We start from the raw sequence: 56,676 nt of genomic DNA, 5'->3' as shown, positions 1-56,676 counted from the left end.
AGGGGCGTGTATCCTCTTCGCGGCGACCATCCCAGTCGGGACTCGAAGCGTCACGGTCGTGGGCGTGATCCTCGGAGCGGATTCCCGCGCCGAGCGGGACAGCGCAGCTCTTGGGGTGGTGCGAAGCATATCGGCGGGATTTCACGAGGCCCCGCTCATCACCGCCGGCGAGGTCGTGGGCACCTATCAAACACCATGGGGGCAGCGCGCCGATCTCGTAGCAACTGAATCGGTTTCCGTACTGCTGTGGCAGGACGCCACCGTCACGACCACCGCGGAGACGAGTCCTATCACCACTGTCACGCAAGACACCCGCGTGGGCACACTGACATTTTCACTTCCGGCTGCATCATCGGGCGGAGCGCGGACCGTGGACGTCCCCCTTCACGTGACGTCGGGAATAACGTACCCAGACCCTTGGTGGCGTCTGACTCACCCCTGATCGTCACTAGATATGAGTCCGCTTGATCGCTCTATTGTCCTGATGGAGGCGTATATTCCGGCAGCTGCCGCGTTGCGGAGGCATAAGGGATCTTACGATCGCCATAGAGCCGATCCGCTCGATGAGGTCGACTCTCGCATTGTTGAGGCCAGACGGTCATCAGGGTTGACGTCCGCCCGCCTCACTCGTCAGCGACGCGGACGACTCAGAGGCTGACTAATTGATCCGAGGAGAGCGTCCATCCCTGGGCGAGGGGCAGCAAGCTCAGCGGCGGACCGAACGCGCTATGTCGAGCTACCGGATTTTCTAGCTGGCTCGTGTCGAGACGGCGTGCTGAATGCCACTTCTGCGAGATGGCCAGTGTGGTGTAGAAGACGAGATATCCCGCTGGGGCAAGCTGACGGCGCAGGCCATTCTCGTCAAAGACCTGCACTGCACCGCGGAGAACTTTGGACAGGTGCCAATGGAGTGCCGTGGGATAGCTCGGATTGGGCTCAATACACCGTGTTTCAGAGGGACTCAAGGAATCGGCGTACTCCCTGAATCAGCTCGACGGGAGGGGAAGCCGTGTGTCTAGTTACGTCGCATTTGAGCCGCTCTTTGTGATCACATCGACCTGTTCAGAGTCGAGGTATCGGAAACTCTGAGGTGGTTTCACGCCGAGAAGTGCGCGCAATGCCGCAAGTGTGACGGGTCGTTCCCAGGCTCGATGGTCCTCCACCTCAAGAAGGGTCGAGGCTTCAGACCGTCCAGGTATGGGCCAAGCGCATCCTCAGCGATCTCGATCTCCTTGGAGTGCAGCGTCCGCACTTGCTCGGGAGGCATGCTGCTTGTGCTTTCGAGACCTCTCCCGTCCATGGCTCTGCCGTGATCCAGGATACGCCAGCGCCGTCATGCGAGACCGATCGGGGCTGGCCTGCTACTAGGTCGGCTTCTCGGGTTGCGGCGTAGCGGCGGGACCTCTTTCAGTCCAGAGAGTGCGGAGGACGGCAAGGACGTCCTCGAGGGAGACGTCCGAGTCAGCGCTCACCTCGACCAAGTCTCGGATACGTTCGACGACGGCTTGCGGCGCTCGGGACGCGCCGGGGGCGACGCGGGTGCCGGCGGCGGTGCGGGTGATCACTAGGCCTTCCTGTTCGAGTGTTCGATACGCTTTTGCCGCAGTGGCCTGTGCTACGGCGTAATCACGTGCAGTTTGCCGCACCGTAGGCAGACGTTCGCCGTCTCCGAGAAGGCCGGATCGGATCGCTCCGCGGTACAGCTCCACAATCTCCTCAGCTGAGCTTGGACCACAGTTGGCGGCCGCCTTCACCGGAGCATTCCGGCGGTATCAGTTGCGGCAGTGCGGGCGATGCGGCGTCTTGATCGCAAAGTGTCCGCGGCGATCCTCAATGCCAAGGCGACGCCTGCGCCTTGCAGTGCATATCCGGTGAGATTCAGGGGTTCTGCAATCGCCCTGTAGCCGCCAGTGATTGAGAGCTTGGTGATCGAGACGTTCTCGGAGACCCACTCCTCGTCGAGCCCGACCGTCGAGAGGCCGGAAGTGCCCACGTGCATGAGCACGGCGCCGAGCGTCGCAACGAGTCCCGCCAACAGGATGAGAGTGAGCAATCGCGCAGCCGCCTTCCTGTCCACCGTCGCAGTCGGCGCGGCAGAGCGGACCGGGAGCGCTCGATTAGCATCCGCTCGGAGGGTGACGACGAGCATGGCGGCCGCAATACCGAGAACGAGGAATGTGGCGGCGTGGTTCGGCCAGCCAGCGCCGGGCACGTAGCCGAAGCCGTTGAAGCTCATGTAGATCGGCAACGTCGTGTAGTGGGGCACCTGACCGAAGAACGGCCCGTCCGCCGGCGCCGAGACGGCGATCGACACTTGCCAACCCGCCACGATCACGATCACGGCCGCGCAGGCGGCCGCTACGACCAGGAGACGCTGCGGTGCGAACGCGGACCAGGACCGCTGCGGAGCGACAGCACGATCCGTGGGTTTAGGCTGCGGCGACCGACCCAGAGTGAATCCGGCGGCTGCAACGACGACTGCCGCCACGAGTAGCGGCAGAGGGCGTCTCCACCAGCCGTCATACCCGGACCAGTCCCAAGTTGACGCCGCGAGAGCACTGGCCACCGTCGCTGCCACTACCACGAGAAGTGGCCCTACTACCCCCACCCAGAGCAAGGTAGACCGGCGGCGTTCGACTTGAGGCACCGAGAGGATGCGACGCGGATAGAGCCAGGAGAGGGCGAAGAGGGCAAATCCAAACGTCAGTGCCACCTCGAGAGGCAGCAGGTTCTCGATAGTCAGCAGGAACGTCAAGAGCAATGCGGCCTCCTCCAGTCAGATCGACCCCAAAGACAGCGGCCGTTTGTACTGCGACGGTAGCACATGTTTGTGCTACCTTCGCAGATCAAGCCCCGCCATGATCGGGGAACCTCCGCCTTGTCGACGTGCGCCGTCTCGCTACACGAAGTCATCTGGAGTCTCCCGAGGCTGAATCGGAAATGCTGTGGAGCTAGCTAGACCTAGCGGCGAGGCGCGCCAACCCTGGACGCATCCCGCCCCTCTCGCCGACCGCACGGGTCCAGCTTCACCGGCCCAACGCATTCCTTGTGGAAATTACTACGACGCACGAAGTTGCTTAACTATGAGTCAAGTGTTCTAATTGGTCGCATGGACAGGTCCCCCTCAAACCCGGATGGCGCAGCGTTCGCTCGCGACACGCTTGGCGTGATCGTTGCAGATCGCTCCCGACTGGCTGAACGAGTGACTGCTGAAACCTGGTGGGTTGCTCCGGCACAGGCTTTCTCAGTCGCCGCGATAATCGCCGCCCCAGCCGCAGGCATTGCCGGTCCGATGAACGTCGTAACCGGACTTGCTGCTCTCGCCCTATTCGGCATTGAGTACAACTTTCGAAAGCGGACCGGGATCGCGACCAACCGTCCAGCCGGCCCGGCAAGTCTGATGGTGCTGATCGTGCTGTGCGCCATGACAGTCGCAGCTTTTGCCGCCTCCCTCACTCTCGCAACAAACGGCGAACTCTCTTGGATCATCGCGTTGGCATCCGCCGGGTTCATAATCATGCTTATGGGCGTCGCGATTTACGACAGGTGCTACGCCCGGGACCTGCGACGTGCCCCCTGAACCACGCTTCGATGAGGCAATCCACGCTCTGACGCGGTTGCGGCTCTGCGCGCTACTGAGACCGTTGGACACCGCCGACTTCGGCACCCTCGTCAGCACCCTCAGAGTGAGCGACGCGAACCTGTCAAAGACAATTCGCAACCTCATCGAGATCGGCTACATGCAGACCTCGAAGCAGGCATCACTCGAACGGTCAGATTCCCGTCGCACCACTACCGTTTCGCTTACCCCCCGTGGACGAGCTGCATTCGACGGACACATTGCAGCGCTACGTAATCTCGCTGACACGTAACCGCTCCAGCACCCATAAGCCAGACCCTCAGACGCGGCGTGGTGCGCAGCTAGCGGTTTCAGTCCTCCCGGTTGGCACGTCGTAGTACCGCCGAGTTAGAAGACGGGCCCAGTGCCCCGCTCAGCCCAAAAAGAGGTTGGTAGTACACGCAATACGGATTCCCGCCAGGCTGCTTAACGTCTCGGAAACCTATAGGTTTACGAGACACAAGGCTCCTCGGCGATCCAGGCCAGCTCGGGCGCGAAGGTCCTGCCTGCACTCTCTGAAAATCGCCCACTGAACGACCGGCTAACCTAGACGGCGTTGGCTGACAGTCGTTTCCTGCAATTCGCCCTACTAGCATGTGAGTTATGAAGTCCTGAACCTTCTTCGATTCCTACCCAGCACGCCCTCTTCGGGGCGATCGAAAGGTTCACCATGTCCACTTCCCCGCCCTTGCACGGCAAGACCGCCCTCGTCACCGGCGTTTCACGACGACGCGGCATCGGGTTCGCCGTCGCCACGAAGCTCGCCTCACTCGGCGCCAACGTCGCCATCCACCATCACGGCCCGCACGACCTCGACCTCCCCTGGGGCGGAGACGACATCGACGCGGTCCGCGCCGAAGTCCGTGCCCACCTCACAGAGGGCGCCCAGTTCGCAGACGTCCCCGCAGACCTGTCGGACCCTTCCACCGTCCCCGACCTCATCGCCGCCGCCGCCGGCCTCGCCGGAGGGCTCGACGTCCTCGTCTGCAACCACGCGAAGAGCGGGAACGACGGCAGCATTCTCGACATGACACCGGAGCGGCTGAGCGCGTTCTGGGAAGTCAACACCCGATCCACCCTGCTGCTTACCGCCGAGTTCGCACGGCTCCGTGCACCTCGAACTGACGAACCGCGCCGGCCTGGAGACCGGATCACCGGCAACGCGCCATACGCCGAGGCGCAGGGTCACGTGTTCTGGATGACGTCCGGACAGATTCATGGAGCTATGCGCGGAGAGGTCGCCTACGCCACAAGCAAGGCAGCACTCGCCGGGGTCACCGCTACAGTCGCCGCCGAGCTCCTCGAGCTTGGAATCGTCCTTAACACGATCAACCCCGGTCCGGTCAACACCGGATACATGGACCCCGACACCACCGATCGCTCCTTCGAGAACTTCAACCAGTACCTCGCAAGCACACCATTCGGTCGCGTCGGCACACCAGGGGACCCAGCGGAACTCATCGGGTGGCTGGCAACGCCAGCGGGAAGCTGGGTCGTAGGACAAGTACTCACGTCGGACGGCGGATTCGCGCTGTAACTGCATCTGCGCGGAAGGGGTCCGTTGGCAGCAACTGCGGAGCGGCCTATGACCCGTCCGGTAGCCGATCGTCGAACGGGCGGATCCTGGCGCGCGACGACTGGATCCCATTGGCCGATACGATCTACGCCTGGCGTGTAGCTCCGGAGTATCCCTCTTGAAAGAAGGCGCGGCTATGACTTAGCGGTTCACCGTCGAGGAGCAGTGGCCGGAGCTTTCGCACAGCTCGATGAGACACAGCGCAATAGCGTGCGTCAGTCGCTCGCAGCTGGCTGGCACGAAGGGTTCAAGGCAACTCGTGAGGACGTCGAGAACGTCACCAATTACCCGCGCGGCGCGATTGATCTTGCGGAGTACTTTCGACGCGCCAAGGCTACCGTTCGCCTCGCGGTCGCGTCGGCGACGGGCGCTGAGAGGCGCGCCCCGGCATGGTCGCTATCAGCAGAATTAGAGGCGGTCGTCGGTACTCCTACCGGCGGCCGCCTTCGTTCTTCGTCTGCGCAGGTCGCGCGCTATCTCGGGTCAACCCCTCCGGAGCACCGTCACAACGTCTCATGCAGGGGCGTCGGCGTCGCGCGGAATCGCGGGAAAAGCCATCGGTCGCGAGATCCTGCATCTAACGCAACTCATGGTCTTACTGAGCTGATAATATCTCTCATGACAGTTCGAGTGATTGATCTGGGGATTGCTACGTCTGAACCCGCTCGCCAGAGGCCAATCGGATCAGGGCCCGCTGCAACTCTCCTGGACCCGCGACTGCTTGCAATAGCGTTTGGTCATGTGGATAACCGAGCATGCCAGCGCAGTTGAACTAGTTCCCGGGTGGATCGGTGCGATCGCCGCCGCGGTCGGCGCGCTGGTGGCGATCGTGGCGATTGCTTTGACATACCGTCAACTCAGACTCACCTCGATTCAAATTCGTGATTCCGCGAAGCGCGAGTCGCAGAACAGCGAGGATCAGACGCGGCCGTACGTCGGTCTCGATGTCGTGACGAGTGTCGGCGGGTCCCCTGCGTTTGACCTGGTGATCGCGAACTTCGGACGCACGACCGCTCGCCGCATTGTGCTGTCGATCGTAGAACGCGAGTTCGAGGCGCAGTCCGATCAAGACGCCATTGGGCCAGCGCTTGGGCGCTTGTTCGCCGTCCCGTTTGATTTGGCTCCGGGTGCACGCCGACGGGTCTTTTGGCATTTTCCGGATGACGAAAACAGTACGCCTGGAGGGAGTCTCGGTGCTCCTGCGGTTGGCGAGCTTCGCGCGGCGTACGTATGGGAGCCAGGGGGAAACGAGCCCGAGCGCCACTACGTAGAGCACCTTCGCTAGGACCTCTCGGAGTACGCCAAGCTCATTCCTATGCCGGCTGCCGGGTCTACTGCACAGGGCAAGCGCGACGATCCTGCTGTGACAGCCCAGAACTCAGTTCATACGTTGCGGGCGATTGCCCGGCACCTCGGAGAGCTACGCCGCTGAACGCCGTTCGAACTCGGTGGGATGACGAATCAGTCCTGCAGTGAGTCGATGAAAGCCCTCAGTTCGAAGCTCAGCTCGGCTGCATCCTTGCCCGTGGCAGCAGTGAGCTGGGAGAACAACCACTCGTAGCTGACTGAGGATGCAAGCAGCAGCGGCAAGACGTCCAAGGACAGCTCGTCCTGGTCGCCCAGTTCTGCGCTGATCGCCCCGTCGTGGTTGAGCTTTTCCATCGATGTGTTGAAAGCACGCGTTCTGGCGTCATCCGACTCGGCCCCGGTGTATCCAGAGTAGAAGTCGAGGAGTGTGTGCGCGGTGTTCCGAGCGGAGGTATTCATGCCGCGACCGTACAGGCACGCACCGACAGCGAAAACTCTGGCAGACGCGTTGCGCCGCCTTTTGGTCTGAACAACGGATCGGGACTGTGAGCGCTCGTAGCGCTAGCTAGGTGAAGCTCTCAGCAATCACCCGCCCGTCCGCCACGGAGCTGTCTCTGCGCGTAGACGACCAGTCGGTGTAGTTCAGCGGCGCGTCCACCCGGGCTGTTCGTAGACGATTCGTCCCCATCTCACGTGCTCGCACACCCGAGTGCAAGCGCTGCGCTTGGGGCGCCGGTGCCAACTGTCAGAACGTGAAGAAGGGGCCTGGACACTATGTCCGGGCCCCTTCTCCGTGTCAGGTCAGCAGCTGTTAACCCAGGGTGACCCTGACCCCCGTCAGTGGACCCGCGATCGAGATGAGGCTGCCCGCGGGGACGGTCCCGCTGCACGTGGTCGCCGGACTCAGGTAGCAGACCGAACCGGAGTATCCACCCGAGTAGTAGGAGCCACGGCCGGGCCAGTTGCCCGTCGCGGTTCCGGTGCCGACGAATGAACGGTCCACCGCGAGGTTGACACCGCGCCAGCAGGCAACGTTGCCGCCCGAGCAGGTCGTGCCGACTGACGGCGCACGTGCGGCGACGGGATCAGCGGCGGATTCCTCGCTCGGGGCGACGAAGCGCGCCTCACCCTGCCGCGATGAATACGAGACACCCTCGATCGGCGTCACGCTCGTGATGGTGTTGGTCTCGGCGTCGATGACCATGTGCACCGGACCCATGTCCGTGAAATCCGTCTGGCCGTTGAACTCCAGCTGCACGACGTCGCCGTCGCCGGTGCCGTCGTTCTCCGCGGCACCCGCGGGTGCTGTCGCTGCGCCGGTGATGACCAATGCGACACAGAGCGCCGCAATCCCCCCGAAAGCCTTCCGGATAGACATATATGTATTCCTCCCCATCTGATCGATTTGACCAGGAATGCTCCCAACCTAACCGGGCGAGACTTTGTGTCACAACAGGCGGGCGGCTCGGCGGGAAGGAAAACAGGGCGGCTCGGAAGCCGCCCCGCCCATGGACATCAGCCATCGTCGGCTCTTTAACCACTGGCCGCGTCATCGTGACACTTCTTGCTCATTCGTGGTGATCGAGGGGTCGGATCTGTTCGATGCCGTCAAGGACGGGCCGATGTACTGGCGGCTGTGGGACCACGCGATCGCTGCGGACGGTTACCGCACGCGCTTGCTTCACTTCGTGGAGAAACACTCGTGCAGCGGGAACGTCCTGATTTCGAGGACCTAACCCATCGTCTCCTCCTCGAGGTGATGATCGTTGACGACCACCCGCGGCCCGGTAGGAAGGATGCGACGCGTGCCCGCGAAGCGGCCATTCTCCGAGAACTGCGCGAGGCAGGGTTCGAGCAGATGACTCCCAACGCTTCGCTACTGGCCGCGGTTGACAGCGGGCTACCAACGGAACAGGACCACAACTACCGCGCCTACGTGGATCACTTTGCAACCGTCGTGGTCAAGCATTCGCATAAGATCAGCGCTTACCGAGCACAGCGCCCCGGCTTCGACCTAGGGTTCCTAGTATTCGACGAGTCCACTGCCTATTTTGAGTCTCTGGCCGCAAGAATCCCCGAGCAAAGTGCCGGCAACCCAACGCGAGTCTCGCAACCGCAGGTATTCGAGTCTCGAGTACCGCACCCGCTCAGCCCTCAACACTCGCGCTTGGGGCGAGGCCCAGACGGCCTTCGCAGCGAGCGGCTCCGCAAGATCCGCTGCGCCGGACCACTTCGCCTCGATCCCGCGAGACTGGTGGGCGAATGTCGCTAGTTCATCAGGAATGCCTCGAAGATGTCGCGCAGCACCTGCGGGTCCCCGCCGCGAAGTAGCCACTCACCAGGCGTCACCCGTCTGCCGTCGACCTGGGCGCTTCGTTGCGGAGTCTCCATGAAGCCGAGCACCGTCGCCGGGTGCATGTCGACCGGAATCGACGCGATCAGGAATGCCAGGTGGGGCAGCAGCAGCTGCCGCCTGTCGTCGGTGAACTGCCAACACGGGTATCGCCACCGCCCCCGCGAGCGGAAGGCATACAGGTTGCCTGTGCTGCGCAGTCGTCGCAGCTCGGCTATATCGAGACCGAGCCGTTCGGCCACCACGTTTGCGCTCAGCGACGCGTCGATCGTGTCCTGGCGGGTCTTTCGCTCGCGTGCTTCGAGGTCACCTCGAGCGACCCTCTCTGAGACCTCGGCGAGACGTTCGGCCGTGAACGTACCTGATTCGATGAGGAACGCGATCTGTACCGCGGACAGGGCACCATCACCTGGATCCGCTTCGCGGGTCATGATCGCACCAGCGGCAGCCGATGGGCTCGGGGAACGACAGGGAGGTTCAGCATGGCTCGCTCCACGTTGATTCGGGTTCGCTGACGAAGAACGAGGAAAGCGGGTTGGGCGGGACCGGTACGAGTAGCTGTTCCCACTCCACAGAGGTGACGGCTCTGCTTGTCGATGGGGGACAAGCATCGATTGCTCGAACTACCTGACGGGTCGAAACGCCGAGTGCCTGGGCGAAGGTTCTGTGGGTGCGGATGCCGTCGTCCAACATTGCGTGCAGAAGTTCGATGTTGAGTTCGAGGATTTCCGTGCCTGGCCAGTTGAGGTGGGCGCTCACTGCTGGGGTTGCCGTCACGGGCTCCCAGATCTGGTGCGCTTGGAGGAATGCTTGCCCGTATCGGTCAATTTCTTCTTGGAGTTCGAGCGTCATCCGCGTTCGGAAGTCGGTGTACTGGGCGACGTCATCGTGGGTGAACCCGAGCTGCAGCTCTGCGGGCAACTGGTCCGAGGACGTCGCGCTGAGGCGCTGCCACAGGTAGCGGCGGGCGTGCCGCAGTCGCGGTGCTCCGCCAGGGTCGGTGTGGACGCTGTCGGCGAGCGTCTCCCAGTGTGTCCGTGGCAACATTTCCGCCGTGGGCAGTTCCAATCGGCGGCGATAGTTGATGGGGTTGGGACCGTCATCGATCGTGCGCGCAAGCTCGCTGATGCCGGCGAGGAGCGCAGTTGTCTGCGCGGGCGTGCCCAGCATGTTCGCTCGCAGGACGGCCGCGAGGTTGCTCTCTTCGTGGTCGCGTGCTTGATCGTTCAACCCGACCGCGCGCACAGCGATGGTGAGCGCGTGCGCCAGTGTCGTGGCGTCGACGTTGCCACCAAGGTCGAAGCGGCTGCACCAGGCCGGCCAGAGCAGTTCCGGGATGCGGTCCCTCCGCGTCTGGAAATACACGGTCCGAGCTCGGTGGGCGTCCATGGTTGCCGGGGTGATGGCGGTGTCCCAGAGGATGCGCTGGGTGAGTGTGAGGTCCTGGTCGTGAGCGCGAAGCACCCACCCTCGGAGCTCATCCGACGCACCCGGCCAGCGGGTGAGGAGCTCGGTGGGGCTTCCCGGCCCATATCCGGCGCCCCTGGGCACGTGGGCGGGCGGCCGGGCGAACGTGGTCCGTCGAACCACCGGGGCACTGACGAACTCGCCCATATTCACGAGGGCCCATGCCGCGCCGATGAGCCCGGCCATCGCGTAGGCATTCTTCGGCGCGCTGATGCCGACGTGTTTCTCCTCGTCGAACAGACCACGCAGTTCTTGCTCATCGAGGCCACTCAACGAGCTGACGTCATCGAATGCACCGGCGCCGCGAAGCGCCGTTGCGACGGGTTGGAGGAGCGTGACGATGTGCTCGCCGGTGCCTGCTCGAAGGTGAGCGAAGATCGCTTCTTGCGCAGCCAATGGCGCTGATCCTGGCGCAAGACGCAGGTGCTCCCAGGTGTCCTCGAGCGGCGCCCGACAGTAGGTTCGTCGCGTTGCGCCGCGCAGTCCGATGTGGGCCCGGCAGCTGGAGGGGTTGAACAGATCAGTGTTCCGTCCGCGCATCTCAACGACCTCCCCTTGGCAGGTGGGGCAGGCATCGAGGAGGATGCGGCGGTGTGCGACACACGCGTATATCCAGGGGCTGCGCCAGAGGCTGCGGAACACTCCCGGTTCGTCTCGCAGACAGTCGGGGCAGTACCTCGTGCCGGCCTGCCATGACCACGGTCCACGTTTCGATATCCCCGCTGCCGGCTGTCCCTTCCTCCGATCGCGGAGCACGAGCAGGCTGCCGTCGAACACCTCCATCGTCGCCGCACGAAGTCGCGCCTCCTCGATGCCGGTGGCGTAGGAGATATTCGCGGCGATCGCCGGGTGCAACTGGGTTCCGATGTTGGTGACCGCAGCTGCGAGCAGGTTCTGCAACCCGAACGCGTCGAACATGGCCGCTCGCGAAACACGGAACGAGTGAGCCCACCGGCTGATGGCGCTATGCAACCATTCCCCCTCGAGCAGCCGCACGGGCGTACCAAGTCGCATCGGCGTATCCAGTACGACGGTCACGATGCTTGACGGTCCTGCAGATCCGGCCCGTCATCGTCACCTTCAGCACGCCGTGGTGCAGGATTGTCCGCTTCGAACTTCGCCATGCGTTGCGGGCGTTGACGTTCGACTTCGTCTTCCAGTTCGACGCTGTCGAGGATCTTCCGATCGATGGTCTCAGCACCGGTCTCGATGGCTGTCGCGGCGGCAAGATTGATCAGCAACACGAGAGAATTCAGGTATCCCTGGGTTCTGGCCCACATGTACTCGGCGAAGTTGTCGGCCAGCCAGCCCTCCTCCAGCGGAGCCTGCGTTAACCGGAGCCTGGATTCGAAGGAGAAGATCAGGTCAACCCAAGCGGTAAGTTCCCGCCGTCCTCCGATCTCCATCTTCGGGACGTCGACACGGATCCAACGGCCGCGGGAGTTTCGTGCGGCGACCTCAACAGCAGGAGCCCCCACCCCGCTCAGCACCCCATCGGCGTCGGTGCCGCCGAGGACGACCCGGAGGCCGAAGTTCGACATCCAACGAATGATGTTGTGCACATGTCGCCCGGTCTTGCCATCGAAGTTGACGTGCTGAATCTCGTCGATGATGACCAGCTGGACACCGCACTGCGCGACGGCTCGTTCGAACGCACGTTGCGGGTTCCGGTCAGAGGGCCAGCCGAGTTCATCACACAACAGCCGGATGACGTCGTAGCGGGTCATGGTGCTCTTCAGGTGGGCGTAGATGACAGGCCGGAACGTGGTGAGCGCCCTGGCGGTGCCGTCCTCGAGTTCAATGCTGCGGTGCAACGCCAGGCGCATCATCTCCTCCGCCGCGTGCGTTTTCAGCATCATCGTTTTCCCGACACCGGGCTCTCCGTTCAGGATCGGGATGTCTTGCTGGTGCAGGTCCGAGCGGATGGCGGAGTTGGCGATGAGGCGCAGCTTGCCCATGACGTCCCTGACGACGCTGGTCTCCAGCAACGGCACCATGCGCAGATACCGGGTGCGCTGCATCCGGTAGCGTTCTCGGTCGCGAGCGTTCATCGCCGCCAGTTGTGCGGGAGTAACGCGCCCAGGGTCGAGGACATCGTCGGCGTACACGTCACTGATCCAGGCGCGGTCCTCGGCGGTGAGTAACTCGTTGGGGTCGTCGTCTGGGGTGACAGAGAACCGGGAGGCGTTCACGATTCGGGCCGGTCACGGTGCCACCACGGGCGCAGACCTCGCGGACGTCGCGCGGAGCGCTGCGGGCCCTGCTCGTCCTGCGCTTCGGAAGTGTCATCGGGCTCGAATGGTTCGACGGGCGGCGGTTCATACGTGTTGGCACTGTCGCCGACGCCGCGATCGTGGGGTCGAGGTTCGGACGCAGGCGGGCGCTGTTCGTGTATTGCGTCGGGTTCTTCCTGGAGGGCTGCATCTCGTTGGGATTCGGTGAGTCGGTCCGTTCGTGCTTGCATGAGGTTGTTGGCGAGTTCGTCGTGTCGGATCCCTTCCGGCATACCCTGGTCGTGTTTGCCTGCGAAGATCTCGAGCAGGATGCGTTCGACGTCGTTTCGGCTGACCTTCTTGCCGGCGTATTTCTCGACGACGTGGGTGGTGTGCATCTCCCCGAACCGGGGAGTGTGTTCGTTCAAGTAGTGCCACCGCAGCGGGTGCAGCGTGCCATCGGCGTCAAAGCACCAGGCGATGCGGAGGTCGAACGGGTCGTAGAACACCCGCAGGTTTCCGGTCTTCATCACGACCGGGTCGCCCTGGAGCTCTCGCAAGATCGGGCTCTTGTAGTTCAGCAGTCGCACGCGAACTCGGCTCGGCTCGATCTTCGCCGTGATCGAGGGAAGGAACCGCACCCAGTCGTACTGGTACTCGACGTCTGCGAAAGCTCCGATCTTCTCGGCCAGGATGCTGAACATCACGTAGGGGCTCAACCGCACGAACGGGTCCTCGGGCAGGACCAGGCCCTCATGTGTGCGGTGGTTGTACAGGTCGATGCACTGGCGCAGCCGTCGTTCGTATTCGCCTGGTGTCATCAGGTCTTCGGCTTCTGGTGCGGTGCCTCGTTCGTGGACAGATCCGCCCGTGAAGCCCGGCATTAGTGCTTCGAACATGTCCTTGATCGTGCGGAACACGCGCTCGACTTGCGCCTTGTCGGTCGGGTTGTAAGAGCGTTGCGGTTCGTAGTGGATCCCGAGCCGCGCCATCTGCGCCGTCATGTACGTGGACACATACTGTTTGCCGTTGTCGACGACGACACCCTCGGGGTGGAACGCGGTCGAGTGGAACGACACGAACGCGCCGGGTCTGCCGATGAACGGTTGGTCGGCGATGGAGGTTTCATCCTCTGCCCACTCGGATGCCAGGGCCGCGGTCTTGGGTCGCAGCACATCGGCCAGGCACAGTCCGATCGCGTACTTCGTCGTGTTGTACGTGATAGCCAGTCCCACCACACATCGGGTGGCGAGATCGATGGCGAGCGTGACATCGAGGCGGACGACGCGACCGGTTCTGGGGTCTTTCACCCAGACATTCGACTTCGTGGTGTCGAACAACACCAGCTCCCCGGGACGGGTCGCCAGGCGCGTCACTCCCGAGGCTTTCGGAACGTTGGTCTGGGAGATGCGGTTCTTCGCGGTCGCCCCGAGGTGTGACCAGGCGCCGCGCCGCTCCTGCACCCTCCGACGAAGGGTTGCAGTTGAGGGCAGTTGCAACGTCGGGTGGGCTGTGGTCGCGTGGATCTGGAATGCCCGAACGAGTGCACTGTCGGACTTCGTCGAGCGCACGGCTTGGTCGTTCATGAAGCTCAGCAGGGCGTCCATGACCTCATCATCGGTTCGCCAGGCTCGGGGTTTACGGTACCTGCCGTCGAGGAGGTTCTGTCCGTCGCGCCACCGCTTCATGATCCGCTGCAGTCTTCGCATCTCGCTCTTGTGGAGCACGTTGAATCCCTTCATTGAGCCGCGGTCGCGTGTCTGTTCCGCGAGCAGTTTGGCGAGTCTGCGCCGGCGAAGCCCTTCGGGGACGCGGGCTGGATCGAGGTTGGGTGCGGGAGCATCCGTGTCGGGTTGGTGTGCGCGCCGGCCGGTGAGCATGATGTGGAGCAGGTCGGAGTCGTGATCCAGCCGCGCCTTGGAGCGTTCCGTGAGACGGTCTTCGATGTCATGCAGATGCGCGAGATCCTGGGGTGCCTTGTTGCCACGCAGCGCGCGTGCGATGTCGGTCACGGGCACTTCAGTGGGTTGGGTGCCGTCGAGCCGGGTGAGGACGACATAGGCGCCGACGTGCTGGATGATCATGCGAGTGCTGTGCCAGTCGAGTTCGATCCCTGGCCGAATCCATCGAATGTCGCTCACGATCGGAACAGTTCGGAATCGACCGTGAAGGGGACCGCCATGTCGACGGTGAGGCGGTGGTCCCAAAGCATCCGGCGCACCACGACGAGTCCTTCCAGCCAGGGCACCTGACAGGTGTCAGCGGCGTCCTCCAGCACCTGGGAGACGGTGCGTCCGGGCCGGTGGGCGGCGAGGAGCTTTGGTTCCAGCTCACGCATCTTGTGTTCCGGTACCCGGGCGGCCGCGAAGTTGGCGAGGTTCTGCGTGAGCGACATGGGGGCGCCGGTCCACACTGCGTGCTGCATTCCCGCACGCGCGAGGGTGCGCTCGATCAGCTCGTGGCGACGGACCGTGTCGGGGTCGACGGCGTGGGATGGCCACTTCACATCCACGACGACCACGGTTCCGCTGGTGGTGATGAGCGCGAAGTCCGGTGTGTGGCTGTCAATGTCGTTGCCGGCGGGGAAGTCGATGGTGAATGGTTGCGCGGCGATGAACGCCACGCTCGGATGCCAGTCGGCGATCAGCGCGAAGCGGCGCTCGTGTTGGGATTCGCAAGCGATCATGTCACCGACGGTCCGGCTAAAGAACGCGACCGGCTTGTTACTCTGTGCCCGGCGTCTGGAAAAGTCGCGCATCGGGTGGCTGTGCACCAGGTCGGCCAGGCTGACCTGGTTGAGGCGGCGAGCGTAGCCTGTGCGCCCGTCGCGGGAAAGTAAGACCCTCACCCCGACGTCACCCGGAGACCGTTGCGGCAGCCGAAGTCGACGGGGTCCACGGATCGGCCTGAACAGTCGCACACGCGTGCCCTCCCCGAGCATGCCGGCCAGCCGGAACTTCTCCAATGCTGACTGCAGCTCTGGCGGAACCGTGTCGGGGTGCTCACTGGGGGGCAGCGCTGACTCCCACGATGACGGCGCCGGCAGCTCGGCCGGGGCGTGCGCCGGAGAGCTGGACGGCTCAGTGCGTGACTGAGGAATGTTGTGCTGTGACGCGCGAAGAGTGCGGGCGCTCATGATGACCTTTCTGCCGCATCCGGGCATGACGAAGCTGCCCCGGGGATACTCGGACGAGGGGCGACGAGATGAACGAACCGCGCGCTCTGATCGCGGCGTGGTCGTTGATCGAAACCGTAGGCCGCAGCAGCTGCCTGCGCACAGTTCTCGTGAGAAATTGATCCACCAAGGAGCGACTCTGACCGGCTCCACGAGAGGGATGACGAGTCAATTGGCTCCGAACATCAACTCGTAAACGAGTCGAAAGCGATCCGTCGAAATGGCATGGCGGTCTGCCGAATCGCAGCAGAAGATCACTGTTGGCGCAGAACCCCGAGTACCGAAAACGACCGCTTGGGTTCTAGGCTGCGGACATGGCGGCGAACAGACAGATCGCGTACGACATCCTCGATGCGGCGTGGGTGGACGTGATGGCGAGCCTCGGAGACACCGTGTGGCTCAATACCTGGCGGGAGACGGCTTGCTACCAGATTTTCACCGCAGCTCGGATCAACACGGTTAAGCGGATCCTCGACGATCTCGGCGGCCTCACTGGGGCTGCGACCCACGTGCTGTACCTGGTCGACCGTGTCACGCCTGCGCTTGAGGAGATCGCTGCCGATGGCCGCATCGCCTACGTCGGTCTCCGCGATCGCGTGTGCTGTGTCGGTGGTGCCCTGTGGCCGCCGCCCCAGGTCGAGGTGACGACGAAACACCGGTCACTGCTTCCGCTGGTGCGTCATCTCATGGTGACATCGACACCGTTCCGGCAAGGGGATTTCGCGGCACCCGCGCCCTCTGGCGACGAACCACCCCTGATGGGTTCTGGCGTGGGTCTAGGCATCAGCCAATCCCGAGTCAGCAAATTGCTCGGCCTTCTTCCGGCCGGATGTGTGAAACGAGAGTCAGCCGGGTGGGTCGTCGACGACTTCGACGACTTGTGGGACTGGCATCTGACGAACTACCCGGGGCCGGGCGGCATGCGATTCTCATGGCGCAGTGACCGAACGCGCAGCACACAGCTGAGGGAGCTGACCAAACTCATCGGCGACGCCGCGGTCGTCCACGTCGGTGACCGCAAGGCTGCAAGGATCCTGCGGTCCGGTCACGACGGCATCGAGGCCCCCCTCAAAGACACCACCCCGAGAAACCGATATGAGGAGCAACACCGGTTCGATATCCACGGACCAGTCATCCTCTACAGCGCCTTCATCAATTTGCGTCTGCGGAGCCTGCCCTACGTTCGATGCGCTCCCGCGGATGCGACCGTGCAGCTCGTGCAACCGGCCGATCCGACCATCCTCACAACCGCCGCCCAGTGGGACAACGGGCATCGGACAGATCCGCTGATCACCGCGTGGGAGCTGACCCACGGACCGCAACAGAACCCAGCGGAGGTGCAATCGCTCCGGAAGTGGGCCAAGAGCTACTGGGAGACACACTGAACTCCAGGCGCGATCAGTAGCCATTCCACGGGCGCAGCGTTACGCTGCTCCCAAGGTGTTACTGCACAGTGCACCGAACGCTGCGGTTCCCGCCGCTCATGTTCGGTCTCGGCAAGGCGTTTCTCAGACGCCAGGCAGATAACAGGTCTTGTTTGCAAACAACACGACCCAGGCTCGTCCCTGCTGAAAGCTTGCCATGCCCACCGCGGGAAGGCAACGACAGAAAGGGACGAGCAATGACCAGGCTGTATGACGCACTCCTGGAAGGAGTGCTGGGCGCCAATGAAGTGGTGCGAGACGCCGAACAGCGCACACAGCGGTGGGTGAATAAACGCAACAACCTCACCCGCATCGCTCACCTGAATGGCGTCCCCGTGGAGGACATCGCCAGGGCAGTCGACCAACCGGTGTCCACCATCCACGAGTGGATCGGACCTCTCGACGAAGACTGAGTCCGAGACACTCGGACCCACGAGTCTCACGACCCAGTTGTCACCCAAAGTGTCGCCGCGGCCACGAAACGACAAGTTATTTGAGCAAGCGACACTTTGCGTGGCGCGTTCACACTTACATCCCCGGCGCCATGTCGGCGAAGCGCGAGAAGTGCCCATGGAAGCCGACGGTGATCGTGCGCGTCGGTCCGTTACGGTGCTTGGCGATGATGAGGTCGGCCTCGCCCGCTCGCGGGCTGTCCTTCTCGTAGGCGGACTCACGGTGCAGGAGCACCACCATGTCGGCGTCCTGCTCGATCGAGCCCGACTCACGGAGGTCGGACAGTGCCGGCATCTTGTCGGCACGCTGCTCAGCACCACGGTTCAGCTGCGACAGCGCGATGACGGGGACCTGGAGCTCCTTCGCCATGAGCTTCAGCGCACGGGAGAACTCCGAGACCTCCTGCTGACGGCTCTCGACCCGCTTGCCGGACGTCAACAGCTGCAGGTAGTCGATGACGACCATCTTCAGACCCACGCGCTGCTTCAGTCGACGGCACTTCGCGCGAATCTCGACGAGCGTCATGTTCGGGCTGTCGTCGATGTAGAGCGGAGCGTCGTTGATGCGGCCGCGCACCTGTGCGATCTTCGTCCAGTCCTGCGAGTCGACCGTTCCCTTACGCATGAGCTGCAGCGGCACGGACGCCTCAGCGCTCATGAGACGCATCGCGATCTCGCTGCGCCCCATCTCGAGCGAGAAGAAGATCGACGGCTGGTTGTAGTGGACCGAAGCGGCACGTGCGAAGTCGAGGGCGAGCGTGGACTTACCGATAGCGGGTCGGGCGGCGACGATGATGAGCTGACCCGGGTGCAGACCGTTCGTCAGTTCGTCGAGCTCGCGGAAGCCCGTCGGGACGCCGGTCATGGAACCGTCGGTGTGCTTGGCGGCCTCGATCTCATCGATCGCCGCACTCACCGCGTCGGTCAGCGGGACGTAGTCCTCGACCTCCTGGTTGCCCGAGACGGCGTAGATCTCCGCCTGAGCGGAGTTGACGAGCTCGACGGCCTCACCCTCGGCCGCGTACCCCATCTGCACGATGCGGGTGCCGGCCTCGACGAGACGACGCAGCAGCGCGCGCTCCGCGACGATGCGGGCGTAGTAGCCGGCGTTCGCCGCGGTCGGCACGAGGCTCGTGAGCGTGTGGAGGTAGTCAGCACCACCGGCGCGCGACAGCTCGCCCGTCTTGACGAGCTCGTCGGTGACGGTGATGACGTCGGTGGGCTCACCGTGCGAGTACAGCGTCAGGAGGGCGTCGTAGATGACCTCGTGCTTGGGGATGTAGAAGTCCACCCCACGGAGCGTCTCGACCACGTCGGCGACCGCGTCCTTCGACAGCAGCATGCCGCCGAGTGCACTCTGCTCCGCGAGGAGGTCGTGCGGAGGGACCCGCTCATTGCCGCGCGGCTCGTCGTACGATCCGCCGCCTTCGGAGCGGCCCAGGTGAGCGATCGACAAGTGGACATCCCTTCTCGATGTGGACTCGGGTGGTGCGGGTGGTGACGACTCAGGTGTAGCAGGAGCATGCGACACGCACGGGACCTGCGGGGCGCTCGAGGGCTACGGACGAGGGCTGCTCAGCCTGCTCGTCCGGCTGTTCCGAGACGCCGATGACTCACGATAGGGCCACTCGTCTCCACAACCAACTCTGCCTGTGGATAACTCTGTGGAGAGATCGGGGGAAACGCCGCGTGTCGTGTGCACAAGCTGTGGGAAACCCTGTGGAGAGAGAAGTTTTTCTGTCGTGTAACACGGCTCTGACCAGGAGATTCTGATTCCACAGGCTGTGTGTGGAAAGTTCTTTCGATCCTGTGTCGAACGTTGGGGAGAACGGGGGTCACCTGTGTACAACTTGCTTGACGCAGAGGGCGAAACGGGTGTAGCGCACAGCTATCGGGACGACACATCACCCCTGTTCCAGGCACAGAAAAACGCGATGGCGGTAGACCTCTCGGTCCACCGCCATCGCGCTCATCACGACGTGCATGTGGCGTCGGACCCGAAGGCCCGACACCGCACGGCGGGTACTACTTGGCCGCGACCACCTGAAGGGTGATCGTGGCGACGATCTCGTCGCGGAGGCTGATGGTGGCCTCGTGCTCGCCGACGTACTTGATCGGGGTGTGGATCTCGATCTTGCGCTTGTCGACCTCGCCCAGCCCGGCTTCCGCCACGGCCTTCGCGATGTCGGCAGGCTTCACGGAACCGAACAGACGGCCTTCGCCACCCGTCTTGACCGTGAGCTTGACCTTGGTGGCCTGGAGGCGAGCCTTCAGGTCCTGGGCCTCTTCGATCGTGGCGTGCTCGCGCGCAGCGCGGGCCGACTTGATCTGCTCGACCTGCTTCTCGCCACCGCGGGTCCACGGGGTCGCGAAACCCTGGGGCACGAGGAAGTTGCGAGCGTAGCCGTTCTTGACGTCGACGACGTCACCAGCGGAGCCGAGGCCGGAGACCTCGTGCGTCAGAATCACTTTCGACATGTGCGGCGCCTCCTAGCGGCCAGAGCCGGCGTAGGGCAGGAGCGCCATCTCGCGTGCGTTCTTGACCGCACGTGCGATGAGTCGCTGCTCCTGGACGTTGACACCGGTGATACGACGAGCGCGGATCTTTCCCCGCTCGGAGATGAACTTGCGAAGCGTGGCGACATCCTTGTAATCGATGACACCAACGCGGATCGCCTTCGCGGGAGCGACGTTCTTGCCGCCCTTAGCACCGCGGGCAGGCTTGCGGCGGTCGCCGCTCGACTTTCCAGCCATGGTTGTTCCTTTGCGTGTGAATGGAGTGATCGGCTAGCCGGCAGAACCGGACCGATCGAATCTGTTTAGAAGGGGGTCTCGTCGCTGTAGCTACCCGGAGTGTTCCAGGCATCTGCACCGCCGTTGCCGCCGGAAGCTGCGGGTGCGCTCTGAGCCCAGGGCTCGTTCTGCTGCACCTGCGGAGCTCCGCCGCCGCGCTGCTGACCACCGCCGCCGCCACCCGAGGGTGCACGGCTGATGGTCGCGGTCGCGTACCGGAGCGAAGGGCCGATCTCGTCGACTTCGAGTTCCATCGAAGTCCGCTTCTCGCCTTCCTTCGTCTCGTAGGAACGCTGCTTGAGACGCCCGGTCGCGATGACGCGGCTTCCCTTGGTGAGCGATCCGGCCACGTGCTCGGCGAATTCACGCCAGACGCTCGCGCGCAGGAACAGCGCTTCGCCGTCCTTCCATTCGTTCGTCGCGCGATCGAAGTTGCGCGGCGTGGAAGCGATGGTGAAGTTGGCGACAGCCAGGCCGTTCTGCGTGAAACGCAGTTCCGGATCGCTGGTCAGGTTGCCCACCACGGTGATGACGGTCTCGCCGGCCATGAGCCCTAGGCTTCCTTGGTCTCAGCCGCAGCCGGAGCCGCGTCTGCCTTGGGAGCCGCGGCGACAGCAGCAGCGGGCTTGGCGGCAGCCTTGCGGGCGGCCTTCTCTTCGCTGCGCTTCGTCTCGGTGGCGACCTGAGCGATGGCCTCTTCGGCACGCAGCACCTTGGTGCGCATGACGGCCTCGGAGAGCTTCAGCTGGCGGTCGAGCTCCTGCGTGGCAGCGCTCGATGCAGTGAAGTCCACGACGGCGTAGATGCCTTCGGTCTTCTTGTTGATCTCGTAAGCGAGACGACGACGGCCCCAGATGTCGACCTTGTCGATGGTTCCACCATCGTTGCGGATGACGTTGAGGAACTTGTCGAGGCTCGGTGCAACCGTGCGCTCGTCAATCTCGGGGTCGAGGATGACCATGAGTTCGTACTGATGCGTCACTAACCCACCTCCTTCGGACTCGAACGGCCACAGACTTTCTGTGGCAGGAGGGTGTAAGCATCGTTGCGATCGGATGAGAACAGAGCGGACGCACCCGGGCAACCTTCACAGCGTACCGGACGGGAGCCCGTACCGCCACCGCGGGCCTGTCGCGCAGCCGCCACGCGTGGGATGCTGGACCCGATGAGCAGCCCAGCCAGCCGACAGCGCGCCGACCGACTGATCGGTCTCGACCTCGCGCGCTTCCTCGCGCTCATCGGCATGATGGCCACGCACGTCTGGGCCTTCGACATCGCGACCGGTGGACACACGCCGATCACGGAGGTGTTGTCGGGGAAGGCCGCGGCCCTGTTCGCCGTGCTGGCCGGCATCGGGATCGTCCTCACGAGCCGTCGCGACCTCGCTGCCGGTTCTCCCGCAGCAGCGCGCCTCAACCTCTTCGGACGCGGCTTCGCTTTGCTCGTCCTCGGCCTCACCCTCGGCGTCCTGCCCGGCGGCATCTACGTGATCATCGCCTACTACGGCGTGACCTTCTGGCTCGCAATCCCGGCCGTCACGTGGCGTCCACGCACGTTGCTGGTCGTCGCGGCCGTCTGGGCGGTGGTCTGGCCGATCTGCTCGCAGGCGCTCCGGGTGCCGCTCAGCGGCGTGGACTCCCCCGAGATCGGTAGCGCGTCCTGGTTCGACGTCTCGAGCGGCGGGTTCGCCCGAGGGCTGCTCCTCACCGGCGTGTACCCGGCGCTCACCTGGATCGTCTACGTCCTCGTTGGGATGGCCGTCGGCCGGCTGCTCATGGATGCGCGGGCGAACGGGACCCTGCGACGGTTCGCACTCCGGCTCGCGGCGATCGGACTCGTCGTCGCCATCGCCGCGGATCGCCTCGCCGCCCTGCTCCTCGGCCCCGTCGGCGGCATGCAGGGCATCGCACGCGCCTGGACCGGCGGCCTCGAGCCCGATCCGACGACGATCACCGCCGTCGAGGACGCCCTCGCCGAAGGGATGTACGGCACGAGCCCCACGGAGTCCTTCTGGTGGCTCGTCGCCCGCGCCCCGCACTCGGGCACCACACTCGACCTCCTCTTCACGATCGGGATCGCGGCGGTCGTCATCGGCCTGTGTCTGGCGCTCGGCACGGTCCTGAACCGCGGCTGGTCGCTCGCGCTCCTGCCGGCGACCGGCGCCGGGGCCGCGCCGCTCACCGTCTACTCGGCGCACGTCTTCATGGCGTCGGTGGGTGCTTTGATCGCCGCGATCGCCGGGACGTATGCGGACACCGCGTGGTTGATCTCGAGTCCGCAGCTCTGGCTCGTCCACGTCGCCGGCGCGCTCCTCCTCGGCTGGATCATCGCCCTCACCAAGCGTCGTGGTCCGCTCGAGACCCTCGTCCACGCGGCCGGCCGGGCACTCACGGTCGCCGCGAAGGGCCCCGAACGGCGGGCAGCAGACGGGCCGCACCAGCCACTCGGGACCCCGCGGGAGCGAGCTGGGAGGGTCAGTCGTCCTCGGTCGCCGTCAGCATGACGCCGAGCGGCGCGAGGTAGCCGTTCGGGTCGATCGTCCAATCGGCGTCCGCCGCGGCCGAAACGACCTCGGGAGCCCATTCGAGCGTCACCCGGTCGTCGCCGCCGTTGATGACGAGGATCTCGCCCGCACCGGCTTCGCCGCCGTCGACACAGACATAGGAGCGCCAGCTGCCCTGCGGCACCGAGAAGGAATCGCCGGCACCGATCGTGACCGTCGTCGACGGGTCGCCGTTCAGCGTGACGTCCCAACGCCCCGACTTCACCAGGAGCGCCTGCGTCTGCTGGTGGCGGTGCCGGAGCACGCCCTGCCCGGCAGCCGCGCGCACCCACGCGAGGTTGAACGAGTGGGGCTCGTGGATCGACGGGACCTGACGGCGGTTCTCCGACATGCCGTAGCCGATGACGAGCGCGAGATCGGCCGCGCCACCGTCGACCGCCGTGCACAGCAGCGCCGACGAAGAGTAGACGCGGTCGCCGGGCTGGACGACGCGGGACCGCAGCTCCTCGACGGAGTAGCTCGTCAGCTCGTCGATGTACCGCTGCTTCATCGGGGTGATGAGCGCGACGTCGGTCGGCAGTTCGTCACCGGCCACCGTGTCGATCAGTTGGTTGTCGGCCGTGAGGTGGAGCCCGTAGGACTCGGCCTCCTTGAGGACCGACGGCCCCCAGATGATGCCGCCGGTGACGTCGCGCCCGAGCACCGTGTACAGGATGCCCTCGTCCGGGCCCTCGTTGGTGAAGCCGCGGAAGATCCAGGTCGGGATGGAGATGACGTCGCCGTCGTGGCTGACGTACTCGCCTTCCTTGCCGTCCACACCCCACCGCAGGCGGAACTCGCCGCCCAGGTTGATGAACACCTCGGCGGTGAAGTGCAGGTGCAGGTTGTTCGAAATGCCGTTCGGCATGCCCGCGGCGCCGGTGTTGAAGCCGTGGTTCTCGGTGAGGTTCACGACCTGGTTCGGATTCTGCGAGACCCCGGCGCCGATGAAGGCGTAGTTCTCCTTGCGGTCCGACCCCGGCGTCCGGCAGTCGATGAAGGCGGCGTTGCAGGCCACCCAGTCGGAGCGCCGGATGGTCCGGCGTTCGATCTCGCGCGTGTCGACGATGACGTCGCTCATGGTGATGCTCCTTCGGTGTGTCAGTAGATGTTGGACGGCCCGACGGGCTCGTCCCCTCGTGTGGCGGCGATCTGCGCCCGCAGGGCGATGTCGTCCCAGAGCCGGACCTCCTTGACGATGGCCCCGTTGTGCAGCGTGAACTGCGAGATCCCGAGCAGGTCCACCGGCTGCCCGGTGAGCGGACCGTAGTTCGGGACGCCGGTGTAGTCGCCGACGAACTTCCAGGTGACGGCCACCCGGTGCCCGGCGTACCGGACGTCGTAGTGCGCCTGGATGTCGCGGATCTCGAACAGGCCGCCCGGGAAGGACTCGAGCAGGCGCAGGAGCGCCCGGCGGTACCCCTCGGGCCGGATGACGATGCGGTTCCCCACGGTGAGGAGGGTGAGGTCGCGCTCGAAGAACTTCTCGACCTTCTGCAGGTCGCGCTCGTTCCAGATGGTCTGGATCATCTCGAGGACGGTGCTCACCTCGGCGTGGTGGTCGTCGGGGCGCGGACCGGAGTCGCCGACGGCGATCGGGTCGACGGGCGCAGCCTCGGTCCAGGAGCCCTGGTAGCCGCGGAACGCCTGCACCCGGGCCAACTCCTCGACGTCGGCACCGTGGAGGAGCGCGCCGGCGAGGGTGTCGCGGACGACCCACTCCTCGACCATGCGGCCTCGACGGTAGAGGCAGTTGGCGATCGTCCGGCTGTACTCGGAGGTCTGCAGGTGCCCGGAGAACACGAGGTGCGAGCTCAGGAACGCATCGTCGCCACGCGCCTCCCAGATCACGTCCTCGGCCTGACCGGTGCGGTCGGGGGTCGCGGAGATGCGCATGAGCGTGCCCTGGATGACCTCCTCACGCGTCGTCGACGTGCCGTAGGCGCCGTGGACGATCGAGTCCGGCTCGTAGTTGTCCCGGATGAAACTGATGGACCGATCCACCCAGATGAGGTCGGTGACCTCCCGGATGAAGTCGTCGGGATCCTGGTACGGCCGATAGGCCACCGGGTCGAGAGGCATGCAGGTCACTCCTTCGTCGTCAGCACCCGCTGGTCTTCGTCTGAACCGACCAAGCGGTAGATGCAGTGTATGCGTATGCACAGCGCCATGCAAGAGCCTGACCGAGAACACACGGTGTCACAACCGCGGACCGGAGCGCGGCGCCGGAATCAGCGAGCGGGACCGAGGGTGCGGCGAAGGTGGAACGACGAGGCGAAGACGGCGCGCTCGAGCTCATCGCCGGGGCGCTCGATGCGACGGACGACCAGGTTGGCGGACGCGCTCGCCATCCCGGCGATGTCGAATCCGACGGTCGCGAGGTCGATGATCGGCCAGGCGGCCTCCGGCAGGTCGTCGAAGCCGACGACGGACAGGTCGTCCGGCACCCGCAGGCCGAGCCGATGTGCGGCGTTCAGGGCGCCGTAGGCCACGACGTCGTTCCCGCAGAACACGAGGGTGGGCGCAGGCTCACCGGCCGACTCGAGCAGCTCGCGAGCCGCGATCTCCCCGGCTGCGGAGGAGTATGGCACCCGCCGCACCAGGCGCTCGTCCAGCACGATGCCGTGCTCGCCGAGCGCGGCCCGCAGCGCCTGCTCGCGGTGCTGCGCCGTGCTCGTGTTGCTCGGGCCGAGCACGGCGGCGACGTTCCGGTGCCCCAGGTCGACCGCCGCCCGGACCGCCTCGCGGTATCCGGGAGCGGCGTCGACCACGGTCGCATCGGCGTCGACGAGCGATCCCGTGCGGTTGAAGTACACGAACGGGAGACCCCGGTCGCGGAGCCGGAGCGGCGCCGCGGAGTCGATCGTCGTCGTGGCGAGGATGACGCCGTCCAGTCCGTTGGCGAGCAACCGCTCGACGATGGTGTCGTTGTCGGCCGTCTCGGTGTGGAGCATGAGCTGGTAGCCGAGTCGCTCGAGCTCGCGGTGCACCGGCGCGATGATGTGCGAGTAGAACTGGCTGTCGAGATCCGTCAGGAGCATCCCGATGCGTCGCGTGCGCCCCGACGAGAGCGCTCGGCCGGCCTCGCTCGGGATGTATCCGAGAAGCTGAGCAGCCTCCCGGACACGCTGTTTGGTCTGCTCCGAGACGCGGATGTCGTCGCGCAGAGCCCGCGAGACGGTGGGCTGGGAGACGCCGGCGAGTCGCGCCACGTCTCGGCTGGTCACGACCATCGGGTACCTCCGTGCGTCCGTCCTTCCGGAACCGCCTGGGTAAGGCGACCGATGGGATCGGTTCCGGAGTCCTTCGGATTGTACCGCCTTGACCACTTGTGCATACGCGGGCATACTACTGACATACGTATGCAGTCAAAGGAGACGGGATGCCCCTGCACTTGAAGAACGCGCCGACGAAGACCTTCGCCGACACCGCACAACTGGATGTCGCCGAACGCGTGCGCGGCATCATCGGCGACGTCCGGACCGACGGTGACGCCGCGGTCCGTCGCTATGCCGAGCAGTTCGATGGCTCGAGCCGCGACTCGTACCGCCTGTCGGACGAGCAGGTCGACGAGATCATGGCGACGCTCGACCCGCAGGTCATCGCCGACATCGAGTTCGTGCAGGCACAGGTCCGCCGCTTCGCCCAGGCGCAGCGGGACTCACTCGTCGACATCGAGGTCGAGACGCTGCCGGGTGTCCTCCTCGGCCAGAAGCACGTGCCCGTTCAGGCCGCGGGCGCGTACATCCCCGGCGGCAAGTACCCGCTCACCGCGTCCGCTCACATGACGATCATCACGGCGAAGGTCGCGGGCGTCCCGCGGGTGGTCGCCTGCACGCCGCCGATCCGAGGTGAGATCCCCGCAGCAACGATCGCGGCCATGAAGCTCGCCGGGGCCGACGAGATCTATCTGCTCGGCGGCGTCCAGGCCGTCGCGGCGATGGCCGTGGGCACGGAGACGATCAGGCCGGTGAACCTCATCGCCGGACCGGGCAACGCCTACGTCGCCGAGGCCAAGCGCCAGTTGTTCGGAGAGGTCGGGATCGACCTGTTCGCCGGCCCGACCGAGATCCTGATCGTCGCCGACGAGCATGCGGACCCGTTCTTCACCGCCGTCGACCTGCTCTCCCAGGCGGAGCACGGCCCCGAGTCGCCCGCAGTCCTCGTGACGACCTCGCAGACGCTGGGCGAACAGGTGATGGACTGGATCGAGCGTCTGCTCCCCGGGATGCCGACGCGCGACTACGCCGAGCCGGCCTGGCGGGACTGGGGGCAGGTCATCGTCGCCGAGGACCTCGACGAGGCCTACCGCATCGCCGACAGCCTGGCGTTCGAGCACGTCCAGGTCTTCACGGAGCACCCGCGGGAAGCCCTGACCCGGATGCACGACTACGGCGCGCTCTTCCTCGGCGAGGACACCTGTGTGTCCTACGGCGACAAGGTCATCGGCACGAACCACGTGCTCCCCACCCTCGGCGCGGCCCGCTACACGGGTGGGCTCTGGGTGGGCAAGTACCTGCGGACGGTGACCTACCAGGAGATCGTCGAGCCGTCCTCGTCGGCCGACCTCGGCGAGGTCTGCGGACGAGCGGCCCGCGTCGAACTGTTCGAAGGACACGCGCGCTCCGGCGATGCCCGCGTCTGGCGACACCGCGGAACGGACTTCCCGTGGATCGACGAGGCGCAGACCGCTGGGACGGCCGCGCCGTGACCGACCTCCGCGGCCGCACCGCGCTCGTCACGGGTGGCGGAAGCGGTCTCGGCGCGGCGATCGCGACGTCGCTGCACGCCGCCGGCGCCGACCTCGTCCTGGTCGGGCGGGACGAGCGGCGACTGGACGCGGTGCGGGACCGGCTGGGGAGTCGGACCCGCACCGCCGTCTGCGACGTCGCGACGCCCGCGTCCGTCGACGAACTCCGCGACGCCCTCGCCGACACGGAGGTCTCGATCCTCGTCAACAACGCCGGCGTCCCGGGCCCGGTCGCCGCGCTCACCGACATCGAGCCGGCGGATTGGGACGAGGTGTTCGCGGTCAACGTCCGCGGCACCTACCTGCTCTGCCGGGCGTTCCTGCCCGGCATGACCGCTCGCGGCGACGGCGACGTCGTCAACATCGCATCGGTGTCGGGCAAACGCCCGCTCGCGCACCGCACGCCGTACTGCGCCTCGAAGATGGCCGTCATCGGCCTCACGTCCACCCTCGCCTTCGAGGTCGGTCCGGCCGGCGTCCGGGTCAACACCCTCTCCCCCGGCCCGGTGAGCGGGCCTCGTATGGAACGCAACTTCCGGCTCGAGGCCGAACGCTCGGGGGCGAGCGTCGAAGCCGCCGAAGCCGCCTTCGTCTCCCGGGCCGCGCTCGGGCGCATGGTCACCGAGGAGGAGGTCGGCGCCGCCGTCCTCGCCATGCTCGCAATGCCGGGTCTGTGCGGCTCCGACGTGGACCTGTCCGCGGGGATGATCGCGTGAGCGCCTCGCTGCGCGAGCGGGCCAGGCGCGGGGACCGCCTCCTCGGAGTCCTCCTGCGCATGCCGGCGGAGGAGCTCGTGGAGATGGCGGCGGTCGCGGGCTTCGACTTCATCCTGATCGACACCGAGCACGGGCCGGCCGACGTGGTCGCCCTCCGACAGCACATCGCGCTGGCTTCGATCCACGGCGTCCCGGTCATCGTCCGGGTCGCGCAGCACGACACCGCGCAGGTGTTGCGCATCCTCGACCAGGGTGCCCAGGGCATCGTCGCGCCGCACCTCGACTCGGCCGCGGACGCCGCAGCCGTCGTCGATGCGGCGATGTACCCGCCGGTCGGATCCCGCGGCTTCGCCACCTACAGCCGCGCCGGCCGCTTCGGCCTCAACACGCCGGAGGAGCACAGCCGGTGGTTCCTCGAGCACACGCTCCTCATCGGCATGGTCGAGTCGCCTGCCGGCGTCGCAGCGGTCGGCGAGATCGTGGCGACCCCGCGGCTCGACGGCATCCTGGTGGGCCCGGCGGACCTCGCCGCGTCGACCGGCCCGGAGGATCCGCCCGTCGGTGCGTCCATCACCGCCGTGCACGCGGAACTGGCCCGGTCCGGCGCCCTGCGCATGGACATCGTCGGCACCCGGACGGCGGCGGCGGAGTCCTTCTCCGCCGGAGCCGGTCTCGTCGTCGTGAACCTCGCCCACGCTCTGATGGCGGAGCTGCGCGGCTTCGTCACCGGTCAGCGCTGACGCTGCCCTCCCGCCACCTCCGCCAACCAGGTGTCGAGCACGGCTCGCACCACATCGGGGCGTTCGAGGGGCGGGAGGTGTCCGGCGTCGACGGACACGAGTCGCGCACCGCGCACCGCGGTGGCGATCTCGTCGTGGAACACGGGAGGGCAGATCGGGTCGGCGGTTCCGGAGACCACCAGTGTCGGGAGGTCGAGCGCCGCGAGCCGGTCGAGCAGTGGCCGTCGGCTGAGCTGTTGCGCGAGCTGCGCGTCGAGCCGATCCGCCGTCGTCTGCGCACCCATGCCGAGCACGCGATCGACGAGGTCGGGTCGGCCACCGCGCACCGCCGTCGGCACCAGCGACGGCAGGATCTCCCGTTGCAGCTCGGCCGGCGTCCCACCGGCCGCCAGTCGGTCACGCCACGCGCGCCACGCCTCGTGCTGCACCGCGGTCGTCGCCCTCCCGTTCACCGACATGACGCACAACCCCGCGACCCGGTCCGGTGCGGCCAGGGCCGTCTCCATGGCGATCACCCCACCGAGCGACAGTCCGGCGATCACGAAGCGCTCCGGGAGGCCGTCGAGCAGCTCCGTCACCTGCCGGGCGACCGACCGCTCGGCGAGCGGCCATCGGATCGAGCCCGGAACGGTGACGTCCGCCCAGAGGTCGCCGGTGCAGTTCATCCCGGGAAGCAGGACGAGCGGTGGTCGCACGGCCGACCCGTTCACCCCTTGACGGCGCCGTCGCTCAAGCCCGCGACGAGGTACTTCTGCGCGATGAACGCAATCACGACCACCGGGATGGTGAGCAGCATGGAAGCCGCCCCGGCCTGCTGCAGCATCGGGAGGGTCTGCCCGAGCTGGGTCGCGATGAACACCGGCACCGTCTTCGAGGACGAGTCGGTGAGCACCAGCGCGGTGAGGTACTCCTGGAACGCGAAGAGGAACACGAAGATCCCGGCCGTGAGGATGCCCGGACCCATGAGCGGGATCATGACCCGACGCAGCATGCCGATCCGACTGCACCCGTCGATCATCGCCGCCTCGTCGAGCTCACGGGGGATCTCCGCGAAGAAGTTCCGGAGGAGCCAGATCGTGAACGGCTGATTGATGGCGACGAGGGCGAGCGCGAGCGCGAAGGTGGTGTCGTAGATACCGAGCGATTTGCTGATGTCGTACATCGGCAGGACCACGGCGAAGCGGGGAAGCGCGCGGAAGACGAGGGCGAGCACCAGCAGCAGCGCGGAGACGTAGCTGGGGAACCGCGACAGCGCGTACGCAGCCGGGATGCCGATGACGAGCGCGAGGACCGTCGAGACCACGGCCACGACGAGCGTGTTCACGAGGTAGTCGGCGAAGTAGGTCGTCTGCCACAGGTCGACGAAGGCCTGGAGCGTCGGCGTGTACCCGGAGAACACCGGCGGGTTCGCGAACGCGACGTCGGTCGGTTTCGTGACCGACAGCGTCATCCAGATGAACGGGCTCAGCATGAGGACGCACAGCAGACCGAGCAGGATGCCGGTGAGCGGTCGCCGACGTGTCGGCTTCCGCCGTGGCGCGCCACCCGTCGTGATCGCGCGGGTGGAGAGGTCGAGCGGCTTGATGGTCATCGTTCGGCCTTCGCTTCCTTGAAGATCCCCCGGATGAACGGGATGAGCATGATGAGGATGAGGAGGATGGTGAGCACGTTGATCGCGCTGCCGAGACCGAGGCGTTGAGCACCGTCCGCGAAGGCGACCGAGTAGACGTAGAGCATGATCGACTCGTTGCCGATCGACTGCGCCTGCGGTGACAACGGGATGAGGTTGTCGAACATGCGGAGCACGTCCATGATCGTGATGAGCGTGACGAAGCCGAGTACCCCGCGGATCGTGGGGATGATGACGTGCAGGTGGGTCTGGAACGAGCTCGCCCCGTCGATGCGGGCGGCCTCCTTCAACTCGGACGGCACTCCCTGCAGACCCGCCAGGATGATGAGCATCGCGAACGGGATCATGCTCCAGACGGTGTTGGCGATCACGAGGATGCCGTTCGGCACCTGATCGGTGAACCAGAGCACCTGATTGCCCGTGAAGGCCTCGATGATCCGGTTCGCCAACCCGCCGAAGCTGTCGTCGAACAACCAGGAGAACGCGACGGCCCCGACGAGGTTCGGCAGCACGTACGAGACGAGCATGATGCCGAGGACGAGCGGTCGCGTGATGGTGAGCCGGTTCACCGCCGTGGCGATGATGTACCCGCCGACGAGCAGGATGATCGTGGTGACCACCGTGACACTCACCGTGAAGAGCACGGCGCGCCCGAACCGGACGTCGGTGAGCGCCTCGACGAAGTTCGCCAAGCCGACGAACTCCCCCGGCACGCCGTAGCGGACCTGCTCGAAACTCCACTGCACCGTCCGCACGAGCGGCAGGACGAGCAGCGCCCCCATCACCAGCAGACTGGGGAAGAACAGCACCCAGAACTCGCGTGTCTTCATCGACATCCCTCCTCGGAGACGGTGCGGCCCGGACCGTTCGTCCGGGCCGCACCCATCGGATCCTGCACTCGGTGGATCAGCCGGCGATCTTCTCGCCGGCGGCCTGCATCTGTGCCAGGCCGTCGTCGACGGAGAGGTTGCCGTTGAGCACCTCGACGAGGATCGGACGGATCTCATTGGTCATGTCGGCCAGGTAGGGCGATACGACGGGCGGCATGGCCGAGTCGATCGAGTCGTTGGCCGCCGCCCCGTAGGGCGAGTTCTCGTCCGTGACCATGTCGGCCCGAGCCGGGTAGGCGGCCGGGACGGAGGCCTTGGACGCCTTCTCGCTGACCGCCGACGCCATCATCGTGAACAGCATCTTCTTGTCGAGCTTCGTGTTGAAGGGGATCGACCAGCCGTCGATGGACAGGCGGTTGTAGGAGTAGGGCGCGTCCGCGGTGAGCTTCGGAGCCCCCGCGAAGCCGAAGGAGTCCGACAGCTTCGAGTTGGCCGGCAGCGTCAGGTCGTTCATCCGGCCGGAGAACATGATCGACATGGCCGCCGTCCCGTTGAACATCTGCTGCTGCACCTTCGGCTGGTCGAAGGTCGTGACCTGCGGATCCATGTACGGCTTGAGCGACAGCATCGCCTCCAGGGCCTGCTTGGCCTCCGGCGTGTCCAGGGTGACCTCGCCGTCGGCGGACACGAAGTCCGCGCCCAGCGAGTTCATCGCGGCCTGGTAGCTCGTCGACACGTCCGCAGTGGCGAGCCACGGCAGGGCGATCGGGTACTCCATGACACCGGCCTGCTTGATGGCCTCGGCCGCCGTGATCATCTCGTCGAAGGTGGTCGGCGGTTTGAGGCCGAGGTCGTCGAAGACGTCGGTGCGGTAGGCCGTGACGAACATCTGCGCCTGCATGGGCAGGGCGTACAGCTTGCCGTCGTAGGACATGCCTGCGCGCATCGACTCGCTCAGGGCGTCGAGGTCGTACTCCTCGGCGAGCTCGTCGTAGAGGTCGTCGAGTGGGACGAGCTTCTCGTCCTCGGCGAGGCCGGGGATGACGAAGCCGTACGTCTCGATGATGTCGTACGTCCCGGTGTCGCCCGCGAGCGTCGCGGTCGTCTTCGTCACCTGTCCGCCGAAGTCGATCGGGTCGTGCTTCAACGTGACGTCGTCGGTGGAGCAACTCGATACCATCGTGTCCGTGAAGGGGTCGATGGCCGACGAGTTGTAGGCGAGGACGTTGACCGTGGTCTTGCCCTCGGGAGCCGTGTATCCGCACGACACCGTTGTCGCATTCGCGTTGCCGGTGCGACTGCCCGCGCCACAGCTGGTGAGGGCGAGAACGCCCACCGCTGCCAGTGCGATCATCGGCGTCGCCCGATATCTGATGAGTACCATGCGCCGATGGTATACGTATGCAGTGGACTTAGGGAAGCCTTATTCCACGGGCCGTATTCGATTGAATACGTATACGGCAGTCGGTGGCTCATTCTCCCGTCCCAGCCCGCGAACTGTCACTTCGGAACAGTGCGGGCCGCGAACACCCGCATCAACTGACAGTTCGCGGGCTACTTGGCGTCGGCGTAGGAGGTGACGACGGCGGTGGTGACCGGGAACTCGACCGGCGCGGTGCCGAAGATCAGACGACCGGCCTCGGCCGCCGCCTCACGCACGAGGGCGACGACCCGCTCGGTCTGGTGCTCGGGGCAGTGGACGACGATCTCGTCGTGGAGGAAGAAGACGAGGTGGGCCGACTCGGTGAGCGCAGCCGCCGGACCGACCGTCTCTGCGGCGAGCGCCTGCAGCCGCGTCCGGAGCCCGGCCATCCAACAGAGCGCCCATTCGGCGGCAGTGCCCTGCACCACGAAGTTGCGGGTGAAGCGGCCCCAGCTGCGAGCCTCCATGCGGGCACGCTGGGTCGCGGCGGCGTTGGCACCCTCCATCGATGCGGCCGACTGGATCTCCCGCCAGGTCTCGCCGGGCAGCGGTGAGGTGCGGCCGAGCCGGGTGCTGACCCGTTCGCCGCGTTCACCGGCCCTGGCGGCCGTCTCGACGAACTCGATCGCTCGCGGGAACGCTCGGGTGAGTCGGGGCAGGAGGCGCCCGCTCTCCCCCGTCGTCGCGCCGTACATGGCACCGAGCATCGCGATCTTCGCGTGTGGCCTGGTGTCGACCGCGCCGACGTCGACCATGCCCTGGTAGAGGTCGACGCCGCGTCCGGCATCGGCCATCGCGCGGTCGCCGGACATCGCCGTGAGGATCCGTGGTTCGAGCTGCGCGGCGTCGGCGACGACGAAACGCCACCCCTCGTCCGCGAGGACGGCACCGCGGACCTGGTGCGGGAGCTGGAGGGCACCGCCACCGTCGGAGGCCCAACGGCCCGTGACGACCCCGCCGGGCACGTAGGTGGGACGGAAGCGTCCGTTCTTCACCCAGGTCTCGACCCACGTCCAACCGTTCGCGGTGAGGAGGCGGGACAGCTTCTTGTACCGGAGCAGCGGCTCGATGACGGGGTGCTCGATCTCCTGCAACTCCCACTGCCGAGTGGAGGTCGCGTTGATGCCGGCACGTTGGAGCGCCTTGAGGAGTTCGCCCGGTGACTCGGGGCTGAGCTCCTGCACCCCGAGGGCGGCCTTGACCTCCTCGAGGACTGCGGCCAGCTTCGCCGGGCGGACCCCGGGCGGCACCTTGGGACCGAGGGCGTCGGCGAGGATGCGGTCGTGAGCCTCGGCGTCCCATGGGAGACCGGCGAAGGTCATCTCCGTGGCGATGAGGGCACCGGCGGACTCGGCGGCGAGGAGGAGTCCGAGCTGCGAGCGTCCCTGTGGTGTCGCGCCGTCGACGGCGTCGCGCTGGAGGGTGAACTCGGCGACGGGATCGCGCTCGCCACCCGGGAGGTCGAGGTCGAAGAGGGTCCCGACGGCCTCCGCGCGCTGGGCGACGCGGGGGTCGAGGACCTCGTCCCACGGTCCGGCCGGAGCCGTCGCGAGGGCGGAGTCGGCGGTGAAGGCGGCGTTGCGGAGGAGGTTGTGGGAGAGCCGGAGGTCGACGCAGCGGGCCACCCGGACACCCACAGCGAGGAGCGCCGGGTACCAGAGCGTGGTGTCGTCCCACACCCAGCGCGGCGGGTTCGGCTCGGCTTCGAGACGCCGGACGAAGGCCGCGAGGTCGGCGCGCGGGATGGTGGTTTCGGAGACCGGAGGTGGCTCGCCGGATGAAGTGGGGCGGTCCTCGAGGTGCACGACGCGCACGCGGGCGCCGTCGAGCTGCTGGAGGACGATGTGCACCACCCCAGTCTGCCGTCACCCGCCGACCTCGCCCGACGCGACCTCTCGCTGGAGACACGAGACCCGGACGGAATCACGCGTTCCCTCCGGGTCTCGTGCGGGCAGCACTCGGGCGTTCAGCGGCTCCGGCCGCGGGCCAGGTTCACCCGCGTCATGACCAGGTACGCCGCGAGAACCAGCTCGGCGAAACAGAGCGCCGAGCCGAAGTACTCGGCGACGCCGAAGCCCGCTCGGACGCCGACGATGACCGTCAGGAACGCGGCGACGATCGATCCGGCCGTGAGACCCTGGCGAATCTGGAGCGGCTGTGGGCCGGCTCTGGTGACCGGGGGTTCGATGTCTGACATGCAGATATGTTAGATCGCCCTCGTGTCGACCGTCTGGACATCCTCGGCGCACGATGTCGGGGGCCCCTGAGCCTGTCGAAGGGTGAGGCGCCTCTGTGCTTCCACTTCGACAAGCCCAGTGACCGGGGAAAGGTCGGTGAGCGGGGTCAGGCCCTGGATGCCGGGACATCCCCCCTATGGGGGTGGGCGCAGCGGTGCCAGACTGCGAGCATGCTGATCTCGACGATGAACGATGTCCCCGGCCGCCAGGTCACCGAGGTGCTGGGCGAGGTGACCGGACTCACGGTCCGTGCACGTAACGCGGGCGTGCAACTCGGCGCCAACTTCAAGGCACTGCTGGGCGGTGAGCTCTCCGGGCTCACCAAGCAGCTCGCGGAGAGCCGCGAGGAAGCGAAGCAGCGACTCATCGAGGCGGCCACCGCCCTCGGTGCCGACGCGGTGCTCGCGATGCGGTTCGACGCGGCCGAGGTCGGCCAGAACTACCAGGAGGTCGTCGCCTACGGCACCGCCGTCAAGCTCGGCTGAGCACGGGGCCTGAGCCACCCCGGTCCCTGAGCCTGTCGAAGGGCGCACTTCGACAAGCTCAGTGACCGGGTGGGTGGCTCACGGACCGAAGAAGGGTCAGGCGCGGAGGCGCTTGAGCTCCTCGCGACGCACGGCCTGCTCGGCCGGGTCTGGCACGGGGAGCGACGCGAGGAGTCGACGCGTGTAGACGTCGCTCGGCGCACCGAGCACCGCTGAGCCGGGCCCCTCCTCCACGATGTCGCCGCGGTACAGCACGACGATGCGGTCGGCGAGGATGTCGACCACCGCGAGGTCGTGGCTGATGAACAGCGACGCGAACCCGAACTCACGCTGCAGCTCGGCGAAGAGCTCCAGCACGCGGGCCTGCACCGACACGTCGAGTGCCGAGGTCGGCTCGTCAGCGACCAGCAGTGCCGGTTCGAGCGCCAACGCCCGCGCGAGCGAAGCGCGCTGCCGTTGCCCACCGGAGAGCTCGTGCGGGAACCGGTCGCCGAACGCCTTCGGCAGCTGGACCGCTTCGAGTAGTTCGTCCACCCGACGCCGGGCCGCGCGTGCGTCGCCAAAGCGCCCGTGCACGATGAGCGGCTCCGCCACGCACTCCGCGATCGTGAGCAGCGGGTTGAAGCTCGTCGCCGGGTCCTGGAACACGAACCCGATCTCACGACGCTTCGGAGCGAACTCGCGCTCCTTCACCCGGTTCATCTCCACACCGAGCACCGACAGCGAGCCGCCGGTCACCTTGGTGAGCCCGGCGATCGCGCGGCCGATCGTCGTCTTGCCCGACCCCGACTCACCCACCAGGCCGAGGACCTCGCCCGCGTGGATCGTGAAGTCGACGCCCTTGACCGCCCGGAACCCGGCACGGCCGAAGCGACCCGGGTACTCGATCTCGAGTCCCTTCGCGACCACCACCGGCTCGCCGAGCTGCAGCTGCTTGCCGCGCTCGACCTCTGCCGGTGCGGAGCTCTTACCGCGGCCGACGTGCGGCACCGAGGACAGCAGCTTCTTCGTGTACTCGGCCTTCGGCGAGGAGAACAGCTCCTGCACGGGAGCCTCCTCGACGATGTCGCCCTGGTACATGACCACGACGCGGTCGGCGAGGTCGGCCACGACGCCCATGTTGTGCGTGATGAGGACGATGGCCGTCCCGAACTCGTCGCGGCACCGACGCAGGAGGTCGAGGATCTCCGCCTGCACCGTGACGTCGAGTGCCGTCGTCGGCTCGTCGGCGACGATGAGGCCCGGGTCGAGCACGAGCGCCATCGCGATGACGATGCGCTGCTTCTGCCCGCCGGAGAACTGGTGCGGGAAGTAGTCGACCCGCTCCTCCGGCTCCGGGATGCCGACGCGACGCAGGATGTCGATGGCCTTGGCCCGTGCCTCGGCCTTCGTGTACGACCCGTGCGCGCGGAGGCCTTCGGCGATCTGCCAGCCCACCTTGTAGACGGGGTTGAGGGCCGTCGACGGCTCCTGGAACACCATCGCCGCGTCGCTGCCGCGGATGGACCGCAGCTGCTCCGCCGACGCCGTGACGACGTCCTGCTCGGTCGAACCGTCGCGGGAGCGCAGGACGACGGCACCCGAGGCGGTCGCCGTCTCCGGGAGCAGACCGAGGATGGTCTTGGCCGTGACCGTCTTGCCCGAGCCGGACTCACCGACGATCGCGACGATCTCGCGCGGCGCGACCGACAGCGAGATGTCGTTGATCGCCTTCACGGCGCCGGCGTCGGTCGAGAACGAGACCCCGAGGTCGCGGATGCTGACGATGTCCTTGGTGCCGAGGTCGCGTGGACCGGTGGTCGGCGTCGACTGGCTCATGAGCGCTCGTCCTCTCGTCGGTTCTCCAGATCGCTGTCGGCCGCGGCGTCGCTCACGGCACCCAGCGACTCGGCGTCCATCATCCCGGCGCCACCGGGGCTGTCGGGCGTGCCACCGGTCGTCGTGATGCTCGACGTCGCTGCAACCGATCCACTCGACGCGCCGACCCGACGACGGCTGCGCAGACGCGGGTCGGACAGGTCGTTGAGGCTCTCGCCGACGAGCGTGATGCCGAGCACGACGAGCACGATCGCGAGGCCGGGGAACAGCGCGGTCCACCAGATGCCGCTCGTGACGTCCGAGACGGACCGGTTGAGGTCGTAGCCCCACTCTGCGGCTGCGGTCGGCTCGATGCCAAACCCGAGGAAGCCGAGCCCCGCGAGCGTGAGGATGGCCTCGGAGGCGTTGAGGGTGATGATGAGCGGCAGCGTCCGGGTCGCGTTCCGCAGCACGTGACGGAACATGATGCGGGAGCTCGATGCACCGATGACCTTCGCCGACTCGACGAACGCCTCGCTCTTGATGCGCACGACCTCGGAGCGGATCACCCGGAAGTACTGCGGGATGAAGACCACGGTGATCGAGATCGCGGCGGCGAGGATGCCGCCCCAGAGGCTCGACTGCCCGCGGCTGATGACGATCGACATGACGATCGCGAGCAGCAGCGACGGGAAGGCGTAGACCGCGTCGCACACGACCACGAGCACGCGGTCGAGCCAGCCACCGAAGTACCCGGCGACGAGCCCGAGCAGGACGCCGATGAAGATCGACAGGATGATCGCCGACACGATGACGAAGAGCGCGGTCTGGGCACCCCAGAGCACCCGGGACAGGACGTCGTACCCACCGACGGTCGTGCCGAGGAGGTTCGTCGCGTTCGGCGCCTGCTGCGTACCGAACGAACCGTCGTCGCCGCGCAGCTGGTTGAACCGGTAGGGCGCGACGAGCGGCGCGAGGATCGCGATGAGCACGAACACGCCCGTGACGACGAGACCGATGACGAGCATCGCCCGTTGCAGCCCGACGGACTGGCGGAACTGCTTGACGACGGGGAGACGTTCGCGCAACGGTCGCTTCGCGGGCGCGGTCTGCACGGCGGTGGTGGCTGTCGGAGCACTCATGCTCAGTACCTCACCCTCGGGTCGATGATCGCCGCGATGATGTCGACGATGAAGTTGGTCAGGGCGACGATGACGGCCAGCAGCGCGACGATCCCCTGGACGGCGACGAAGTCTCGCGCCTTGAGGTACTCGCTCAGCATGAAGCCGAGGCCCTTCCACTCGAACGTCGTCTCGGTGAGGACCGCACCGGCGAGGAGGAGCGCGATCTGCAGGCCGATGACCGTGATGATCGGGATGAGCGCCGGACGGTAGGCGTGCTTCGTCACGAGCCGGAACTCGCTGACGCCGCGCGACCGGGCCGCATCGACGTAGCCGGAACCGAGCGTGCCGATGACGTTGGTGCGGACCAGCCGCAGGAACACGCCGGCCGTCAGCAGGCCGAGGGCGATCGCCGGGAGCACCGCGTGGGCGAGGACGTCACTGATCGCCGTCGGATCGCCGAGGCGGATCGCGTCGATCAGGTAGATGCCGGACGGATCGGAGATGGTCTGGAGCGTCAGCTCGGTGCCGGTGCTGGCTCGACCGGCGACCGGGAGGATCCCGAGCCACACGGAGAAGATCAGCTTGAGCAGCAGGCCGGCGAAGAACACCGGGGTGGCGTAGCTGAGGATCGCGAAGACGCGCAGGCCCGCGTCCTGCCAGCGGTCGCGGCGGGCAGCGGCGAGCATGCCGAGCGGGATGCCGACGATGAACGCGACGATGAGGGCGTAGATCGCGAGTTCGAGAGTCGCGGAGCCATACGTGAGGAGGACCTCGATGACCGGCCGGTTGTCGGAGATCGTCGTGCCGAAATTGCCGACCGCGATCTGTCCGAGGAACTCGAAGTACTGGACGAAGAGCGGCCGGTCGTAGCCGGCGGCGCTGATGCGTTCCGCGAGCTGATCGGCCGGGAGACGGCCTCCGAGCGCCGCGGTGATCGGGTCACCGGTCAGGCGCATCAGGAAGAAGACCATGGTGACGAGGATGAACACCGTCGGGATGATCAACAGGAAGCGGATGACGAGGTACCGCCAGAGTCCGCCACCTCCGGAACGTCTGGCCGCCTTGGGGGGTGGGGTTGCGACAGCTGCCGTCATTGCAGTGGATCCTCCTCGATCACCGACTCGGTAGAGCCCGGACAGACGATCGGGGCGGCTCTGTGGAGCCACCCCGATCGCGACGTCCGACTCACCATAGTCGGATATCAGTTGGTCAGGCTACTCAGCCCTTGGTGATGGGCGCGTAGCGGAACTTGAACGACGCGTCGAGAACGGTGCCCTCGATGTCCTTGCCGACGACCGCCACCTGAGCGCCCTGGAGCAGCGGGATGGTCGACAGGTCAGCCGCCTCCGTGTCCTGGATCTGCTCGATGAGCTTCGTCCGTGCATCGGCGTCCGTCGTCGAGCGCTGCTCGTTGATCAGGTCGTTGACGGCCGGGTTGTCGTAGTGGTTCGCGAGGAAGTTGTCCGTGGCGAAGAACGGCGACAGGTAGTTGTCGGCGTCGGAGTAGTCCGGGAACCAACCCAGCTGGTAGGCCGGGTAGACGTCCGTCGTGCGGTCCTTCGAGTACTGCACCCACTCGGTCTGCTGCAGGTTGACGGTGAACAGGCCGTCGGCCTCGAGCTGGTCCTTGATGAGCGCGTACTCGTCGCCGGAACCGGAACCGTAGTGGTCACCGTTGTACTGGAGGTTGAGCGCGACCGGAACGGTCACACCGGCTGCCTCGAGCGTCTCCTTCGCCTTGGCGGCATCCGGGCCGCCGTCGCCGTCGCCGTAGAGGCCCTTGAGGGACTCGGTGGCACCGGTCAGGCCGGCGGGCACGTAGGAGTAGAGCGGCGTGTAGGTGTCCTTGTAGACGTCCTTCGCGATCGCAGCGCGGTCGATCAGGTCGGCAGCGGCCTGGCGGACGGCGAGCGCCTTCGCGGCGTCGGCGTCAGCGGTGGTCGCTCCGTAGGGCATCGTGTCGAAGTTGAAGACGAAGTAGCGGATCTCGCCACCGGGGCCGTCGACGACCTTGACGTTCTTGTCCTTCTTCAGGTCTTCGATGTCGGTCGCGGAGAGGCTGCGCGATGCGACGTCGATGTTGCCCTGCTTCACGTCGAGCTTCAGGTTGGACTCGTCGGTGTAGTACTTCACGTTGACGGTGTCGTTCTTCGCCTCGCCGAGGAGGCCCTGGTAGTCGGCGTACTTCTTGTACGAGATGAGCTCGTTGAACTTGTAGCTGTCGATCGTGTACTGACCGGCGAACGCCTTGCCCTTCACGATGTCGTTGTCGGGCGTGAGCTCGGTGGCGGAGAAGACGTCCTCGTCGACGATCGGGCCGACGGGGCTCGAGAGCACCTGCGGGAAGGTCTGGTCGTTCTCGGTCTTCAGCGTGAAGACGACGGTGAGGTCGTCGGGTGCGTCGGTCTTCTCGAGGTTGCCGAGGAGCGACGACGGGCCGTTGTCGTCGGCGATGGCGAGCTGACGGTCGAAGCTGAACTTCACGTCGGAGGAGGTGAGGTCGTTGCCGTTGGCCCACTTGAGGCCCTTCTTGAGCTTCACCGTGTACTCGGTCGGCGAGGTGAACTCTGCCGACTCGGCGATGTCGGGCTCGACGTCCGGGCTGTTGTACGGCGTGTTCAGGAGGAAGGGGTAGATCTGGTTCATGACGGCGAAGGAGCCGTTGTCGTAGGATCCGGCCGGGTCGAGCGTCGTGACCTTGTCGGTCGTGCCGATGACGATCGTGCCGCTGGCACCGCTGCTGGAGCCGCTACCACCGGCTGCGCAGCCGGCGAGGGCGAGGGCGGTGATGGACAGACCCGCGAGCGCGACGGCGCTCTTCCGGAATCCACTACGTGGGGATGACATTGATGTCGACCTCATTTTCTGTGTGTGAGAGACGGCACGGCTGTGTGCAGGTTCTTCGCACGTGCTTGTAGAGGATTACAGCACGCTCCGAACAAAACCCTCAAACCGAGAAGGCTTCCGGTGCTGATTCGTTACGAGCACGAAACGTGCGCGAGCGACATCTGCAGCGCAATGACCGCGCGTTTCGCCCGGTGCGGACGCCACCGGGATCCCGGGCCCAGTGGCCCGGGGCTCAGGGTCCGTCAGTACCCGCGCTCGGCGTCGAACCGGTTCAGCAGCGGTTCATCTGCGCGGTAGCGGGCCAGGTTCTCGATGAACAGTGCCGTGAGCGTCGCGTTCTCGCTCTCCACCGTGGACGCCGAGTGGGGCGAGATGAGCACGTTGTCGAGGTCCCACAGCGGTGAGTCCGCGGGCAACGGCTCCTCGCGGAAGACATCGAGCGCCGCGCCACCCAGCCGACCCGAGCGCAGCGCCTCTATGAGCCCGTCCTCATCGACGACCTGCCCACGGGAGATGTTGACGATGGCGGCGCCGTCGGGCAGGAGCGCGATCCGGTCGGCACTGATGAGGTTGTCGGTCTCGGGCGTGAGCGCCGTGCACAGGACGAGCACGTCGGTGCCCGGCAGCACCTCGTCGAGCCGGTCCACATCGCTCAGCTCGACGCCGTCGGGGAGCTCATAGGTGCCGCCGACCCGCCCCACCGCGGTCACCCGTGCGCCGATGGCGTCGAAGGTCCGCACCACGTTCGACCCCATGCCGCCGACGCCGACGACGGTGACCCGCATCCCGGCCAGCTGTCTGGTCGTGTACCGCTCGAACCGGCGCTCCCGCTGCCGGCGCTGCAGGAAGGGAACGCCCTTCACGACGAAGAGCGCTCCGGCGAGGGCGAACTCGGCGAGTGGGACGGCGTGCACGCCGCCCGCCGTCGTGACGGCGATGCCGCTGCGGTCGAGTGCGGTGCGACGCATGAACGCGCCGATGCCGGCGCTCGTCGCCTGGATCCATCTCAGGTTCGGGGCGCGCTCCGGGAGCGCCGCCGGGTCCTGCCAGTCGAAGTCGAACGCGACGTCGGCACGGGCGAGCATGTCCTCCCACCGTTGCTGGTCCGCTGCGGACAGCTCGGGTGCCGGCCCGCGGTGATCGGCGACGTACTGCGGTGCCGCGACGAGGGCCGGGTCGTACAGCACCTCGACATCGGGGTGGGAGGCGCTGATCGCCTCGACGTGCTCAGGCTCGAGGTGGCTCGCGATGAGGATCCGCATGATGGTCCATCATGCCCTGCGATGCCCTGCGTCCGGGGTCAGTCGTTGATGGCGGCGTTGGCCGCCTCCTGCGCCTTCTTGAGGCCGTCGGCGACGGGCGTCGTGCCGGCGAAGATCTCCTTGAAGATCGGGTCGTAGGCGGCGAGGCCCTTCGCGTAACCAGCACCCGTCGGGGGCGCGATCGTCTTCGCGTCGTCGGCGATCACGTCGAAGAAGGGCTGCACGTCGACGTCCTGGCCCTTCCAGTAGTCGAAGTACTGCTTCTGGGCTGCGGTCACGGCGGGGACCGCCGAGCCGGACGCACCGACGGGCGCGTTTCCCTCGGCGCTGCCCAACCAGGCGAGCACCTTCTTCACCTGGTCGGGGTGCTTCGTGGCCGCGTTGCCCGCTGCGGCGATCCCGTTCGTGACGCTGACCTTGCCCGCAGGGCCGGCCGGGAGCTCGGCGACGCCCCAGCGGAAGTCGGCGCCGTCGTGCACGGCCTTCAGGCTGTAGAGCCCCGACTGGAACATGGCGACCTTGCCCTGGAGGAAGGCGTCGCGGGCGAAGTCGCCGTCGGCGTTCGTGGAGGCGGCCGGCGGGGCGACCTTGGCGCCGTTGATCGCGTTGACGAGGTAGCTGACGGACTCGCTCGTCTTCGGGTCGTTGAACGCGAAGTCGTCGCCGTCCTGGTACTTCCCGCCGTTCGAGCCGATGAAGGGCAGGAGCACGGCCTGCAGGTCGTACCCGAGGCCGGTGCCGTAGGTCGCGGGCGCCGCCGGGTTGAAGCCGGGCTGGTCGGCAGAGACCCCGGCCGCGTCCTTCGTCAGCTTCTTCGCCAGAGGCAGGAAGGTGTCCTTCGTCGCGTCGGGCGACCAGGTCGCCTCCTCGAGCTCGGCGGGCTTCACGCCGGCCGCGTCGAGGAGGTCGGCGTTGTAGTAGACCGCGATGCCGGCGTCGGACAGCTGCGGAACGGCCCAGAGCTTGTCGTTCCGGGTGAACTGGCTGACCACGCTCGGCGCCCAGTCCTTCGACGCGTCCTTGCCGAGCGTCTGCCCGACGTCGAGGACGCTGCCGCTGTCCGCGTACCCGGCGAGGTAGGAGTTGTTCAACCAGAAGACGTCGGGAGCGGTTTCCGCCGCGACGTCGGTGCGGAGCTTCGTCCAGTAGTCGGCCCATTCGACGACGTCGACGCGGACGCGGATGTCGGGGTTCTCGCGCTCGAAGGCGGCGAACGAGGTCTCGTAGGCGTCGGCGACGGCGGAATCCCAGACGCGCACCGTGACCGTCGTGCGCTCCGTGGATCCGGCGGCGCAACCGCTCAGCATCAGGGCGGAGGCGGCCGCGATCGCGAGGGCGGCGTGTCGCTTGAGCATGAGAATCCTTCGTTCCGTGAACCTCAGGGAGGCTAGCAGTTCAGTCTGAACGCCCGCGAGCTGTCAGAAACGGTCAGTGTGACGCCGTCTGACTGTGCGTTTGTGACAGTTCGCGGGCAGGAGGGGCTGTCAACGGGAGGACCACCAGTCGAGGAGGCGGCGGGTGGCCTCCTCCTCGCCGAGCGGGCCCTCGTCGAGGCGCAGCTCCAGCAGCCAGCGGTACGCCTCGCCGACCTCGCGCCCGGGTGCGATGCCCAGCACCTCCTGGATGCGGTTGCCATCGAGGTCGGGCCGGACGGACTCGAGCTCCTCCTGCTCCTGGAGCTCCACGATGCGCTGCTCGAGGTCGTCGTAGGCGAAGCCGAGGCGGTCGGCCTTGCGCCGGTTGCGGGTCGTGACATCGGCGCGGACGAGCATGTGCAGCCGCTCGAGCAGCGGACCGGCGTCGCGGACGTAGCGTCGCACCGCGGAGTCCGCCCACACGCCCTCCGAATACCCGAAGAACCGCATGTGCAGTTCGACGAGCCGCGCGACGCTCTTGATCGTGTCGCCGTCGTAGCGGAGTGCGGTGAGGCGCTTCTTCGCCAGCTTCGCACCCACGAGGTCGTGGTGGTAGAAGGTGACGGCTGCGCCGGGGCCGGTCTTCTTCGTCGCCGGCTTGCCGATGTCGTGGAGCAGCGCTGCCCACCGCAGGACGAGGTCGGGTGCCTCGCCGGGGTGTCGGGAGTGCTCGTAACCGATGGCCTGCTCGAGCACCGTCAGCGAGTGCTGGTAGACGTCCTTGTGGTGGTGGTGCTCGTCGGGCTCCAGCCGGAGTGCCGGCAGCTCGGGCAACACGAGGTCGGCGATGCCGGTGTCGACGAGCAGCTCGAGACCCGCGCGCGGGTGGTCGGTCGCCAGCAGCTTGCCGAGCTCGGCCTGGATGCGCTCCGGGCTCACGATGGAGATGGTCTCGCGACGCTCCTCCATCGCCTCGATCACGTCGTCGGTGGGCCGGAAGTCGAGCTGGGAGGCGAACCGCGCGGCCCGGAGCATGCGCAGCGGGTCGTCGCCGAAGGAGACCTCGGGCGAGCTCGGCGTCCGCAGCAGGTGGGCGACGAGGTCCTCGACGCCGCCGGACGGGTCGACGAGGGTGATCTCGGGGATGCGGAGCGCCATCGAGTTGACGGTGAAGTCGCGCCGACGCAGATCGTCCTCGAGGGTGTCGCCGAACGCGACGACCGGCTTGCGGGTCACGCCGTCGTAGGCGTCGGCACGATACGTGGTGATCTCGACGGTGTCGGCGTGCTCGACGCCGTCGTCGTCGGTGACGGCGACCTTCGCGCCGATCGTGCCGAAGTCGCGGCCGACATCCCACCAGGCGCTCGCCATCGGCTTGAGGACCGCGAGGATCTGGTCGGGCGAGGCGTTCGACGTGAAGTCGAGGTCGCTCACGGTGCGACCGAGCATCGCGTCGCGAACGGGGCCGCCGACGAGGGCCAGTTCGTACCCGGCTTCGGCGAACGCCGACGCCACCCGAGCGACCACGGGCGACGAGGCCAGGTCCTGCAGGCGCACCAAGGATTCCGCCACGCTCACCATGGGGTCAATCGTACCCGGACGCCGCCTGCCACCCCGTCGCCGTCAAGCCGTGAGCGCTCCTGCGCGACGGCCGTACAATAACGAGGAACCCACTCCCCAGCAGACCAGAGGCGGACACGATCACGAACGAACTCGACGACCAGCGGCCAACCGTCGGCACTCAGGCACCGACGGCCTTCACCAGTACCGTGAAGGACCCCATTCCGCCGGAACTCCCGTTCACCACCGCCCCTGAGCTCGTCCTCGTGACCGGTGGCTCCCGATCGCAGCGCTTCGACCGCCCCGACGTGGTGCAGCGCAAAGGCGTCTACACCCTCATCAACGGTCACCTGACCCCACAGCAGTCGATGGTGGAGGACCTCCTCGCCGTCGCCGACGTCCTCGACGCGGCCGAGATCGAGTACCTCCTCATCCGGGGTGAGCATGACCGCCCCGTCATCGTCATCGACCGCTCCCTGCGCAAGCGCCTGCAGACCGCACTCGCGGAGGCGTTCGCCGACGAGCCCTTCTACAGCGTGCCGCTCAAAGCGCGCATGTCGACGGTGAAGCCGGCCGGCGATCCGCACCTCCTCTCCGACGGACTGCTCACCGGTGCCCGCAAGGCCGAGGTCTTCCGGCTGTACCGGCCGCGCATCGAACCGCTCGGCCGCCTCCGCTACGGCATGGAGACCGCCCTGCAGCTCGAACTCTGGCGCTTCGGCGACGAGGAGATCACCGCTCCCGTGGAGAACGTCCTCATGAGGACGTACATGCCCCGCACCGAGGCCGTCGAGACGACCGTCGAACGCTACGGCCGCAGCTGGCGGACGCTCGAGCACATGTTCGGCGCGCTCGCGAGCGACGTCACCTTCGACATCGACCTCGTCTTCTCGTGGGTGGACGGCTCCTCCGAGGAGTTCCAGCGGGCCCGCGCCAAGCGGATGCAGAGCTACGTCGTCGGAGACGGCGACGACTCCGACGCCCGCTTCCGCCAGATCAACGAGCTCAAGTACGCCCTCCGCAGCGTGCACACCTTCGCCCCGTGGATCCGACGCATCTTCATCGCGACCGACTCCCCCGCACCCGAATGGCTGGCCGAGCACCCGAAGGTCACCATCGTTCGCAGCGAGGAGTTCTTCGGCGACCTCGACGCCCTGCCGACACACAACTCCATGGCCGTCGAGAGCCAGCTCCACCGCATCGAGGGGCTGTCGGAGCACTTCCTCTACTCCAACGACGACATGTTCCTCGGCCGACCGATCAGTCCCGAACTGTTCTTCTCACCGGGCGGCATCAGCAAGTTCGTGGAGGCGACCACCCGCATCGGCCTCGGGGCGAACGACCCCTCGCGCAGCGGCTTCGAGAACGCGGCCCGCGTGAACCGTCGGCTCCTGCACGAGCGCTTCGGACGCGTCACCACCCGTCACCTCGAGCACTGCGCCGCGCCCCTCCGCCGGAGCATCATGGCGGAGATGGAGCAGGAGTTCGCCGAGGAGTTCCGCGCGACCTCCCACAGCGCCTTCCGCGCGGCCGACAACATCTCGGTGACGAACTCGTTCTACCACTACTACGGCCTCATGACGGGTCGCGCGGTGCAGCAGACCCAGGCGAAGGTCCGCTACATCGAGACGACGCTCAAGCAGTCGCTCGGGCAGATGGAGCGACTCCTCAAGCGACGCGACCAGGACATGTTCTGCCTGAACGACGGCAGCCGGCCGGAGATCTCGGTGGAGCAGCGCACCACCGCCGTGATCGACTTCCTCGAGCGGTACTTCCCGTTCCCGGCACCGTGGGAGCGCGAGGCCGCCGTGCCGAGCGCGCTCGAGATCGAGCCGGCCAAGCTCAGCTGACCGCCCTTCGACAGGCTCAGGGACCGGAAGGGGCACTCCGGGACCGGAAGGGGTACCCGGGGGCCGAACCCGGTCACTGAGCCGAACCCGGTCACTGAGCCGAACCCGGTCACTGAGCTTGTCGAAGTGCCACCCTTCGACAAGCTCAGGGACCGACACGGTCGCCACCCTTCGACAAGCTCAGGGACCGAGACGGTCGCCACCCTTCGACAAGCTCAGGGACCGACACGGTCGCCACCCTTCGACAAGCTCAGGGACCGGAAGGGTGCTCAGGGACCGGAAGGGCGCTCAGGGACCGGAAGGGTGCTCAGGGACCGGGGGCCGGTCAGGGGACGATGCGCTCCTCGCGGAGGCGGTCGAAGATCGCGGTGAAGGCGTCCAGCGTCCGCCGGTAGCCGGTGAAGCCGGCGAGTCGGCTCTTGCTCATGTCGGTGACGACCTCGATGTCCCGGCCGAGGTCACCGTCGGTGTGCCACCACGACGCCACGCGGGAGAGGTCGGCCTCGACGAGACCGTGTTCGGCCACCAACTCGACCCAGGTGCCCTCGACGCCCGCCATCTGCTGCTCGAGCGGACGCGGCTCGGTGTCGAAGCCCTCCGGCTCGACGCCGAGGTGCGCGGCCAGTCGCGGCCACATCCAGCGCCAGCGGAAGACGTCGCCGTTGACGATGTTGAACGCCTCGTCCGCACCGGCCGGTGAGCTCGCCGCCCAGAGCATCTGCTCGGCGAGGAGTCCGGCGTCGGTCATGTCGGTGAGGCCGTTCCACTGGGTCTCTGAGCCGGGGAACACGAACGGTCGGTCGAGCCGCTTGCAGAGCGCAGCCTGCACCGCGAGCGTGGACGCCATGTTCATCGCGTTTCCCACCGCGTGTCCGATCACGGTGTGGGAACGGTGTACCGACCAGGTGAACCCCGCTCGCGCAGCCGCGGCGAAGAGCTCGTCCTCCTGCTCGTAGTAGAAGTTGGGCGTGTCCAGGCGCTCCTCGTCCTCGTGGAACGGGGTGTCGGGCATCTCGCCGGCCGCATAGGCCTCGAACGGGCCGAGGTAGTGCTTCAGGCCGGTGACCAGGGCGACGTGCTGAACGGGCTCGGTGGAGAGGGCGGCCAGCAGGTCGCGGACCATGCCGCCGTTGACCCGGATGTTCTCGGCCTCGGTGTCCTGACGTGACCAGGCGGTGAAGAACACGTGGGTGACGCCGGTGCCGCCGAGGGCGCGCGCGAGGTCGTCCGCGTCCCGCAGGTCGGCCGCGACGTGCTCGACCTGCGGGTGGGCCGCCGGCGCGCGGCGGGAGAGGGCGAGGATCCGCCAGCCGCCCTCCTCGAGGAGCTGCGACACGATCGCGGAACCGGTGATGCCGCTGGCGCCGACGACGAGTGCGGTGCGGGGTGCTTCTGGGGAGGTCATCCGTCCACGATAGGCGCGTCGGTCTGGAGAGGCTCCCGGAACGGCGGACCCGCCGGGCTGCGGTACCCTGCCGGGCTGCGGCCCTTCGACAGGCTCAGGGACCCGGGGGAAGCTCAGGGACCGGAGGTGAGCTCAGGGACCGGAGGTGAGCTCAGGGACCGGAGGCGAACTCAGGGAGCGGGGAGGTGCCGCCTTAGACCAGGACGCCGATCGGCATCGTCAGCGGCGGCTCCGGCTGCACCGGCACCGTGTCCGACACGGGCAGCTCGATGCCGTCGCGAGCGAGCAGGCGCGCACTCTCCTCGGCGTCGATGTAGTGCAGCGGCGGGGTCTCGCCCAGCGGCACCACCGAGTGCAGGACCGTCTTGCCGTAGACGTGGACGAGGTTGAACGCTCGCGCGCCGTCGCGACCACGCGTCCCGCCGACGGGCACGTTGAGGTCCTGCGTGTAGCACGTGGCCGAGGCGACCGACACCGGGATGCCCGCGAAGGTCGCGGTCGACGAGTAATGCAGGTGCCCGGCGATGATGCTGCGGACGTCGGACCCCTCGAGTACTTCGGCGAGCTTCGCCTGGTCGCGCAGCTCGACGCTCACGGCGAGGTCGAGCACGCTCGGGACGGGCGGGTGGTGCATGGCGAGGATCGTGCCGTGCGGGGCCTTCGTCGAAAGTTCCTCGGCGAGCCAGTCGAGCTGTTCGTCCGAGACCTCGCCGTGGTGGTGCCCGGGAACGCTCGAGTCGAGGGTGATGACGCGGAGGCCGTTGACGTCGTAGACGCGGTCGACCGGGCGGGTGGTCGGCACCTCGCCGAACAGCCCGGCTCGGAACGCCTGGCGGTCGTCGTGGTTGCCCATCACCCAGATGATCTGCGATCCGAGGCGCTCGGCGACCGGCTCGACGATGGAGCGGATGCGGTCGTATGCGTCGGGTTCGCCCTTGTCGGCGAGGTCTCCCGTGAAGACGATCGCTTCGGGCCGACCGCCGGACGCCTCGAACTCCGCGAACAGACGGCGCAGGTGCGTCTCGCTGTCGACGCTGTCGTAGAGGCTCCCCCCGCCGGCGAGGAGGTGCGTGTCGCTCACATGGAGCAGGAAGTGATCGGGCCTCGGGTACTCGGCCGTGCGAAGACTCACGTGACAACTCTCGTTCGAGCGATGCTCTCCGAACCGCATCGCAGCTGTTTGACCATCTGACCAGACTCGGTTGAACGGCGACGGAACGCCACGCTACGACGCGGGAAACTCGTGAGCAAGGTCAGGGGCCGACATCCAGGGGACTCACACCTGACGGTGGGCTGCGGGAGGATGTCCGCATGCCCTACCTCGACGACGATGAGCAGCCGCTGCAGCGGATCGACCTGGCGCAGATCCCCCCGACCGGACGCCGGTTCCGGCTCGAGCGGCGGATCGGTTTCCAGGAGCACGCCCCGGACGGTCCCGTCGTGTGGGCACCGGCCTCAGACGACGGGTACGACGGCGCCCGGGCGGAGGGATGGACCGACCTCGCGTCCGTCCCGGGCATCCTGTGGAGCTTCATCGGCAGCTACGGCCGGCAGTCCGCGCCGGCCGTCGTGCACGACCACCGCGCGCTCCTCGCACTCGGGCTCCCGCCGGACCAGGCACTCGAGCAGCGGTTCGAGGACGATCGACAGTTCCGTGTCGGACTCCGCCAGCAGCGGGTGCCGCTCCTCCGGGCCTGGCTCATGTGGGCCGTCGTGTCGGTCGAGCGGTACGTCAGGCACGCTCCAGGCGTCGCCGCCGTGCTGATCGGGCAGTCGGTCCTCGGGGTCCTGGCCGTCTGGGTCGCGACGATCGGACTCGTCACGCCCGTGCTCGGCGCTCCGACGCCCGGGTGGCTCGGCCTCGCGGTGGCACCCGCGGTCCTCGCCGTGTGCTGGCGGGAGGAACGGAGACTCCTCGTCTGGTTGCAGTACGCGGGCGCGCTCCTCGGTCCCCTGCTCCTCGTGCAGCTCGCAGCGGTCGGGGCGTTCCGCCTCCTCGAACTGCTCGTCCGGGAGACCATCGACCGCCCGTTCATCGACGACTCCCCCGGCCCGGTCGCCCCGCCGACCCTCCGCTGACCGGTTCCCTGACTCAGGAACGCCTCGGCGTGTCGAGCGCGGGGGACCCGGCACGCCGAGACGCTCCTGAGACAGGGACGGAGCAGGGGTCCGGCTAGGCGCCGGGGAGGGTGCCGAGTCCGTCGACGACCGGGATCGCCGCGAGGAGCCGCTGCGTGTAGGCGTCCTGCGGGTCGGACCAGACGCGGTCCACCGGACCGTGTTCGACGATGCGACCGGCGCTCATGACCGCCACGTCGTCCGCGATGACCCGCACGACGGACAGGTCGTGGCTGATGAAGAGGAGCGCCGCGCCCGTCTCGACCGCCAGCTTCCGCATGAGCTTCGCCACCCGTGCCTGCAGGGAGGCGTCGAGCGAGGCGATCGGTTCGTCGCCGATGAGCAGCTCCGGACCCGCCGCGATGGCCCGGGCGATCGCGATGCGCTGCCGCTGGCCGCCCGAGAACTGGTGCGGGTAGCGGGTGCGGCTGTTGGCGTCGAGCTCGACGTGTTCGAGCAACTGACCGACGTCCCACGCGTCGCGGACCGGGTTGACCCGGAGGCCGTCCTCGATCTGGCTCCCGATCGTGCGGCGCGGGTTCAGGGAGGCATAGGGGTTCTGGAAGACCATCTGGATCCGCAGCAGTTCGGGTGCGCGCTTCCGGAGGCCCAGCTTGCCGATCGGCGTCCCGTTGAACGTGATCGCGCCACCCGAGGTCGGTTCCAGCCCGCAGACCGCTCGCGCGAGGGTCGACTTGCCGCAGCCCGACTCCCCCACCAGGCCGAGCACCTGTCGCGGTTCGAGGTCGAAGCTCACGCCGTCGACCGCGTTCAGCGTGCCGCGACCGGGCAGCTTGTACGTCACGTGGACGTCGTCGAGGTGCAGCAGCGTCATGACGCCGCCTCCGTTCCCGTGTCGGGCAGCGCGTCGATGAGCGCCTTGGTGTACTCGTGCTGCGGATCGGTGATGACCTGGTACCGGCTGCCGTGCTCGACGATCTCGCCGAGCCGCATGACCGCGATCGTGTCGGCGAGCGCCGACATCACCCCGAGGTCGTGGGTGACGAGGATGATCGCGATCCCGAGCTCGTCGCACAGCTTCCGCAGCAGGCGGAGGATGCCGGCCTGGACCGTGACGTCGAGCGCGGTCGTCGGTTCGTCGGCGATGAGCACGGAGGGCTCGCACATGAGCGCCGAGGCGATCGCGATGCGCTGCAGCTGTCCGCCCGAGAACTGGTGCGGGTACTTGCGCAGCGCCGCCTCCGGGTTCGGGACGGCGACGAGGCCGAGCATCTCGAGCGCCCGCGCGTGGGCGGCCGCCTTCGAGGCTCCCGTGTGGTGCCGGTAGTGGTCGACGAGCTGGGCCTCGACCGTGAGCATGGGGTGCAGGCTCGCGGTCGGGTCCTGGAAGATCATCGCGATCTCCGTGCCGCGGTACCGGTTCATGGTGCGCTGCTTGAGCCCCACGAGTTCGGTGCCGTCGAAGCGGATGCTGCCGCCGAGGTCCGCGCCGGCCGGCAGGAGCCCGCAGATCGCGAGCCCGGTCATGGTCTTGCCTGACCCCGACTCACCGGCCAGTCCGGTGATGCGACCGGCGGGGACCTCGAGGTCGATGCCGCGGAGGATCTGCTTGGTCGCGGCACCGCGACCGAAGCCGAGCGTGAGCCCCTCGATGACGATCCCGCCACCGGTGCCGCCTGCTGACTGGGTCATGTCGCGTCCTTTCGGGTCGCTCGCACCGCGTGCGCCGCTCACAGCGCGCGCCCCTGCACGGCTTCCTGCGACCGGGGGTCGAGGGCGTCGCGGAGGGCGTCGCCGAGGAAGTTGAAGGCGAGCACCACCGTGAGGATGGCGAGTCCCGGGAAGACCGCGATCCACCAGGAGGAGAAGTTCTGCACCCCGTCGGACACCATCGCACCCCAGTCCGGCGTCGGCGGGACGGCACCGAGGCCGAGGAACGAGAGACCCGACAGCAGCAGGATGGCCGTACCGACGTCGAGGGTGGCGAGCACGACGACCGGCGACACGACGTTCGGCAGGATGTCCTTGCCGAGCGAGGTGAACGGCCCGTTGCCGAGCAGACGACCGGCGATGACGTACTCGGCTCCCCTGGCTCCGATGACGAGCGAACGCGTCACGCGGGCATAGGCCGGCCACGACACGATGAGCATCGCGATGACGGCGTTCGTGAGGCTCGGGCCGAGCGCTGCGGCGATGACCATCGCGAGGATGATCGTCGGGAACGCGAACACGAGGTCGGCGATCCGCATGATGGTCTCGTCGAGGGCCTTGCCGAAGTAGCCGGCGATCGCCCCGAGGAGCGATCCGATGAGCATCGCGAAGATCACGAGCATGAGGGCGAGCGGGATCGAGACCTGCGCGCCGCTGACGACCCGGGACAGGACGTCGCGGCCCACCTGATCGGTGCCGAACCAGTGCGCGGCACTCGGGGCCTGCAGCCGGTCGAAGTCCTGGGCGAGCGGGTCGAACGGCCGGATCCACGGCGCGAGCACCGCGACGAGCAGCCAGAAGAGCACGATGACGCCACCCGCGACGGCGAGCGGGGTGCGCAGCTGCTTCGAGATGCGGAGGCGGCCCTTGCGCTTGGTCTGGACGGCGAGGACGTCGGTCATGCCACCCTCACTCTCGGGTCGATGAAGCCGTACAGCACGTCGACCAGGAAGTTCAGGCCGATGTACACGAAGCCGACGATGAGCCCGACGCCCATGATCGCGGGCAGGTCGAGTTTGGTCGCCGCGGAGTACGCGTACTCGCCGAGACCGTGCCACGAGTACACCTTCTCGACGAGCACCGTCCCGGACAGCAACGACCCGAAGGCGACGCCGAGCACGGTGATGATGGGGACGAGCGCCCCGCGGAGGACGTACCGGGTCACGACGACGTGGCCGGGAAGGCCCTTCGCCCGCGCTGCACGCACGTAGTCGAGGTCGAGCACCTCGAGGATCGCCGACCGAGCGAACCGGGTGAGCAGGCCGATCGTGTAGAGCGCCAGGACCGAGGCGGGCAGGATCAGGTGGGCGATGGCGTCGCCGAAGGTCGACCACTGGCCGGCGAGCAACGCGTCGATCGTGTACATCCCGGTGACCTTCGGCGGCGGGATCGCCGCGGGCGAGAGTCGCCCGGAGCCCGGGAACCAGTGCAGCTGGGAGAAGAACACGAAGTAGACGACGAGGGCGAGCCAGAACGACGGCACCGAGATGCCGATGAGGCTCACGACCCGGATGACCTGGTCGGTGATCGTCTTCCGGCGCAGCGCGGCCCACATGCCGAGGCCGACGCCGATCACGATCGAGATGACGATGGCGGTGAGCGCCAGTTCGGCCGTGGCCGGGAAGGCGCGACCGAGTTCGTCCGCGACGGCGCCGCGGGTCTGCTGCGAGGTCCCGAGGTCGCCCTGGAACAGGTTCGCGACGTAGGTGACGTACTGGACGGGCAGTGGCTTGTCGAGGCCGGCGCTCTCGCGGAACTGCGCGACGATCGTCGGATCCGCTGCGGCCTGCTCACCGAGCGCCGCCTGCACGGGGTCCGCGGGGACGAGGTTGGTCAGCGTGAAGGTGACGAGCGTCACCCCGAACATCAGGAGGACCGTGAGTCCGAGCCGGATGCCGAGGTAGCGCGCGAGCGGGTGGAGACCCGCTCGCGCGCTGGACGTCGTCGGTGCGACGCTACTTGATTCCGGCAAGATCGACGGTCCACGTCGGGTTCAGCGGAACCTCGGTGATCGTGGTCGCGGTGACCACGTTCTGCGCCGGCTGCAGGAGCGGGATGAACGGTCCGCTCGCGTTCTGCGCCTTCTGGAGGTCCTGGTACGCGGCGGCACGGGCGTCCGTGTCGGTCGCGGCGAGCGCCGCGTTCGCGAGGTCGGTCACGGTCGGGTCGGCGCCTGCCGGCCAGCCCGCGCGGAGGCCGACGAGCTCACCCGGCGTGAACGCGAGGTAGTTCGACGGGTCCGGGAAGTCCGGACCCCAGTACCAGAGACCCACGGTCTCCTTGCCGTCGCGGTAGGCGTCCAGCTCGGTGGCGACCGGAGCCGGGGCCAGCGTGATGGTGATGCCGACCGACTTCAGCTGCGCCTGGACCGACTCCGCGATGCTCTGGAGCGAGAGCCCCTGCACCGTGATGTCGTTCGGGAAGTTCAACGTGACGGCTTCGCCGGCGTAACCGGACTCCTTGAGGGCCGCCTTCGCCGCATCGGCGTCGAACTGGTTGCCGTCGGCGGCGTCGAGCGCACCGTTGAAGATCGAGGGGATGAAGCCACCGGGACGGACGGAACCGTCGCCGGCGAGGTCGACGATCTTGTCGTAGTCGATGCCGAGCTTGACGGCCTCGAGGAACTTCGGGTTGCTCGTGATGTCGCTGATCGCGGGGTCCTGGTTGAGCATGAGGAAGATCATGTAGCGCGAGGGGTTCGCGATGATCTTCACCTTCGAGTCGTCGAGCTCGGAGACCTGATCGGGGTTCAGGTCGAGGGCGACCTGCGAGTCACCGGCCTCGACGTTGAGCTTCTGGGTCGGGCCCTGCACGTTGCGGAGGACGACGCGCTCGTACGCGGGCTTGGTCCCCGTGTACTCGGGGTTCGCCGTGAAGACGACCTGCGAGGCGGCGTCGAAGGACTCGAGCTTGTACGGGCCGGAGCCCGCGGACGTGGTGTTGAGGAACGACTCGGCCGCGTCGTCGGCGGTCGCGCTGCCACCGTTCTCCTCGACGACCTTCTTGTTCACGACGCCGAGGGCCGGGTTCGGAAGGATGAACGGGAGGGCGGGGTTCGGCGTCGCCGAGGTGAGCGTGAGGGTCGTGTCCGACGTCTTCTCGATCGTGACGCCGTCGAGCAGGAAGGACGGGTTGCCCTTCACACCCTGGACGCGCTGCAGCGAGAACACCGCGTCGTCGACGGTCACGTCGGAGCCGTCGGAGAACTTCTTGCCGTCCTTCATCGTGAGGGTCATCACCGTGTTGTCGGCGTTCATCTCGTAGCTCGCGAGGCCGTCGACCGGGGCGGTGACGTCGTCGCCCTGGAAGGTGAGGAGGGTCTCGTAGAGCGCCTTCGCGACGATCGAGCCGGTCGTCTCGTACTCGCGGTTCGGGTCGGCGGTCTTGAGGTCGAAGGACGCGTCGACGACGAGCGACTTGCCCGCGCTGTCATCGGAGCCACCTGAGGGGGAGCAGGCGCTGAGCGCGAGGCCGGCGGCGAGGGCGAGGCCGAGGGCCGCCATGCCGCGCCGGCTCGTGCGGCTGAAGGATCGTGACAAGGTGGAGCTCCTTATCTGGTTGGAGGGATGAGCTGAAAGTAGTGCGATACGCGATCATTCGTCAATCCACAAGCCGTTACCAAAGAAGAATTGTCTCGATTTCGCGGCGAATCTGCCATATCCTCTCAATCGACCGCCAGGACCACCGCCGAATCTGGACGTTTGGAGCAATCGATGCAACTCGACGACACCCACATCCGCATGTTGGAGCTGCTGCGGGAGGACGGGCGGGCTTCGGTCGCCGCACTCGCGGAGGAGCTCGGGATCTCCCGCTCGAACGCCTACTCGCGCTACGAGGCGATGCTCCGTGCCGGCGTCCTGAAGGGGGTCCACGCGGAGATCGAGCCGGCCACGGTCGGGCTCGGTGTCGCGGCCATGGTCTTCATCACACTGCGCCAGAGCCAGTGGGCGGACT

The 56,676-nt window shown here is 66.9% G+C and carries 53 protein-coding genes (2 of these 53 only partly in view); 16 read left to right on the top strand and 37 right to left on the bottom strand.

Translation table 11 applies throughout. The features are described 5' to 3' along the window. Positions 1-442 carry the end of a D-alanyl-D-alanine carboxypeptidase family protein gene (locus tag B9Y95_RS09295; protein WP_234994072.1) on the top strand. Its footprint begins 797 nt before the window's first position, so 442 of the gene's 1,239 nt are visible here — the last part of the coding sequence; its start codon lies off the left edge, out of view; the stop codon is at positions 440-442. 922 nt (positions 443-1,364) lie between these two features. Here the strand turns inward: B9Y95_RS09295 and B9Y95_RS09285 are convergent. Both B9Y95_RS09285 and B9Y95_RS09280 read right to left on the bottom strand, forming a co-directional pair. Next, a complete protein-coding gene (locus B9Y95_RS09285) occupies positions 1,365-1,709 on the bottom strand; it encodes a GntR family transcriptional regulator (RefSeq protein ID WP_234994071.1) in 345 nt (114 codons plus the stop codon). Positions 1,710-1,750: 41 nt separating this feature from the next. After that, positions 1,751-2,761, bottom strand: a complete 1,011-nt coding sequence (locus B9Y95_RS09280) for a hypothetical protein (protein ID WP_085511571.1) — start codon at positions 2,759-2,761, stop codon at positions 1,751-1,753. A 348-nt stretch (positions 2,762-3,109) separates the two neighbouring features. On the opposite strand from B9Y95_RS09280, the gene B9Y95_RS20325 reads away from it, so the two are divergent. The 5 genes from B9Y95_RS20325 (at position 3,110) to B9Y95_RS09255 (ending at position 6,480) form a co-directional block, all read left to right on the top strand. Then, positions 3,110-3,580 carry a hypothetical protein gene (locus tag B9Y95_RS20325; RefSeq protein WP_143736395.1) on the top strand — a complete coding sequence of 157 codons (471 nt, stop codon included), beginning with the start codon at positions 3,110-3,112 and terminating at the stop codon, positions 3,578-3,580. Continuing rightward, complete coding sequence (locus B9Y95_RS09270) at positions 3,570-3,872, top strand: transcriptional regulator (protein ID WP_085511569.1); 303 nt, start codon at positions 3,570-3,572, stop codon at positions 3,870-3,872. The genes B9Y95_RS20325 and B9Y95_RS09270 overlap by 11 nt, the downstream gene beginning before the upstream one ends. Before the next feature lie 417 nt (positions 3,873-4,289). Then, positions 4,290-5,156: an SDR family oxidoreductase gene (locus B9Y95_RS09265; protein WP_085511568.1), complete on the top strand. Its 867-nt coding sequence runs from the start codon at positions 4,290-4,292 to the stop codon at positions 5,154-5,156. Between the two features lie 204 nt (positions 5,157-5,360). After that, a complete protein-coding gene (locus B9Y95_RS20640; RefSeq protein WP_327083094.1) occupies positions 5,361-5,966 on the top strand; it encodes an antitoxin VbhA family protein in 606 nt (201 codons plus the stop codon). Continuing rightward, a complete protein-coding gene (locus tag B9Y95_RS09255) occupies positions 5,935-6,480 on the top strand; it encodes a hypothetical protein (protein ID WP_085511567.1) in 546 nt (181 codons plus the stop codon). The genes B9Y95_RS20640 and B9Y95_RS09255 overlap by 32 nt, the downstream gene beginning before the upstream one ends. A 176-nt stretch (positions 6,481-6,656) precedes the next feature. Here B9Y95_RS09255 and B9Y95_RS09250 read toward each other — a convergent pair whose 3' ends face one another. The 7 genes from B9Y95_RS09250 to B9Y95_RS20320 form a co-directional block, all read right to left on the bottom strand. Next, a complete protein-coding gene (locus B9Y95_RS09250; RefSeq protein ID WP_085511566.1) occupies positions 6,657-6,962 on the bottom strand; it encodes a hypothetical protein in 306 nt (101 codons plus the stop codon). 352 nt (positions 6,963-7,314) lie between these two features. Then, on the bottom strand, positions 7,315-7,881 hold the full coding sequence (locus tag B9Y95_RS09245) for a hypothetical protein (protein ID WP_143736393.1): 567 nt from the start codon (positions 7,879-7,881) through the stop codon (positions 7,315-7,317). Between the two features lie 890 nt (positions 7,882-8,771). Beyond that, complete coding sequence (locus B9Y95_RS09235) at positions 8,772-9,287, bottom strand: MerR family transcriptional regulator (RefSeq protein WP_085511563.1); 516 nt, start codon at positions 9,285-9,287, stop codon at positions 8,772-8,774. 46 nt (positions 9,288-9,333) lie between these two features. Further along, positions 9,334-11,361: a TniQ family protein gene (locus tag B9Y95_RS09230; RefSeq protein ID WP_143736391.1), complete on the bottom strand. Its 2,028-nt coding sequence runs from the start codon at positions 11,359-11,361 to the stop codon at positions 9,334-9,336. Further along, positions 11,358-12,515 carry an ATP-binding protein gene (locus B9Y95_RS09225; RefSeq protein ID WP_085511561.1) on the bottom strand — a complete coding sequence of 386 codons (1,158 nt, stop codon included), beginning with the start codon at positions 12,513-12,515 and terminating at the stop codon, positions 11,358-11,360. Before B9Y95_RS09225 ends, B9Y95_RS09230 begins: the two co-directional genes overlap by 4 nt. Further along, positions 12,512-14,620, bottom strand: coding sequence for a Mu transposase C-terminal domain-containing protein (locus tag B9Y95_RS09220; RefSeq protein WP_085511560.1), 2,109 nt, complete (start codon positions 14,618-14,620; stop codon positions 12,512-12,514). The genes B9Y95_RS09225 and B9Y95_RS09220 overlap by 4 nt, the downstream gene beginning before the upstream one ends. A 53-nt stretch (positions 14,621-14,673) precedes the next feature. Next, a complete protein-coding gene (locus B9Y95_RS20320; RefSeq protein WP_159453364.1) occupies positions 14,674-15,672 on the bottom strand; it encodes a TnsA-like heteromeric transposase endonuclease subunit in 999 nt (332 codons plus the stop codon). Between the two features lie 353 nt (positions 15,673-16,025). Here B9Y95_RS20320 and B9Y95_RS09210 point away from each other — a divergent pair, with 353 nt between their 5' ends. Next, a complete protein-coding gene (locus B9Y95_RS09210) occupies positions 16,026-17,096 on the top strand; it encodes a hypothetical protein (protein ID WP_085511558.1) in 1,071 nt (356 codons plus the stop codon). Between the two features lie 236 nt (positions 17,097-17,332). Then, positions 17,333-17,548: a hypothetical protein gene (locus B9Y95_RS09205; protein WP_085511557.1), complete on the top strand. Its 216-nt coding sequence runs from the start codon at positions 17,333-17,335 to the stop codon at positions 17,546-17,548. Positions 17,549-17,663: 115 nt separating this feature from the next. Here the strand turns inward: B9Y95_RS09205 and dnaB are convergent, their stop codons facing one another. The 5 genes from dnaB to rpsF all read right to left on the bottom strand — a co-directional run bounded on the left by dnaB (position 17,664) and on the right by rpsF (position 21,341). Next, positions 17,664-19,043, bottom strand: coding sequence for a replicative DNA helicase (dnaB, locus tag B9Y95_RS09200; RefSeq protein ID WP_071262068.1), 1,380 nt, complete (start codon positions 19,041-19,043; stop codon positions 17,664-17,666). Between the two features lie 569 nt (positions 19,044-19,612). Continuing rightward, a complete protein-coding gene (gene rplI, locus B9Y95_RS09195; RefSeq protein ID WP_056010352.1) occupies positions 19,613-20,065 on the bottom strand; it encodes a 50S ribosomal protein L9 in 453 nt (150 codons plus the stop codon). A 12-nt stretch (positions 20,066-20,077) separates the two neighbouring features. Next, positions 20,078-20,341: a 30S ribosomal protein S18 gene (gene rpsR, locus B9Y95_RS09190; RefSeq protein WP_056010351.1), complete on the bottom strand. Its 264-nt coding sequence runs from the start codon at positions 20,339-20,341 to the stop codon at positions 20,078-20,080. A 65-nt stretch (positions 20,342-20,406) separates the two neighbouring features. Continuing rightward, positions 20,407-20,928: a single-stranded DNA-binding protein gene (locus B9Y95_RS09185; RefSeq protein WP_064295656.1), complete on the bottom strand. Its 522-nt coding sequence runs from the start codon at positions 20,926-20,928 to the stop codon at positions 20,407-20,409. Positions 20,929-20,933: 5 nt separating this feature from the next. Further along, entirely contained in the window at positions 20,934-21,341 is a 408-nt protein-coding gene (rpsF, locus tag B9Y95_RS09180; RefSeq protein WP_194718777.1) for a 30S ribosomal protein S6, read from the bottom strand. 204 nt (positions 21,342-21,545) lie between these two features. Between rpsF and B9Y95_RS09175 the strand changes: the two genes are divergently transcribed. After that, a complete protein-coding gene (locus tag B9Y95_RS09175; protein WP_159453363.1) occupies positions 21,546-22,883 on the top strand; it encodes a heparan-alpha-glucosaminide N-acetyltransferase domain-containing protein in 1,338 nt (445 codons plus the stop codon). On the opposite strand, the gene B9Y95_RS09170 is transcribed toward B9Y95_RS09175, so the two are convergent. The 3 genes from B9Y95_RS09170 to B9Y95_RS09160 form a co-directional block, all read right to left on the bottom strand. Next, a complete protein-coding gene (locus B9Y95_RS09170; RefSeq protein ID WP_085511555.1) occupies positions 22,855-24,003 on the bottom strand; it encodes a cupin domain-containing protein in 1,149 nt (382 codons plus the stop codon). The two genes, B9Y95_RS09175 and B9Y95_RS09170, sit on opposite strands and share 29 nt — an antisense overlap. Before the next feature lie 20 nt (positions 24,004-24,023). After that, positions 24,024-25,004, bottom strand: coding sequence for a nuclear transport factor 2 family protein (locus tag B9Y95_RS09165; protein ID WP_085511554.1), 981 nt, complete (start codon positions 25,002-25,004; stop codon positions 24,024-24,026). 149 nt (positions 25,005-25,153) lie between these two features. Then, positions 25,154-26,149, bottom strand: coding sequence for a LacI family DNA-binding transcriptional regulator (locus B9Y95_RS09160; protein ID WP_159453362.1), 996 nt, complete (start codon positions 26,147-26,149; stop codon positions 25,154-25,156). Positions 26,150-26,304: 155 nt separating this feature from the next. Here B9Y95_RS09160 and hisD point away from each other — a divergent pair, with 155 nt between their 5' ends. Genes hisD through B9Y95_RS09145 form a run of 3 tightly spaced genes read left to right on the top strand, consistent with a single transcriptional unit; the run spans position 26,305 to position 29,128 of the window. Next, positions 26,305-27,633, top strand: coding sequence for a histidinol dehydrogenase (hisD, locus tag B9Y95_RS09155; RefSeq protein ID WP_085511552.1), 1,329 nt, complete (start codon positions 26,305-26,307; stop codon positions 27,631-27,633). Continuing rightward, positions 27,630-28,388: an SDR family NAD(P)-dependent oxidoreductase gene (locus B9Y95_RS09150; protein WP_085511738.1), complete on the top strand. Its 759-nt coding sequence runs from the start codon at positions 27,630-27,632 to the stop codon at positions 28,386-28,388. The genes hisD and B9Y95_RS09150 overlap by 4 nt, the downstream gene beginning before the upstream one ends. After that, on the top strand, positions 28,385-29,128 hold the full coding sequence (locus B9Y95_RS09145) for an HpcH/HpaI aldolase family protein (protein ID WP_200811379.1): 744 nt from the start codon (positions 28,385-28,387) through the stop codon (positions 29,126-29,128). The genes B9Y95_RS09150 and B9Y95_RS09145 overlap by 4 nt, the downstream gene beginning before the upstream one ends. Here B9Y95_RS09145 and B9Y95_RS09140 read toward each other — a convergent pair. From B9Y95_RS09140 to B9Y95_RS09115, 6 genes are all read right to left on the bottom strand, one after another. Then, positions 29,119-29,823, bottom strand: coding sequence for an alpha/beta fold hydrolase (locus B9Y95_RS09140; protein ID WP_143736389.1), 705 nt, complete (start codon positions 29,821-29,823; stop codon positions 29,119-29,121). The genes B9Y95_RS09145 and B9Y95_RS09140 overlap by 10 nt on opposite strands. 11 nt (positions 29,824-29,834) lie before the next feature. Next, positions 29,835-30,719, bottom strand: coding sequence for a carbohydrate ABC transporter permease (locus B9Y95_RS09135; protein WP_085511550.1), 885 nt, complete (start codon positions 30,717-30,719; stop codon positions 29,835-29,837). After that, positions 30,716-31,588 (bottom strand): carbohydrate ABC transporter permease, encoded by an 873-nt coding sequence (locus B9Y95_RS09130; RefSeq protein WP_159453361.1) that lies wholly within the window; start codon positions 31,586-31,588, stop codon positions 30,716-30,718. Before B9Y95_RS09130 ends, B9Y95_RS09135 begins: the two co-directional genes overlap by 4 nt. Before the next feature lie 76 nt (positions 31,589-31,664). Continuing rightward, positions 31,665-32,768, bottom strand: a complete 1,104-nt coding sequence (locus B9Y95_RS09125) for an ABC transporter substrate-binding protein (RefSeq protein WP_370282215.1) — start codon at positions 32,766-32,768, stop codon at positions 31,665-31,667. A 374-nt stretch (positions 32,769-33,142) separates the two neighbouring features. Next, positions 33,143-34,861 carry a bifunctional 3'-5' exonuclease/DNA polymerase gene (locus B9Y95_RS09120; protein ID WP_085511737.1) on the bottom strand — a complete coding sequence of 573 codons (1,719 nt, stop codon included), beginning with the start codon at positions 34,859-34,861 and terminating at the stop codon, positions 33,143-33,145. Between the two features lie 116 nt (positions 34,862-34,977). Next, the gene (locus tag B9Y95_RS09115; protein ID WP_085511547.1) at positions 34,978-35,208 is read right to left on the bottom strand and encodes a hypothetical protein; all 231 of its coding nucleotides are present in this window, start codon (positions 35,206-35,208) and stop codon (positions 34,978-34,980) included. 210 nt (positions 35,209-35,418) lie between these two features. Between B9Y95_RS09115 and B9Y95_RS09110 the strand changes: the two genes are divergently transcribed. Then, entirely contained in the window at positions 35,419-35,733 is a 315-nt protein-coding gene (locus B9Y95_RS09110) for a YbjQ family protein (RefSeq protein WP_064294105.1), read from the top strand. Positions 35,734-35,829: 96 nt separating this feature from the next. Here B9Y95_RS09110 and B9Y95_RS09105 read toward each other — a convergent pair whose 3' ends face one another. The 7 genes from B9Y95_RS09105 to B9Y95_RS09075 form a co-directional block, all read right to left on the bottom strand. Further along, positions 35,830-37,551, bottom strand: coding sequence for a dipeptide ABC transporter ATP-binding protein (locus tag B9Y95_RS09105; protein ID WP_079704269.1), 1,722 nt, complete (start codon positions 37,549-37,551; stop codon positions 35,830-35,832). Continuing rightward, positions 37,548-38,672: an ABC transporter permease gene (locus B9Y95_RS09100; RefSeq protein WP_085511546.1), complete on the bottom strand. Its 1,125-nt coding sequence runs from the start codon at positions 38,670-38,672 to the stop codon at positions 37,548-37,550. The genes B9Y95_RS09105 and B9Y95_RS09100 overlap by 4 nt, the downstream gene beginning before the upstream one ends. 2 nt (positions 38,673-38,674) lie before the next feature. After that, positions 38,675-39,748, bottom strand: coding sequence for an ABC transporter permease (locus tag B9Y95_RS09095; protein ID WP_085511545.1), 1,074 nt, complete (start codon positions 39,746-39,748; stop codon positions 38,675-38,677). A gap of 124 nt (positions 39,749-39,872) precedes the next feature. Continuing rightward, the gene (locus B9Y95_RS09090; RefSeq protein ID WP_085511544.1) at positions 39,873-41,501 is read right to left on the bottom strand and encodes an ABC transporter substrate-binding protein; all 1,629 of its coding nucleotides are present in this window, start codon (positions 41,499-41,501) and stop codon (positions 39,873-39,875) included. A 242-nt stretch (positions 41,502-41,743) separates the two neighbouring features. After that, positions 41,744-42,763 carry a D-2-hydroxyacid dehydrogenase gene (locus B9Y95_RS09085; RefSeq protein WP_085511543.1) on the bottom strand — a complete coding sequence of 340 codons (1,020 nt, stop codon included), beginning with the start codon at positions 42,761-42,763 and terminating at the stop codon, positions 41,744-41,746. A gap of 38 nt (positions 42,764-42,801) precedes the next feature. After that, on the bottom strand, positions 42,802-44,118 hold the full coding sequence (locus B9Y95_RS09080) for an ABC transporter substrate-binding protein (protein ID WP_085511542.1): 1,317 nt from the start codon (positions 44,116-44,118) through the stop codon (positions 42,802-42,804). Between the two features lie 129 nt (positions 44,119-44,247). Further along, entirely contained in the window at positions 44,248-45,699 is a 1,452-nt protein-coding gene (locus B9Y95_RS09075; RefSeq protein WP_085511541.1) for a CCA tRNA nucleotidyltransferase, read from the bottom strand. 188 nt (positions 45,700-45,887) lie between these two features. Here B9Y95_RS09075 and B9Y95_RS09070 point away from each other — a divergent pair, with 188 nt between their 5' ends. Next, on the top strand, positions 45,888-47,528 hold the full coding sequence (locus B9Y95_RS09070; protein ID WP_085511540.1) for a stealth family protein: 1,641 nt from the start codon (positions 45,888-45,890) through the stop codon (positions 47,526-47,528). Between the two features lie 325 nt (positions 47,529-47,853). Here B9Y95_RS09070 and B9Y95_RS09065 read toward each other — a convergent pair whose 3' ends face one another. Together B9Y95_RS09065 and B9Y95_RS09060 are read right to left on the bottom strand one after the other, a co-directional pair. Further along, positions 47,854-48,933 (bottom strand): SDR family oxidoreductase, encoded by a 1,080-nt coding sequence (locus B9Y95_RS09065; RefSeq protein WP_085511539.1) that lies wholly within the window; start codon positions 48,931-48,933, stop codon positions 47,854-47,856. A gap of 193 nt (positions 48,934-49,126) precedes the next feature. After that, entirely contained in the window at positions 49,127-50,065 is a 939-nt protein-coding gene (locus tag B9Y95_RS09060) for a phosphodiesterase (protein ID WP_234994036.1), read from the bottom strand. A gap of 179 nt (positions 50,066-50,244) precedes the next feature. Between B9Y95_RS09060 and B9Y95_RS09055 the strand changes: the two genes are divergently transcribed. Continuing rightward, a complete protein-coding gene (locus tag B9Y95_RS09055; protein WP_085511538.1) occupies positions 50,245-51,012 on the top strand; it encodes a DUF1353 domain-containing protein in 768 nt (255 codons plus the stop codon). Positions 51,013-51,106: 94 nt separating this feature from the next. On the opposite strand, the gene B9Y95_RS09050 is transcribed toward B9Y95_RS09055, so the two are convergent. From B9Y95_RS09050 to B9Y95_RS09030, 5 genes are read right to left on the bottom strand one after another with little or no spacing between them, the layout of a single operon-like run. After that, positions 51,107-51,886, bottom strand: coding sequence for an ABC transporter ATP-binding protein (locus B9Y95_RS09050; protein ID WP_085511537.1), 780 nt, complete (start codon positions 51,884-51,886; stop codon positions 51,107-51,109). After that, complete coding sequence (locus B9Y95_RS09045; protein ID WP_085511536.1) at positions 51,883-52,704, bottom strand: ABC transporter ATP-binding protein; 822 nt, start codon at positions 52,702-52,704, stop codon at positions 51,883-51,885. The genes B9Y95_RS09050 and B9Y95_RS09045 overlap by 4 nt, the downstream gene beginning before the upstream one ends. Positions 52,705-52,742: 38 nt before the next feature. Beyond that, positions 52,743-53,624, bottom strand: coding sequence for an ABC transporter permease (locus B9Y95_RS09040; protein ID WP_079704282.1), 882 nt, complete (start codon positions 53,622-53,624; stop codon positions 52,743-52,745). After that, positions 53,621-54,694, bottom strand: a complete 1,074-nt coding sequence (locus B9Y95_RS09035) for an ABC transporter permease (protein ID WP_234994035.1) — start codon at positions 54,692-54,694, stop codon at positions 53,621-53,623. The genes B9Y95_RS09040 and B9Y95_RS09035 overlap by 4 nt, the downstream gene beginning before the upstream one ends. Continuing rightward, positions 54,678-56,261, bottom strand: coding sequence for an ABC transporter substrate-binding protein (locus tag B9Y95_RS09030; protein ID WP_200811378.1), 1,584 nt, complete (start codon positions 56,259-56,261; stop codon positions 54,678-54,680). The genes B9Y95_RS09035 and B9Y95_RS09030 overlap by 17 nt, the downstream gene beginning before the upstream one ends. A gap of 174 nt (positions 56,262-56,435) precedes the next feature. On the opposite strand from B9Y95_RS09030, the gene B9Y95_RS09025 reads away from it, so the two are divergent. Beyond that, on the top strand, positions 56,436-56,676 hold the 5' end (the start) of the coding sequence (locus B9Y95_RS09025; protein WP_079003723.1) for an Lrp/AsnC family transcriptional regulator. It continues 320 nt past the right edge of the window; 241 of the gene's 561 nt are visible here — the first part of the coding sequence; its start codon is at positions 56,436-56,438; its stop codon lies off the right edge, out of view.

The organism is Plantibacter flavus, from assembly GCF_900177615.1.
GTDB lineage: Bacteria > Actinomycetota > Actinomycetes > Actinomycetales > Microbacteriaceae > Plantibacter > Plantibacter flavus.
Note: the sequence above shows the minus strand (reverse complement) of the source record. Positions and strands in the feature narration are given on the sequence as shown.

Bases quoted from the DNA above. Each gene is read 5' to 3' on its own strand.
- B9Y95_RS09245 (WP_143736393.1), bottom strand. From the start codon at position 7,881: ATGTCTATCCGGAAGGCTTTCGGGGGGATTGCGGCGCTCTGTGTCGCA.
- B9Y95_RS09095 (WP_085511545.1), bottom strand. From the start codon at position 39,748: ATGACGGCAGCTGTCGCAACCCCACCCCCCAAGGCGGCCAGACGTTCC.
- B9Y95_RS09085 (WP_085511543.1), bottom strand. From the start codon at position 42,763: ATGCGGATCCTCATCGCGAGCCACCTCGAGCCTGAGCACGTCGAGGCG.
- B9Y95_RS09235 (WP_085511563.1), bottom strand. From the start codon at position 9,287: ATGACCCGCGAAGCGGATCCAGGTGATGGTGCCCTGTCCGCGGTACAG.
- B9Y95_RS09090 (WP_085511544.1), bottom strand. From the start codon at position 41,501: ATGTCATCCCCACGTAGTGGATTCCGGAAGAGCGCCGTCGCGCTCGCG.
- B9Y95_RS09125 (WP_370282215.1), bottom strand. From the start codon at position 32,768: ATGGTATCGAGTTGCTCCACCGACGACGTCACGTTGAAGCACGACCCG.
- B9Y95_RS09050 (WP_085511537.1), bottom strand. From the start codon at position 51,886: ATGACGCTGCTGCACCTCGACGACGTCCACGTGACGTACAAGCTGCCC.
- B9Y95_RS09220 (WP_085511560.1), bottom strand. From the start codon at position 14,620: ATGATCATCCAGCACGTCGGCGCCTATGTCGTCCTCACCCGGCTCGAC.
- rpsF (WP_194718777.1), bottom strand. From the start codon at position 21,341: ATGGTCATCCTCGACCCCGAGATTGACGAGCGCACGGTTGCACCGAGC.
- B9Y95_RS09045 (WP_085511536.1), bottom strand. From the start codon at position 52,704: ATGACCCAGTCAGCAGGCGGCACCGGTGGCGGGATCGTCATCGAGGGG.
- B9Y95_RS09165 (WP_085511554.1), bottom strand. From the start codon at position 25,004: ATGCCTCTCGACCCGGTGGCCTATCGGCCGTACCAGGATCCCGACGAC.
- B9Y95_RS09075 (WP_085511541.1), bottom strand. From the start codon at position 45,699: ATGGTGAGCGTGGCGGAATCCTTGGTGCGCCTGCAGGACCTGGCCTCG.
- B9Y95_RS09040 (WP_079704282.1), bottom strand. From the start codon at position 53,624: ATGACCGACGTCCTCGCCGTCCAGACCAAGCGCAAGGGCCGCCTCCGC.
- B9Y95_RS09265 (WP_085511568.1), top strand. From the start codon at position 4,290: ATGTCCACTTCCCCGCCCTTGCACGGCAAGACCGCCCTCGTCACCGGC.
- B9Y95_RS09205 (WP_085511557.1), top strand. From the start codon at position 17,333: ATGACCAGGCTGTATGACGCACTCCTGGAAGGAGTGCTGGGCGCCAAT.
- B9Y95_RS09185 (WP_064295656.1), bottom strand. From the start codon at position 20,928: ATGGCCGGCGAGACCGTCATCACCGTGGTGGGCAACCTGACCAGCGAT.
- B9Y95_RS09175 (WP_159453363.1), top strand. From the start codon at position 21,546: ATGAGCAGCCCAGCCAGCCGACAGCGCGCCGACCGACTGATCGGTCTC.
- B9Y95_RS09130 (WP_159453361.1), bottom strand. From the start codon at position 31,588: ATGAAGACACGCGAGTTCTGGGTGCTGTTCTTCCCCAGTCTGCTGGTG.
- hisD (WP_085511552.1), top strand. From the start codon at position 26,305: ATGCCCCTGCACTTGAAGAACGCGCCGACGAAGACCTTCGCCGACACC.
- B9Y95_RS09255 (WP_085511567.1), top strand. From the start codon at position 5,935: ATGTGGATAACCGAGCATGCCAGCGCAGTTGAACTAGTTCCCGGGTGG.
- rpsR (WP_056010351.1), bottom strand. From the start codon at position 20,341: ATGGCTGGAAAGTCGAGCGGCGACCGCCGCAAGCCTGCCCGCGGTGCT.
- B9Y95_RS09110 (WP_064294105.1), top strand. From the start codon at position 35,419: ATGCTGATCTCGACGATGAACGATGTCCCCGGCCGCCAGGTCACCGAG.
- B9Y95_RS09250 (WP_085511566.1), bottom strand. From the start codon at position 6,962: ATGAATACCTCCGCTCGGAACACCGCGCACACACTCCTCGACTTCTAC.
- B9Y95_RS09065 (WP_085511539.1), bottom strand. From the start codon at position 48,933: ATGACCTCCCCAGAAGCACCCCGCACCGCACTCGTCGTCGGCGCCAGC.
- B9Y95_RS09080 (WP_085511542.1), bottom strand. From the start codon at position 44,118: ATGCTCAAGCGACACGCCGCCCTCGCGATCGCGGCCGCCTCCGCCCTG.
- B9Y95_RS09135 (WP_085511550.1), bottom strand. From the start codon at position 30,719: ATGACCATCAAGCCGCTCGACCTCTCCACCCGCGCGATCACGACGGGT.
- B9Y95_RS09055 (WP_085511538.1), top strand. From the start codon at position 50,245: ATGCCCTACCTCGACGACGATGAGCAGCCGCTGCAGCGGATCGACCTG.
- B9Y95_RS09105 (WP_079704269.1), bottom strand. From the start codon at position 37,551: ATGAGCCAGTCGACGCCGACCACCGGTCCACGCGACCTCGGCACCAAG.
- B9Y95_RS20325 (WP_143736395.1), top strand. From the start codon at position 3,110: ATGGACAGGTCCCCCTCAAACCCGGATGGCGCAGCGTTCGCTCGCGAC.
- B9Y95_RS09210 (WP_085511558.1), top strand. From the start codon at position 16,026: ATGGCGGCGAACAGACAGATCGCGTACGACATCCTCGATGCGGCGTGG.
- B9Y95_RS09115 (WP_085511547.1), bottom strand. From the start codon at position 35,208: ATGTCAGACATCGAACCCCCGGTCACCAGAGCCGGCCCACAGCCGCTC.
- B9Y95_RS09170 (WP_085511555.1), bottom strand. From the start codon at position 24,003: ATGAGCGACGTCATCGTCGACACGCGCGAGATCGAACGCCGGACCATC.
- B9Y95_RS20320 (WP_159453364.1), bottom strand. From the start codon at position 15,672: ATGAGCGCCCGCACTCTTCGCGCGTCACAGCACAACATTCCTCAGTCA.
- rplI (WP_056010352.1), bottom strand. From the start codon at position 20,065: ATGTCGAAAGTGATTCTGACGCACGAGGTCTCCGGCCTCGGCTCCGCT.
- B9Y95_RS09100 (WP_085511546.1), bottom strand. From the start codon at position 38,672: ATGAGTGCTCCGACAGCCACCACCGCCGTGCAGACCGCGCCCGCGAAG.